Source organism: Muricoccus nepalensis, from assembly GCF_006438825.1.
In the GTDB taxonomy this organism is placed as follows: domain Bacteria; phylum Pseudomonadota; class Alphaproteobacteria; order Acetobacterales; family Acetobacteraceae; genus Roseomonas; species Roseomonas nepalensis.
In genome coordinates this window covers 55,481-99,943 of sequence record NZ_RCZP01000018.1, presented here as the reverse complement: position 1 = coordinate 99,943, position 44,463 = coordinate 55,481, and the positions used below count along the sequence as shown (strand labels likewise).

Sequence of the window (44,463 nt, the reverse complement as noted above, 5' to 3'; positions counted from 1 at the left end):
GGCGGCGCCGGCAACGACGTCCTCACCGGCGGCGCCGGCGCCGACCGCTTCCTCTTCGAGCGCGGCGCCGGGCGCGACGTCGTGACCGACTTCCAGCCGGGCGTCGACAAGATCGTCATCGGCGGCGGCTTCACGGCCTTCACGAGCTTCGCCGCCGTGCAGGCCGCCCTCCGCCAGGACGGCGCGGACGCGGTGCTCGAGCTCGGGAACGGCGACGCCGCCATCCTGCGCGGCGTCAGCGCCGCCGCCCTCACGGCCACGGACTTCCGCCTGCCCGCCGCCTCCCTCACCACCCTTCGCCCGACCTTCGCCGACGAGTTCAACAGCTTCTCCGCAACGCCGACGGGCCTCACGTCAGCGGGCACGGCCGGCTGGCGCTCCACTCATCTGTGGGGCAGCCGCAGCGTCCCGAACGAGGTGCAGTACTACGCCGACGCCACCACCGCCGGGCCCTACCCCTTCGCCCTGCACGACGCTGGTGGGCAGGGCGTGCTCGACATCACCGCCCGGCCCGCGGCCGGCCTGCCCGACGGGCTCACCTACACGAGCGGCCTCCTCACCTCCTCCGCCAGCCTCGTCCAGACCTACGGCTACTTCGAGATGCGCGCCCAGATCGCGACCGGGAAGGGCTTCTGGCCCGCCTTCTGGCTCGCCCGGGCGGATCTGACCGCCCCCCCAGAGATCGACGTCCTGGAGTCCCTCGGCGACATGCCGGGCGTCGCCTACTCGACCGTCCACACGAACTCGACCGGGTCCCACACTCAGCTGCAGTCAGCCTTCTGGACCGAGACGGACCTGTCGCAGGCCTTCCACACCTACGCCGTCTCCTGGCGGCCCGACGTCATCACCTTCTACATCGACGGCACGGAGCTCTATCAGGTCGCAACACCCTCCGACATGCACTCCCCGATGTACATGCTGGCGAACCTCGCCGTCGGTGGCCCCAACAGCTGGCCGGGCGCGACGGACGGCGTCTCGTCGGCGACGATGAGCATCGACTACATCCGTGCCTCGCAGTTCGCCGATCTCGCCGCCCCGGTGCGCCCGGTCGAGGTCAGAGCTCTCGTGCTCGAGGGGAGCGGCGCGGTGGAACGCTTCGTTGGCGGCGCGGGGGAGGACCGCATCACCGGCGGCCGCAACAACGATGCCCTGACCGGCGGTGCCGGCGCGGACACCTTCATCTTCGTCTCCGGCGACGGAAAGGACATCATCACCGACTTCCAACCCGGCGTGGACCACCTCCTGCTGAACGGTGTGGGCGCCAACAGCGTCTCGACGAAAGCCAGTTCCTCGGGCCTGGTGGTATCCTACGGCAAGGACACCATCACCCTCCAGGGCGTCGCCGCGCTGAAGGCCGGGGATATTCTCTACGGTGACGCGACGGTTCTCTCCTCCGATCAGTTCCTCGACCGCTCCGCCTCCACCCGCGCCCAGACCGTCACCGGCAGCGTGGGCAACGACACCATCAAGGGTGGTGCCGGCGATGACTGGATTATCGGTGGTGCGGGCAACGACGCGCTGAGCGGCGGCTCGGGCCGCGACACCTTCGTCTTCAGCAGCTGGGACGGCCACGACACCATCAACGGCTTCGTCTCCGGCGAGGACCACATCCTCCTGCGCGGCGTCCCGGCGGCCAGCGTCTGGATCAACCCCGCGCACAGCCCCGCCGGGGTGACCGGCCTCGAGGTCACCTACGGCACGAACGGCGACTCCATCTTCCTGCCCGGCCTCACCGCCCTCAGGGCGGGCGACATCGTCTTCGCCTGACCGCTCCCGGTACGAAGACCAGAAGAGGTGCCGCGCCATCAAGCGAGGTCTCCTGATTGGCCCTGCAGAACCGGCTGCCCGATCCCCGCAGAGGCGGTGAGCTCTCTTAAATCGGCTGTTGAACACAGGCGGCATCGACAAATGAGGCGCTCAGCACGACTGCGTGTAACGGCTCCGCCTTCTGAACATCGCCGGGTCATCGTGGGCGAGCTCCAATCCGGCGACGCCGGTGCTGGCGAGGGCGGCGCACGGGGTGATCGGCCGGTTGGGTCGGCTGCGTGGATCTGGCGGCAGGCAACGCTCGAGAGAAAGCTAAGCCGGTTCTGGCCGTACAACTCGGCAAGGCGGAGCAGGGCGCCCGGAATACGCCAGAAGGTGGGCGGCACGAGGCAGTACGTGGCGGGTGCCTCCGCCCCCTGCCCTTTGCGGCTCTCGACGAGGGCAAGCGTCGGCTCGGGGAAAGCCAGGTGCAGTTCCGCCCATAGCCAACGGGGTGCCCCGCTTCCACGCGTACACCTCCTACCCGAGCAACGGCCGCGCGGCGGGGCGCCTGGCACCGGCCTGCGCGCGCGCCCAGATGCGCCAGACGGCGCTTGCCCTCCGTTGTTCGTCGTTCCCATGAATGCCGGCAGGCGGTGGAGGGCACGAGGAGTGGGAGCCACAAAGCCCTCCGCCTCTCACGATCATATGCGAATGCGACGCTTCCTAATCCACTCGGCGTCGCTTACCTCTTATTGCAGGCTCGATATGGAAGTGAGGAATGACCCAACTTCGACGGCAACTGCATCAGACGTCGCCAAGCTCTGACAGCAACAGCCAGGACCACTGGTTCCTGGTGTTTGACACCGACAGGTGCCTTCTACACGTCGAGCACGTCTGGGAAAACGTGGAGGCTCGCCGAGGCGGCGCCTTGTACCAAGGCAGCGTCCGGCTGGAGCTTGGGGAATTCCTTAAGCAAAGCGGCAATGATCCCGTGAAGCGAGAGCTCGAGCGCGTGCTGACGGGCGTGTTCGAGGAACAGCTCAGCGCTTAGAGGTTGTTACGCACGGGTGGCGAGTTCTGCGGCGCGCCTGAGCGAGAGGATGGTGAAGGCGACTAGTTGCAGGCCTGCCAGCGTCTCTGGGAGGCGCTCGTAGTCGCGGGCGAGGCGGCGAAAGCGGGCGAGCCAGGCAAAGGAACGCTAAACCGCCTGCCTCCGGGCAGAAGTGCGAAGCCACGTTTGGCTTCGGATCGTTTGACGATCTCCAGGGCAATGCCGTGGGCGGCCGCGGCTTGGGCGGGCCGCTCACCGGTGTAAGCCTGGTCGACACAGGCGAGGTTCACGCTCTCGCCGGTCGCGTCGCGGCCGGCCTCAGCCAGGGTGGAGACGGCTGAGCGATCATCCGCCTTGGCGGGGGTGACGTGCAGCGCCAGCAGGTGGCCGAGCGTATCGACGGCCAGGTGCAGCTTGGCGCCCCTGGTCGGCTTGGCCCGTCCCAGGCAGGGCGTGCGCCGCTCTCGAGCGTGGAACCTCGGGTACGGCTGTCCAGCACGGCGGCCGACGGCTCCTACGTGCGTCCCTGGGCCAGGCCAAGCACGACCCAGAGGTCTTGAAACGAGCATTTCAAAGCAGCCCGCCCGCAGCCAGCGCTGGGCCTGGTCATAGACCGCGTGCTAGGGTAGCAGGTTATTGGGCATCGCTCGCCAAGCCACGCCGTAGCGGACCAGATATCGCCACCCTTTGAATACCTCACGCAAAGGGTGCTCGCGCTGCCCGGCCTCCTCGGGCAGCAGCGTCAAGTAAGGCGCAACCGGCGTCCATCCCTCATCAGACACATCGGACGGATACGGCTTGCGCGGTAGGATTCACCGAAAACGAGGGCGCCCGCCGGTCCGTAACAGCCCTTAGCTATTCAGCCTTGTTCCAACCACTCCAGAAAGAATGGTGTAGGCCCTGATAAAACCGCTCGGTACCACCCAGCACCTACACAGTTGACATCTAACCAGCGCTGTCCACTGGCGACACTCCCGCTCAGCAGCGGAGAGGTAGCGGCGTTAGATTGAGGAACCGATTGGGGAACACATCACCCCCAATTCTCTTAAACTGTTAAGGTTGAACGTAAAATGGCGTCCCGTACGGGACCCTCACTTGCCGGCCATTTCAAGGCCATGGGCGCCTGATTTTGGCTAGCGCGGCGACTTAATATCAAAGACTTGGCGGGTGTTTGGCTAGCATCCAGACTGGCTTCGCCATGCCGTTCAACCGGAGTCCCCATACCGAACGCCCGCTCGTCCTGGCGCGGCCGCTCTCGAATTATGCTGGCCACATCCTGCTGGCCGACTGCGGATCGCGGGTCTGCGGCGGCGAGCGGCTTATCCCAGTGACCAGCCTAGTCCCCCGCTGGGGATCGCTGACCATGCAGCAGGTGCTGGACCGGCTCTGGTGTCCCTCGTGCCAGCAGCGCGCCGCTCATGTGCAGCTGCGGCGCACAGCCGTCGACGGGAGGATCGGGCGGGCCGATGTCTGCCTCATCCTGCGCGGCCATGGCGCAGGCAGGTAAACACGCGCCACCCACTACACACATCTACACACTTTCCTCTTGCATCGGCGGACCGACGTGTGTATAGATACACACACGGACGGCAGAGGAGGTTGGGTGGGCAGGACGGTAAGCAGCAAGGCGGCGATAGCCGCCATCGAAGCGGACGGATGGTCCGAAGTTGCTCAGGTCGGCAGCCACAAGCACTTCAAGCATCCAACCAAAATGGGACGAGCGACCGTCCCCCACCCGAACAAGGAGCTGGCCATCGGCACCATCAAGAGCATCGAGCGACAGACAGGTGTGAAGCTCCGGTGAGAACCGGGGCTTCCGCCCTCCCCTAATCAAGAGGAAGCTAACATGGCTACTCGGTACTACCCCGCGATCCTGGAGCGGGTTCCTGACGGGTACTCCGTCTACTTTCCCGATCTCGATGGATGCGTCTCTCATGGCGCCACCACCGAGGATGCTGCCCGTGAGGCCGAGCAGGCGCTGGCCCTGCACCTGCGCGGCATGATCGAGGACGGCGAAGCCATCCCCGATCCGACCCCCTTGGAGAGCGTCGAGCGCGATCCGGAAGTGGAGGAGTTCGCCCGTATCCTCGTGCGTGCCGAGCTGCCCGGCCGCGCGGTGCGGTTGAACATCTCCCTGGAGGAGGGGCTCCTGGCCGCCATCGACGCGGCCGCCTCGCAGCAGGGCAAGAACCGGTCGGGTTTCCTGGCTGACGCCGCACGTGCTGCGATCAGAGAGAGTCGCGCAGCATAGCTGGTGGGCAGCGGCCAGTGGACTGTGGCGAGAAGCGCCGCCGCTAGCCGTTGCCCGAACTCGTCCCGCACGCCCGGAAGCGGAGTCTACTCATCTGCACCAAGTCGCGATTTCTTACACAAGATATGTTTCGGTTGCTGAAATCCCAGCAACCGATTGTTTCGTAACGCCTGACACAGGTGGCGCACGCCTTGCCATCAGGCGGAACAGCGGCGGCGATCCTGCCGTCGCGGGAGAAACATCCATGCGTATCGCTGCCGCGGCCCTCACGGCCGTTCTCGCCCTCGGCGCTCTGGCTGCGCCCGCCCAGGCCGATGTGATCTACAGCTTCACCACCACTTCGGCGACGACGACCTATACCAACCGGGCGCCGCTGCCGCTCTCGGCCGAGCTGCGCATCCGCGATGAGGCCGTTGCCTCCGGCTCGTTCAATTACACGGCTACCTTTGGCCAGTCGGTGACGCAGCCGCCCTTCCCGGCGGGGGACATCAACGGCTTCGTGTCGCTGAACGTGCAGAGCGCGACCTTCACGCCTACCTTCTCGCCCGGCGGCCTGAGCGTCAGCCTGCTCTTCACCGAGGCCGGGAACATCGCGTCGAGTTTCATTCGCCTCCGCGGCGTCTCGGACGAGGTGAATTTGAACGGTGTGGGCGGGAATGCCGCGGGCACCCTCGGCTCCGACCGCTCCGAGTGCAATGGCGGCGCTGACGACGCGCGGTGCAGCTTCACCGGCTTCTGGACCACCTCCCGGGTGCCCGGCACTCCGGTGGTGACGCCGGTGCCCGAGCCCATGTCGCTGGCCCTGTTCGGCGTCGGCGTTGCGGGCCTTGGCCTGGTGCGCCGGAAGCGCGCGGCCTGAGCGAAGGCGGCCGGGGGTTAAGGCGAGATCCGCCATCCCCGGCCGCTCCGTGACGGGCGACCCCCAGGCCACCCAGTCACCCACTGATCACGATCTGCTTAGCGCAGCCTCAACGCGTACCAGCCGCCGCATCTCAGGTGGTGCGTCCGCTGCCATCGCCTGGGCGCGGCGGGAGAGCGCGCCTTCAGGCCGCCTCCCCATCAACGGTTGCTAACCGTGCCGCGGACCCCATCAGCTTGGCCAGCTTCGTGAGGCCACTCGGCGTTACCCGAACCTGTTCAGTCGTCTTCTCCGTACCATCGGCCCGAAGGACGGTCGTCACCTTATGAATAAGGTCTCCGGTGATGATCCGCGACTGGTAGGCACACCAGTGATCCGCCCCAGTGCGACGGTAAATCCAGCCGTGCCGCTGCATGAAAGTAAACAACGCCTTCGGCGCAACCTGCACCAGCTTCGCTGCGTCCGTGATGCAGTGGCTACCCTCAACTTCGGCGAGCCGATCAAGCGCTTCGGCCTTGGGCAAAGCCTCTGCGAGCTTCGCCTTCTGCCGCTCCACCGTTGCTTGCAGCACGGTCATTGCGCGAAGAGCCAGCGCTTCAGGCGTCTCGTCCAGCGCCGCCATCAGGTAGCCGCCCGTCTTGCGGATCGTGGGCAGGACCTCGGACGTCACCCACTTCTTGAACCGCTTTGCCGCTTCCTTGCGGCTGGTCAGGATCAGGCTGTAGAGGCCGCTCTCGCTGACGACGGTGGTCAGCTGCTCGCGGCCGATGGCGTCGGTAATACCGACACCATCCTTCTCATCATCATCTAGGCGGCTGGCCGCATCCCGGGCATTGCTGATTTCCAGAACTCGGCAGATGTCGGCCAGGACGAAGCGGGGCTCGTCATCCAAAGTCACAACCCGGACGGCCAAGCCCTCAAAGTCGAAGGGCACGATCTGGACCGGTTCCAGTTGACCAAGGGGGGCTACGCCCCCGATACCTGTGTCGCTCATAGCCGAGGTTCCTTCTCGGTTGTGGGTTGATGGCCCTCTGACCCGTTGACGCGGGTCTGGGCCGGAGTAGCGAGGCCGGCGGCGGGGTCTGCCCTACGAAGCTTCCCCGTCCGCCGGCTGACCGCCCGAACCAGGGCGGGTAACTGCTTCTAGGCCGCGCTGGAGCAGTGTCCGGATCGTAGCGGTCCGACTAGGCATTCCTGCCGGCACCCCCCACGCATCTACTGAGTCCAGCTCACCCTTCGGCATTTCGATAATCACACGAGCCTTGTCGTCCGAACCCGCTCGGCGATAGCCTGCCGCTCCCATAGTCATCGCATCACCTCCTTGCTCACCATATGCCATACGATAACGCATACTGCAATGCTGGTGACGCGGGGCGGACAAATATGCGAACTGCAGCGCATGACCGACCGGAACCCCCGACACCCTCCACCCAACCCTGTACCGGTGTTGGTGACCAAGCCTGCGGCGGTGTTGGCGCCCCAGTCGCCGACCCCCAGGGCCGCATCCACAGAACGAAAGATCTATGTTCTTCCTTCCGAACAAGTGGAACGAATTCGGGCTTATCAGGTAGCTAACGGTATCGGTTCAGAAGTGGAGGCTGTGCGTCGTCTGCTAGATACAGCATTGGAAATGCGGGATACCGTTCACGACCTTCTTATCAAACTCAAATCCCGATACGCGCAGGAAAAGGATCTTCGGGTGCTGGCCAAAGATATTCTTGCCGGCCATTCCCGTGTTCGATCGATTGCGTACACCGATGATGGACTTGAGTTCTCTTTTTCATCTGAGGAACGCGGCAAGATAAACAACAAAGGGCGCATTTACGAAGGCGAGGGCAGCTATGACGACTGGACCGAAGTCAAACCAGCGGTGCCAGGACGGGCGAGCAGCTGGGACGCCCCCAAAGCCGATCTGGACGACGATATTCCGTTCTAGGAGTGGCCCCATGTGCCGCGTCGCCCATTCACAGAAGACTGCCACGAAGACCGCAACCCAAACCAAGACTTGCTTGCATCTCACGCTTGCCGAGATAGCCCTAAAACCGCTGTGTCTCGTGGTGGTACTGGCTGATCTGCGCGGTGGTGCTCCCTGCCTTCGACGGGCGTGGGGGTGATCGCCCCCTCTTATGCGAAGCGCCTCGGCGCTTGCCTGTCCGAGTAACCCGCGTGTAGCAGGAAGCGCCAGCATGTGGATGCAATTCGTCTTCAGCCCGCCCAAGCCGGGTGAATGGCGCACTCTGCTCGACCTCGCCCCCATCCTGAGCAGCGCGGTGGCGCTGCTAGCGGTGTTCGTTGGACCTTGGGTCCAGATGAGGATTGCAAAGCACCAGATCGAGGCTAGCGCCGAAACAGCTAAGCGTCAGCAGGTTGCTTCTGTGGTTTCGAGTAATCGCGTCAGGTGGATCGAGGAATTCCGCAAAGAGATCGCGGAGTTCATCGCCGCGTGCCACCTTCATGAGATTGAGAAACACGACCTGGAGGAGGCGGAGACGGCAGGTGACAAGGACTGGGCAGAGCAGTGTCGGACGGCACGCGACGCATCCTTCCTTCGCGTTAATACGCTGCTGCACACACTCCGGCTCAAGCTCGAGCCGACAGATCCTCTGCGACCACAGGATCAAGAGATCTGGGATACGATTGGACGATTGGATCAGCTTTACGTCCACGAGTTCGAGAGTCTGATTGAATTTGAGAAGGCGTTTTTTGCCGAAGTTGAGCCCCTCAGCAGGGCTGTTCGTGCAAAGCTCTCTGCTGAGTGGAAGCGTGTTGAACGGCTGGAGTGATCGGCGCTCAGACCCTCGGGGTAGATGTGGGGCACGCCGCGCGTCCGATATGGAGAGGGGAACCAGTGGCTCGGCTAGTGCGGCGGGGCCATTCGGACGCGGTATTTCAGTTTACCAAAACCTGGCGGGATAAAGATGACTGGAAATCTCCAACAGCGCGCAGCAGAGATCGAGGAGAAGGTCCTTGCGGCAGGCGAGAACCCTCCTCGGGGATTATCATCAGCTGCCGCTATGCGCCGAGAAGCGACACGCCTCTGTGGCACCGAATGGCAATGGGAAGTTGTAGAAGGGATTGGAGGAACGGCCTCCTTCGCGATCCTCGCTTACCGTGGGCGCCAATAGCTACAATGCCTAATGCTGTCCGAGGCATCAGGAACAAGTTCCCCGTCTGAGAGGATGACTGCTGGCACCTGACTACGCCAGCGGGCAGCCGGTGAAAGCCCGGCAGTGCGACTACCCCCCCTCTGGAGACGGTGCGTGCCTGACCCTTGTGACGCAGCGATAGCGAAGAAGCTGGACTTGGAGAGGCTGGTCCACAACGAGCGGGTTAAGCTCAGTGCGACTTGGTTCAACTCGCTCAGCGTTGCGTGCATCATAGCAGGGTTTGTAACGATGGGCATCGTCATGATGTCCTCTGAGGGCAGAGAACCTTTCGTTATTATCACCTTCCTTTTTATGCAGATCGCTCTTTATTCGGCCGGTGTATGTTTCCGAATGGTGGCTAATTACTGGCTCATTCGCCTTAGATAATGTGCGCGTCTCCCCTGGCGCGCTCCCTCACTCGCCGCACCCTGCCGCGCGCACAGCGCGGTTTAGGAAGAGCGGGTGCCGTCGCATGACGGAGATGCTGCGGCCCAGCTCCTGCCGCGAGGTGATGACGGAGGTGTAGAGCTCCTCCCTGTCTGCCTTTGCTGATCTAGCGAAGCGCGCGGCTGGAAGTAGAAACCGCCCGGCAAGGGATTAGGATTGCTCCCTCCTGCCGAGCGGCCCCACGTCGCAGCGTCCAGCGATCAACCAGGCTGCATGCCAACCCTTTGCGAGAGAGCGGCCGACACCGGAACTTAGGCGGAACGGAACTGATTAGCAATGAAAAGCGGTCGGCAGGCCAGCTGGAGATCGGCTACTTCGAGCCTGCCCGTGTGGCGTGCCCGGCGATCTCGTCACCATTCCTGCCAGCATGCATCCTCGTTATCCCGCTCCTCCCTGGTCATTGTCTCCCGCTACTCCAGCTCACGTTGGTAGAGCACCCAGCAGGCAAGGCCTGCGGCAATGACCAGATTTGCGAAGATCAGCGCGACCACGCCTTCGTCGCCTCCGATGGTCGTGAGGGTTCAACTACAATGCTTACATACTTCGGGTTAAGAGGGACACGTTACTCCGAAAACAGAAAGACCGGCAGGGGGGACACCCTGCCGGCCTTCCTACTTCTCAGGGTGCGGAGAGCAGCCCCACCCCTAGAAGTCCGAGGGGGCCTAGCGTGGCACCAGTCACAGCCACCGCAGGCCAGGCCAAAAACCACTTCATGCGCGACTTGATTTTCCGACGGCCCTCTCGTGTCCCGAGCACACCACGAGAAGGCGAACCGAAGGTTAAAGCGGCGAACTTTCCAGAAGGGCTTGATGGAGGCCGCTCAAGCGGACGCGCCATCGGTGCTGTCCATGACCTTCCGAACCGCTCTGTCTTCATCGGGACAACTCGGGATCGGTTGGCCTACCGCGGCATGTCGCACAGGACAAATCTGATGAACCATGACGTGCATGCCATGTCTGACACTAGGTGCCTGCGTCCACTCGAGGCTCGCTCCCGAGAGGCGCATTCTCTGATCCACGTCGAAGATCGCGCCGCATCTGCCGCACACTGCTTCTGCCATCAAGCTTCCATTGGTGAGGACCAAGCTGGTGTGGCGACGGGATCAGGCGTCAGCCAGTTGCCCCTGAAGCTGCTGAGTGGCCGCGTACAGAGCGGCTGTGATGAGGGCGGGATGCTTCCACTGGTCATCGCCCGAGCACGGAAGCGGCGCCACGGACAGGTGCTCAGCGATGCGCCCGCACGCGTCCTGCAGCGCCGTGCAGCGCGCGGCCGGATCATCAACCTCGGCAAGGTACATCTCGAGGCTGGTCAGCAGGGCCTGCTGAAGCTGTGCGGCAAGAGCGGGTTGCGAGTGAGCCAAACCGAGGATCTCCAACTTCAGTGCCGCGTCGTAACTGTCGCTAGGATTCGCACACTCTCCGCCATCTGTCAGCCAAGACGACAAAAGCTAACGTTCCGATAGTCGAAGCTGTTGCTGTTAGGAAACAGCGCCTTATGTGGATAACTTCGCGCGGGGGCTTCGCTAACAAGGGCAAATAGCTAGAGGAATCGTACCTCGGATCCTTGCTTTCGATGCGCTTTATCAAGGAAATTACCTGCATCTTCAGTCACCTGAAGAGTCCCCCTCACACCTCCCGGGTGCCCCTGCCATGTCGCTGCGATCAGGCTCTGACTGCCGCCTCCAGAGTGAGCTGCGCTCGGTGCTAGCCACCCTGCAGTGCCTATCGGACTACGCGGCCGAGCAGGGCGACAGTCGGTCCTCCTCGATCCTCGGCAACGCCGCCGGCCTCCTCGAGCTGTCGCTCGTCACTCCCGGCGCTCAGGTCCCCATGCGTCCAACCGTACCCACCCGTGAGCAGCTAGCTGCCGCGCTGGCTTAGCTCCCTCCAGACCCTACTGCCCGGCATCTGCGGCGGCCCCTCGAAGGGCCGACGTAGCACGCCGGGCGGTGTCGACGGTTCCTGATTGAGGGAGCTACTTCCTCAGCCCTACCTCACGCCACTCGGCCAGAACACCACTCGAAGGGTCTGCAGGATGATGCGGATGTCGAACAGCACGCCATAGTTCTTCACGTAGAAGAGGTCGTAGCTGAGCTTCGAGCGGGCGTCGTTGAGGGAGGCGCCGTAGGGATAGTTGATCTGAGCCCAGCCGGTGAGGCCTGCGCGCACTAGGTGCCTCTCCTCGTAGAGGGGCAGCTGTGACGCGAGCTCGCGGACGAACTCCGGCCGCTCCGGCCGGGGACCGACGAAGGCCATGTCGCCCCGCAGGATGTTTAAGAGCTGCGGCAGCTCGTCGAGGCGGGTGCGCCGGAGGAACAGCCCAGTTCGCGTGATGCGCGGGTCGTCAGTCGCTGCCCAGACGGCTCCATTGCGCTCCGCATCCGTTCGCATCGTGCGGAGCTTAATGATGCGGAACACTCGCCCGCCGCCTGAGACGCGCTCCTGGCGGTACAGGATCGGTCCGCGATCAGTGAGCTTCACGGCCAGGGCGGCAGCAAGCAGTACTGGGCTAAGGCAGACGAGTAGGACCGTGCTCACGCCGATGTCGAGCGCTCGCTTCAGCAGGCGGTCCGTCGTCCGCACAACAAAGCCGTCGGCATAGAGGAGCCAGCTGACGTCAAGGCGCTTGAGGTCGATGCGGCCGATCTCCTTCTCGAGGAAAGCGGCGTACTCGCTCACCGGGTAGCCGGCCATCTTGCAGGCGAGCAACCCCTCCATGCAGAGACCGCGGCGCTCGTCAGGGGCGACGACGATCTGGTCCGGGTTCAGGACCTGCGCGGTAGCAAGCAAATTAGAAGCGCTTAGCACAACGCTGCTCGCTGGATCCTCCGCGATCCGGGCATCGGTCTCCCCCATGCGAGCGTCGTGGACGAAGACAACGTCAAAGGCGAGCGTCCGCGCCTCGTTCCGCAGCATCCAGACGAGGTCCCAGGCACGGCGGCCGGCCCCGATAACGAGGAGGCGGCGCCGGAAGAGGCCGCGCCGTCGGAGTAGGTGCAGCACAAGGCGCGCGCCCAGAGCTGCGGCAGCGAAGGCGGGTAATGACGCAGCGAAAAGGAGGTGCGCTTCGGGTGTGCCGAAAATCGTGGGCAGGGTAGCCGTCGTGGCCCAGGCGGCTAAGCCCCCGGCTCCAGCGGCGACCGGCAAGCGCCCAAGTGCCTTACCGACGTCGACAAGTGCTTCGCGTCGGTACAGGCCAAAAGCGTAAAGGAGGCACAGGTCTGCGATCGGGAAGAGCACGGCGCCCAAGCCGACCGGATGCAGTTGCGGAGCAAGCTGCAGAACAATGGCACACGCCGCAGCCAGGAAGGCGAAGTCCAGGAGGAACAGGACGTGAGCGGCGCTGAGGCCTGAGCTCTTCTTCATGGTAAGCAGAACTCCTGGCAGGACCTCGCGCGGGCATTGGCCTAGCAGCGGGGTGACGGGATCTCCAGCCTGGCTAGTGAGGATGGAGTGGCGCCGCCGGCGTCCTGCCTCGGCCTTGGAAGCGCTAACCCTGTCCAATCCATCTGGAAGCCGGAACCGGGCAAGGAGGAGAGGGTGACGCGCGTCATCGGAGCCTGATGCCTTTCGGACCATGCTGGTCCGACCGATGGCTTCAGGCACCCGCAAGATCGCAGGCAGACGTTGCGAGACGCTTAAGGCTAAGGTCAGTGCGCGCGGGTGGTATGCTCCTCACGGTGCTCCCGGCATCCTCAAGCCGCGACGTACCGAGCGGTGCTACTGAGCGCTTAATCCCACAATGGCTGGAGGTTAAGGCGAGATCCGCCACTCCCGGCCGCTCCGCATCGGGCGCCCCCCCCGGCCGTCCTGTCGCAGCCTTTCCGCCAGCATCGAGCCTTGATGCTTAGCGGACCATCGCGCCTTCCCGGCTCCCCGCGGACTTTCCACGCTGGTCGCGGCCCTCTCCAAACCCAATCATCCAGGCGCGCCGCTCCTTTTTCCTGGAGTGCGGATACGGACATTCGGTCGGCCGGCCAAAAGGACCAGCACCAGCCTCCCGGCCCTCGATTCCTGCTATGATCTGGGCGTCCGTGGGGCGGCTGACTGAGCCGCCCCTCTCCTCGCGAAGATTGCGCATGGCCTTACTTTGGCACGACTGAGTTGAAGCAGCCTAAGTTAATCGGGCCGCTTCTCCCCTTCCCACGCGGATCATGCACACCGGTAGCGGAATGCCTCTCGCCCTTCGTCCTCGCTCGCCACACGCCTGCCGCGCGCACCGCGCCATTCAGGAAGAGCGGGTGGCGCCGCATGACGGAGAGGCTGCGGTTTAAGTCTTCCTGCCTGCCGATGGCAGAGGTTTAGCGCTCCTCCCCGTCGGCCTTCTGGCAGGCGATGAAGTAGGTCATACGGGCGCGCTCTTAGCCAAGCCGGCCATAGGCGGGATCCATCGTTGCGAGTTTATCCCGGGTGATCTCCATGGCGCTGACGCTGCCCACCAAGGAAAAGCCCGGGTGCTGCGCTTCAACGTTCCACAGCCAATGTTGGGCCAAAGCGGTTGGGTCGTCCATTCCTATACGAAAGCCGTGCGCGAGAACGATCGTGCGTGTTCCATCAACTTCACTTCGGCTCAGCGTCGCCGCAAAACTGAATAGTCGCCGCACCCCTGTTCTCGTCGGCATGAACTTCGTTCTGCTCGTATCATCAGCGCTCATGTTTCGGCCCCTCTGGTGTGAGAGGCAGGACCACAGCGTGGACGCGCGGCCATCCACCCGCGGCTGCAAAAAGGTTATCCATTGCCTTGCCCAAGGCGGCGTTGCTGAAAAGGTTTCCGGCAGACACAAGGCTTGCAATGATCTGGTATGCCTCGGCGCATTCCCCTCGAAGTCGCACAATCTCAGCGGCTGCTTCCCACTCCATTGAACCAGCCGTGCCGGAGCTGGTGAGCCGATCTGTAATGTCTATTTCGGGCATAGCCATTGCAACCACTTCCCCCGACAGTCCATTCGGCCAATCCACCTAATCTGACAGTGGGTAGGGTTGCCTAGTGCGCAATGCAGGGGCACTAGCCGCAATGGTTACGTCGCTGTCAGGTTTGAGCCTTGCCCGCTGGCTACCTTGCCCAGACCTCAGCCAGCCCTTCCGCCAGGAGCAGGTCCTCGATCTGGTCCCGTCGTCCAGCAGCGCCTCGCACAGCCAGCGCCTGCAGCAATTTAACGATCAAGCTTCGGGCGTATAACGAAACGGGTGACAGGAGATGCGAGAGCCCTGGCGCGAGCTTCGCTCCCGACGCTATAATCCGTACCTCTGCCGATCAGCCACCCAGTTCGACCTTATTCCCGATGCCGTGCATGGCACATTGAAAGACTGGGAGTCGCGTTGCTGGAAGCGCGCTAACACACCCAGACCTTGCAAGGGCGCGCCTGCGTTCACGTCGCCACTTCCAGCTGATCCCTCAGCGCACATCACGAACTCCGCGGTGCTATGTTGCCTTCCATAATGCTTCCAATCGGCCACAGGGCGTACCAAGCTGGCTATCCTCTGTGGGATGCGGGGAGTGAGGAGATGTCAAAGCTCGCAACATACTCGCTATTGGGCGCTTTGCTAGGGGTTGTTCTAGTCTTTTGGATTCAACCAAATACGATGGGCGGCGTCTCATTCTTAATTCTCAGCTGTGTAACGATAGTGAATACTTTGGCTGGAGCCGGCGTCTTAATTCAACGTCGCTTCGATGGTGTTCGTCCGAAGGAGTAGGGTTATGGCCAGCTCCGCAATACTCCATTTTATTCGAACAGGCAGCAAGCAAAAAAATTGTTCTTGCTATGCCTATTTGCCGCGACAGTTTCTTATGCAAAACCGGCCCAAGCGCAAAATCGTTTTTGGCTCGCCAACAACTCGGGAGACACCATCCAGGCGGTTACATTCTCGGCTTCACGTACGTCGTCGTGGGGCCCAGACATTTTAGGCTCTAGCATCTTAGCGTCCGGGCAAAGAGTATTCGTCACCCCACTATTTCGAGACTGCATGATTGATGTGAAGGTAACCTATGTCAGCGGACGTGAAGAAACTCGCATGGGTATAAATGCTTGTGCGACGACTTTGGTTTCTTTCGGTAGTGCAGGTGCAGGTGCAGGTGCAGGTGCAGGTGCAGGTGCAGGTGCAGGTGAACCTAGAGATACTGGGAGCAGCCGGCTTGAAAGGCTTGCTCCGGACAGATCCATTGGCGCAACGCGTGGTATCAGGCCGCCGGATGTTTCGACGGCACAACCTCCACCGCTGCCATCTTTAGCCGCACCACCGAGTAATTCAGCCTCCCAATCGGTGGACCGGTTTCATCCTGCGCGCATCACTGCGCGCGCTGAGAACATTCCTCCAGCGGGAGTTGGTGCATACGGAGTTTTAGCGTTGAGGCAGCGTTTAACTCCAGCTAACCAATCGCGATTGAAAGCAGCATGCCTGTCTTATATGGCAACCCTACCAAGGCGTTCGAGTTTGCCAAGCTATGTTCCCCTCGAGTGGCAAATGCTTACAATCTGGCCTTCAGTAAGCACGAACTCAATCGATGATGCTGACCAAAACTGCGATCAGATGCTTGAAAACTATGATTTAACTGGTGGTTTAACAGCAATCGAGGACGCACGACGTCAGGGCGCAAATATGAACGGCCGCGGTCCATTTCTGATCGGATGGTCTCCGGCCCAAAGCCGAGGCAGGGCCGACGCTGTTGTACTCGTAATTGACATGTCTTCTTATGAGCACCAGCAAAGTTTTGATGAAGCCTTCATTTTTTGGCAACAGAAAATTGTGGGCGACCCAGAGCTATGGAGATCCGGTTTCTCATTAGAGCGTTTCCGTGTCGCCGTGCGTGAATTTGCCGACCGTTACGGCCAAGGCATCATTGATAGTGTGGCTCTCCTGAAGAAAGGAGGGTGAATAATTTAGTCAGGGCAGATGGTATAAAGGTTGACCTTCTCGAGTGGGTTCCCAATTGCGAGCATAGGCTCTAGTCGATTGACGTTGTCCTGCTCATGTCATTGCAAGTGCCTTCTGGCGCACTCCGTCGACCCGGCGCGTCCACGAGCGCCCGAAATCGTCCCACCCGTCGAGTGTCTGGAGGTACGCCATCCGTGCTGCGCAGATCCGCGCGATGGCCTCTGCGGGCGCCGGCGCCGCCAAGGCGGCGAGTGTAACCGGTCCCACAGCGCCATCCGCCTTCACGCCGAGCGCCTCCTGGATGACCTTCACGGCCCGCCCGCTGTTCACGGCGAAGTCGAAGACGCAAAGGTCCACCCCGGCCGCCATCTGATCGCACCGGTTCACGAGCCAGTACTGCGCTTGGTAGATCGCGGAGGCCTCCTCGACGGTCAGCTCCCGCACGTCCTCCGTCGTCACCGGCGTGCCGCGCCAGGCGGAGAGCGTGCGATGGGTGATCCCCCGGTTCGTTGCGCCGCCCGGGTCCTTAGGGTTGTCTGCAAACCCGCCTTCGTTCGCCAGGATCACCGGCAGGCAGGCGGCGAAGCGCGCAGACGTGGAGGCCGCTGAGCCGGCCGGCCGGCGGATGCGGGGCTTCTCGCCGAGCTGCGCGGCGTTGTAGTCGTCGGCCTCCATGCCCGGCGGCGAGGGCTCGCGCACCTCCGCGGGCGGGGGTAGCGGCAGGCCGCGCTCCGGTGGCGGCGCGTGTGGCGCAGCCATCGGTGGCGGCAGAGGGTTCGCGTTGACGTTCTCCGCAGCCCCGACGGTTACCGAAGGTGTCTGCGCCGCTCCCGCTGCCCGCTCGTCCTTTGCCGCACTGCCGCGGCTTGAGCCGATCCAGTAGGTAGCGGCCGCGATGGTCAGCGTCTTGACCGTCTCGCGCATGTCCATGTCGACCTGCAGGCCGCCGAGGATGATCACAGCGAAAAGGCTGAGCAGCACAGCCGTGACCACGGGAGCGCCCCAAGCCAGCACTGAACCTTGCCCGGAGAGAGCAACCGTCTGCTGGCGCGCGCTGGCTCTATCCGCCAGGACCGCCTTCATCTCATCGAGTTTCGCCTGATCTCGCGCCGCCTCGCGTCGGGCAGCAATCTCAGCGAGTTGCGCCAGGATTGCGTTAGCGGTCTCAGGATCGGCAGCCGCCGCACGAATGGAGGCCTCATCGGCCCCGCCCGCGTGCTTCGTGACGACACCCGCCACTGTTGCCGCCACCTGGTCAGCCGTGCTGCCAGGGAACAGCCGCGCGATGAGGCCTGCAGCAACCGGGATGAGCTGAGGGAGAAGGCCAAGGACAAAGGCACCCATCAGCGCGCCCCCTGCCAGATAAGCAGGCCAATCCCGACGGCGACGACGGCGAAGAGGACGGTCCCGGCCCAGCCCGATTGGTAGGCCCGCCGTCCGCCTTTCCAACTCGGCATCAACAGCACGGCGACGCACACCAGCGCGCCCCAGATGAGCCACATGGCAGCCTCCACGATGTCAGGGGCCGGGAAGCCGCCCGGCGGCGGTGCTACTCGGCCGGGTGTCGGGGGATCGGCTCTTCCAGGTCGGTCGGCAGGTCGAGCGAGCCGGACCAGGGTGGCGGTTCTATGCCCTTCGACCGGGCTAGATCGTCGGCCGCCTGCCGCGCGTTCGCCGCTCGGTGCCGCATCCCCCAGGCCGCGCCCTTCCACCAGCGAGCAAGGTCCCAGCCGCGGTCGCGGTCACGCTTCGTGTCGGCATGGGACCGCTCTTCGGCGTAGCGCATCGTGCGCTCGCGGTCGCGCTCGGTGCGAAGAGCTTCCATGTCGGTGCGCATCTCGGCGCGCCACTTGCGGTCGTCCTCGACCTCGTCCCGGTCCTCTTCGCGCGCCGCCTTCTGGGCGTTCGCCCGGGCGGTGGCGCGCCTGTCCAGCCAGCCCCACAGGATGCCGCCCCCGGCTAGGGAGGTGGCGATGGCGATGGCCTTGCCGGCCAGGTCGAGCACAGCCTCCAGGCTCCAAACATCACCAGTCGCGGGCATGGCGCGCGATGACGAAGAAGTTCGGGAGGCCGACCGCCGTGACGAAGCCCACCAGGAGCGGCGAGTACGGGAAGAGTGGCCAGACCATCACGCCGATCAGCGCCACCAGGTTCAGTGCGCCGAAGGCGGCGCAGGCGCGAATGAAGCGGACGTTGAGGATCAGCCCCAGCATCTGGACCGTCGCGCCACCGCCCACGAAGGCGACCCACCACCATCCCGGCAGGATGTCGGTGAGTAGGTTGAGGCTCTCCCATTCCTCCGGCCCTTTGCCGCCGAGCGGCATGGAGAGGGTGTAGGCGCCGAGGGCGACGGCGCTGAAGAACTCGGCCCAGCTCGGCTCGTCTCGGAAGATGTTCGAGAGCCGCCACCCCAGGAAGCGGAAGGCTAGGCCGAGGTTCCGGACGGTGCGGGCGGGCATGTCTTGCTCCTCCGGCGACGCCATCAAACGCGGGTAGGCCGGCATGCGCTCACGCCAGCACCTGGGAGGGCGTCACCACGACCGGCCCTTCGTCGACGGCTGCCGCAGGTCCTGTGCACTCGCCGCGCACGTGCCAGACACCGTGCTCGTCGGCGACCCAGTCGGCGGCGAAGGTGCCGACGCTGAGCTCGACGGGCACGAGCGGCATGACGTGGGCGGTGATCGGTGAGCGGACCGTGATGGCCACGCCCGTCGCTGGCATCGCCAGTCCGTCGGCGTCGACGAAGCGCACGACGGCCCGGCACTGCTGGCCCTGGCTTACCCTGAGGGGCACCATCTCGGGATCTCCTGTAAGGGGCAGCCTGAGCATGCCCAGGCGAGCGATCAGGCGAGGCTCAGCACGCAGGGCGGCACGGGCCGCCAACCGGGGGCTCAGTGCGGCACGGGCCGGCAAGCTGGCGGTGAGATGCGCGAAGGTGGGGATGATCCCCTCTCGGCTGACCGGACCGGCGCCGAGGACGACGGGCGCAGCGATTGCACCGCCGCCAACCCCCGCGAACGTGGGCGCTACGGCTTGGCCCGCTCCGGCGAGCTGCGGACCCCTGACGGCCGCCGCTCCGAAGGCGACTGTTGGGGGAGCGGTGATCCCCATTCCGGCCGCGTTCGGGCCGGTGGCCACAGAGCCGCCGATGCCGCTGAACATCGGGGGAGTAGAGCTGCCCGCAGCCTGAACGGTCGGCCCTGCAACGCTGGCAGCCGCAGTGCCCTGGACCGGGAGAGCCCGGGCACCCGAGCCGGAAAGAACCGGGCCAGAGACGGTCGCGCTGCCCGTGCCGGCGAAGATCGGGGCACCCGCCGCGCCACCTCCGACTACCCTGGGGCCGGCTACCACGCCGTCGCCTGCGCCCGCGGTAGATGGTCCACCTGCCGAGCCTGAGGCCGCTGCGGTGGGCCCGCTGGCTACCGCGGCCCCGCTGCCGGTGAAGCTTGGGCCAGACCTGCTGCCGGATCCTGCCAGTGCCGGGCCGGACACCGCGCCCGTGCCGCTACCAGCGAAGCCGGAGGCCGTGGCTGTCCCCGAGCCCGCCGCTCCCGGGCCTTCAACCGTTGCACCGCCGCTGCCCGTGATCCCCGGTGCTACGAAGGACCCGACAGCAACCACGATCGAGGCGGCGATGGCGAGCGCGCCTGAGCCCGAAAACACGGGTGCTGTGCGAGTGCCTGCCCCAGTTGCCGCCGGGCCGGCCACGACGACTGCGCCCGTGCCGTTGACGACCGCGGGGGAGAAGGCACCGGAGGCAGCCACAGCTGGCCCGGCGACAGCGCCGCTACCGCTGCCCGAGACACCTGGTGCCGCCGCGGCGCCGCTGCCGGCCAGGACCGGGCCAGCCACGACAGCCGACGCAACGCCGGTCGCGGCTGGCTTCTGGCTGGCGCCTGAGCCCGCCGCCGAGGGGCCTGTTACCGAGGCTGCCGCTGCGCCAAGGACGACTGGCGCTGCTTGTGTCCCGCTACCGGCAACGATCGGGCCCGCGACGGCTGCTACCGCGGTTCCAGAGAAGGACAGCACTGTTCGGCTGCCGGCCCCGACAATGGTTGGCCCGGCGACCGCCGCAGCCCCCGAGCCGGCAAAGGAGGGCGCCGCCGACGTGCCAGTGCCCGAGAGGAGCGGGCCGGCGACTGCTGCGGCTCCCGCGCCGGACGTTGATCCGCTCGGCGAAGCAGGGGCGACATAATCGGGGTTGGCGGTGTCGCCGATGGTCTGCGCGGCCCAGCCCGAGTGCTTCTGCCGGCTGCTCCCGCCGAAGCCGTGGGCGCCAAACCCGCCGTAGATCGTTGCTCGCGCCTTCTCGGGGCTGTTGAAGTCGAGCCCCTGGCCACCGACGAAGAGCATGGCGCGCTTGGCGCTGTAGCTGCCGTAGGAGTCAGGGCCGCCCGCGCTCGAGGCGCCGTTCGTCCATGAGGTGATCTGGGTGTTGTTGTCGTCGAACGGGTTATCGTTGGTCTCGAGCTGGACGACTGATGCCGTTCCAAAGGCCGGCATCGGGGTTGAGAAGTCGTAGCGGTAGCCGTTGTCGGAGTAGCTGTAGAGGTGCTCCGCGTAGCTGCCATAGGCGGCCCAGAGCGCCATGGAGGCGACGTTGTTCCAGTCGAAGTCCCGGCCGTCACCGACCAGGGACAGCGTGCGGCCATTGCTCACCCAGGCGTCGTGCCGGACGATCATCGTGTAGAGCATGCGCCAGCGGCTCGAGCCGTTGGGCGTCGGGACGGCGTAGGCCGGGATGACGGGATCGACGGTGTAGAGGTACCGGACCCCATCATCGTTCTGAATGCCGACCACGTCGGCGATGCCACCCAGCGTGTCGAAGGTCACGCGGGGCGCCGTCGAGAAGCCCGCCGTGACGAACTTGTTCACGCCGTCGTGGAAGTTGACCTCGAGCCAGCGCGCATGGCCGCCCCCGGCCGTCGCCCAGGCTTTGTCGGCCGAGGTCGCGGTGCCCGTCGAGTTGACGTTGACGGTGCGCGTCGCGTTGTCGAGGCTTCGCTGCCAGAGACCGGCCGCCCCTGTGTAGGCGGACGAGGTCGAGCGCAGCCCGAAAGCCGGAAGCGCCTCGGTGAGCCCGTCCATCGGCGGCGGGAGCGGAGCGGCCGGAGATCCTGCCCCGGCTTGGAAGGCGCTGCTCTGGAATGCGCCAACCTGGAAGGCCATGCTGACCTCCCTAGAGGCTGTCGCAGACGCGGAAGAATTCGTCCGTGGCTGCCTCGTCGAGCCCCTTCGACGCAGCGAACATGACGATCAGCGGGTTATCGCGGTCCACGTCCACCATCCCCGCGAAGTCGAGCCGCGCTTTGAAGGCGAGCTCAGCCGGCAGTTGGTTGACCAGCTCCTCAATCTGGAACGGCAGGTCGCCGAACTTGGCCGCTGCCAGCAGCTCCTCAGGTGTCGCGAAGCCGTAGGCACCGAGCCCGGCCAGGAACCGTAGCAGCCGCACGCTGGATGGCACCGGGAGCGGTGGCGCCGGTGGCGCCGGCGGCTCCGTGAAGGTGAGAGCGTACCCCTGCGGCAACCCCATGGTGCTGCCCTCGGGGAGCATCACCGTGTTCTCGACCAAACCGTCCGGCGCGATCACCCAGGCGCGCACGAGCACCGCCGGTGGCGCTGACGGTGGCGGAGGAGACGGAGGCGGGGGACCGAAGGGCGGTTCGACCTCGGGCATCAGCCGATCCACCAGATGCGCAGCGCACCACCACCCCCGACGCCGCCCGCGCCAGAGGTCCCCGAAGACGTGGAGGCGATGGAACCGCCGCCGCCGCCGCCACCGCCAGGGAAGCCACCCGCGCCGCCAGCACCGCCCGAGCCGGTGGAGAAGCTGGATGCGCCACCCCCACCGCCACCGCCGCCAGGCCCGAACCCGGCCGTGGTGGTGGAGGAGCCCCCCGTGCCAGCAGCGCCCGTGGCGGTAGTGGATCCGGCCCCGAGCGCCGCGCCGGTCGCGCCGCCAACGCCACCAGCCGCACCGCCGCTCTGCGGCACGTTGGAAGCGTTGATGCCGCCGCCAGAGCCACCACCCGAGCCGCCCGCGGTATGAATGGTGCTCCCGCCCGTGAAGGAGGCGCCTGCGGTGCTGGTTCCTGCCCCGCCACCACCGCCATAGGGCGACGAAGCGGAGACGCCGACAGCGCCAGACCCACCCGCAGCGCCGCCGCCCGCACCCGTGGTTGTGGCACCGACAATGCCGGCGCCAATTGCGCCGCCCGAGCCACCGCCATTGCTCGCCGTCGCGTTTGCATTGGCGAAAGAGCCCGAGCCGCCGCCGTAGGCGGAGAGGATGGAGGTTGAGGCAATGGTGCCGCCGAAGTAGCTGTTGCCGCCGAGCCCCCCGTTTTGCCCTGCGCCGGTCGTCACGCCGCCGCCAGCCGTGCCGCCCGCGCCGACCAAGTAGGGGATCGTAGCGCCGAGCTTGGCGATGAGCTGAGGCACCGAGAACAGGCCCGAGTTGTGCCCACCGCCGCCGCCGCCACCGCCACCAGAACAGGCCGTGCCGGCCGTGGTCTGCTTGGAGCCCGAGCCCCCGCCCCCGCCGCCTCCGTAGACCTCGACCAAGGCCCATTCCGCCCAGGCTGGCGGCGTGATGCTGCCGGAGCCGGATGTGTAGGCGTCGGCCTGCATCTGGGCGCCGATGGTGAGCACGCCGCCAGACAGCGCGGTGGCCGGGGAGACGCTGACCTCCTCCGCCGCGCCCGTGCCCGTCCCGGTGCGCCCTACCAACCGCCCGCTGGCCAGCGACAGGCTGTGATCGGCGTTCCAGTCGGAGGGCCGCACGAGCGACGTGTCGGCGTCATCGGTGCCCGTCGAGGTCTTCGAGTGCTTGACAGTGAGCGCCACCGCCGTCGCCCCTTAGGAGGCAGACTGCGTGTAGGTCAGCGAGCTGACGGTGACGGTGCCGAGCTGGACGATGCTCGGGCCACCGGAAAAGGTGATCTCCGCCACACCCTCATAGGCCCAGGTCACACCGCCATCGGTGATCGTGGCGCCAATTCCAGTCGGTCCGCCAGAGGCCGCGGCGGTCCCCGCGGCCGTGGCGCGGTACTGGTTGCCGCCGTTCACGACGCGATCCCCGATCGCGTAGGCCGTCGAGGCGATCCAGGAGAAGGCCGCCCGGTAGTCCACCACCGCGGTCGTGCCCCCCGCCTCGAAGGCGCGCGCAAAGGTCGGCCGGCCGGTATTGTCGGCGCTGCTGTCCGCCGTGATGGCGTTCGCCGCGGCGGTGCCGTTGGTGGCCGCCGCAAAAGCGGTGGCGCCGAAGGTAAGCTCCGCCAGGAGGGTGTTTCCCGAAAGAGCTGTGTTGGCATCGACGGGCGGTGTCCCGGTGTAGACGCGCAACAAGCCGCCGTTGAGGCGCACGGTGACGGCATCCGCCGCCCGGTTGCGGTTGGCAGTCGTGATTGAGGGCATAGCCCAATCCTTTCAGGGGAGGGTCAGGGAGTGGGCGGCAGGAGGCCGCGCTCGACGTGCCAAAGCCGGGAGGCCTCGCAGTGGCCGACGCCGTTGAAGGGCAGCTGGTCCAAAGTCCGGGCCAGCGCCTGTCCGAGAGGGCTGCCCCGCGCCGCGAGGTGGCCGCAGCGGGCGGAAAAGGTGACCGCACCATCTCCGCCCGTGACGCCGTTGAGAAAGCGCGAGGCGCCGGAGAGCGTTTCGTGCAGCCAGCCCTCCTGGGGCTCGACGGCGGGCATGCCCGTTACGCCCAGGCCAGCTCGCGGAACCAGTCGAGTGGATCACCGCGCACGTCGCTCAGGGCGAGGTAGGGACCAGAGTCGTTGGCGTGGGCCCGGTGCTTGCCGCACACTGTGCGGGCATCGGCGTCGTTGGTGATGGATGCGATGAGCACGTTGGACCGCATCTGCAACCTGCCGTAATTGCCGGCATCCCACTGGTTCGGGCCCCACTTGGACTCCGCCGCGTTGGCCAGCTTCGCCCAGGTGTTCTCGGTAAAGGGCGGGTTGAAGATGTCGTGCGAGCTGCTGACCATGAAGCGGTAGGTCGCGCCCCGGCCGAGTGGCATGACGTCCTCGTGCATGCACCGGCCCACGTAGAAGTTCTTGGCGAAGCTCTGCGTGTAGGTCATGGCGTTCTCGCTGCCCGCCACCACCGCGGCCCAGGTGCCCGCCATGGCGTGGTCCATCATCCAGGCCTTCAGGTCCCAGAGGTTGCCCACCCCCGACTGTCCGTAGGGGCTCGAGAACGGCAGCCAGCCATAAGTCTCACCCTGCTGCGCCCGCCATGCTGGCACTTGGCTGAGCAAGTAGCCGAAGTTCCAGTTGAGGACCCGGCGCATCGGCAGGCGGATGGCAGAGCTGTCTGGGGCGAGGCGAACGGTGAAGGCGATGTCGCGCGCCGCCCAGCCCGCCTGCCGGGGCTGGTTCTCCTGCATGAAGCACCAGTCGTGCCACTCGCCGCCGATCTGGCGCCAGCGAGCGTCGACGAAGGTGCTGCCGAGGGTGTAGCAGCCCTGCCGCTCGAGGGCGTCGCCGAACTGGCGGCGGCCCGTGATGAGGTAGGCGGCATAGGCAAACATCGGCTGGTGGGCGCCGTCCCAGTCGCGCTGAATGGCGAACTCGGTCCGGATCATGTTCGGCGGGTTCTTGCCCTGATCCGTGCCGCGGTTGCCGTAGTCCCACCAGGCGCCCGGGGTGCCAATCCCCGGGAAGTTGTTCAGGGGGACCTTGTTGATCGGATCCCACTGGTTGGCAGGGATGCCGCGGAAGGCCTCCGCCTGAGCGATGACCCACTGCCGTGCCCGAGGGTCCATCGTGACGAAGTAGGTCTGGGCCCACTGGGTCAGCACCCCGATGTCAGGGCGACCACCCGTGCCGCCCATGTTCGGGTTCTGCGTGCCTGCCGTGTGGTACGGCAGGCGGAAGTTGCCGTCCGCGGCCGAGGCGTAGCCAGCGAGCAGGCTCTCGTAGACCCCGGAGAGCAGGTCGTAGGGCGGGACCACGGCGAGGCGCTGCAGCTCGCCGGCGTCGAAGATAATGCAGGTGTCCGGAGGATTGTTGCTCGCGTTCTGGGCCGCCGAGAGGGAGGTCTGGATGAACTTGCCCCAGCCCCCGAGATTGTAGATCCGCTGGTTGGTGCGCTGGATGACCGGGGTGCCACCCTGGGTGATGTTGATGTCGACGAAGTAGCTGCCGACGTCCGAGACCCCCGGCACCCGGCACTGGTCCGCCATGATCTCCCAGGCATAGTCCTGGTTCCCGTCCTTGAACGTCGTGACGTCGACGTTCATGCGCAGGGCATGGCCGCAGTTGATGTAGAAGCGGCGCTCGGAAGCCAGCTTGCCGGAGTACCGGACGTCGCTCGAGGTTGCCCCGGTCAGCAGCTGCGAGGGGGCCATGTTGAAGGTGGTGTTGACCACCGTCTCCGCGCCGCTGTCGTCGATGTAGGTGTCGTAGTAGACACCACCGATGGTCACGTACCGCTGGACGTTCGCCAGCCCCTTGCGCTTCTTGTAGACCACCGTGCCCGCGATGGGGCTGGTGGCATAAGCGTCGGTGCCGACATCCGCGCCGCTGAGAGGTGTCGCGGTCTTCCGCAGCATGGCCAGCACCGCCGCGCCGTTCACGATCTGCGGCTGGGTGGTGATGATCTGCGCGTGGTCTACGCTTCCGTCGTCGGCGTGCTTCGACAGCACCACCATCTGCGCTTCCTTGGCGGAGCCCGCGTAGACGACCTCGATGTTGTCCGTGGGCTGGACCTTGCCCGGCGCGAAGTTGATGGCGAAGAACATCATTCGCTGCGGCAGCGTGACCCCGCTCGGGCCGGTGAAGCCGAAGCCGATGATGTCGTTGGCCGAGCTCGGCTGGGTCACGGTGGGGGCGAAGACCACGCCCGCCACGGTGCCCGTCGAGGGCATCGGCTTGATCTTAGTGGCGGGGTCGTAGACCCGGGCGAAGCTGTCGTAGGCGGTGCTCGGGGTGGTGTCGACGGGCGTGGTGCCGCCACCGGTGGAGCCGCCACCGGTCGAGCCACCGGTGCTGGCGGTCTCGTCGGTGCCGGTGAGGTTGGCGGCCTGCCGGGCCACCCAGGCCGCGTCGACGGCGCTCTGCGGCTTCAGGCCGAGGAGCCGGCTGAAGTGCGCGACGAGGAGGTCCTCGTCGCCGAGCGCGTCGGTGACGTAGACGTCCGACACATCGAAGGCGGCGGTGAACTGGTAGCCGTCCGGGGGCGTGTCCGGAAAGACCGAATTCCCCATCATCAGCTTGCCGGGGAACGGGTTCGCGATGCCCTGCAAGGTGCCGCTCACCGCGTCGTTGATGCGCAGCCGCCCTGTGCCGTCGAGGTTACGGCGGAAGGCCATAACGATCGGGGTGTCGAGAGAGGCCGGCACGTCGCCGGTCTCGTAATCGTAGTTGCCCAGGTAGATGCCTGCATCCGGCCGGAAGTAGGGGCGCAGGAAGGGATAGTGGTTGTTGGCGTTCGGGGCGTCGCCCATCACCGTGAGCGGGGCGCCATAGCCCTGCGGCTGATTCGTGCGGCGCCGGATCACCGCCACCACCAGGATGCCGCCGGTAGACGAGTTGATGGTGGAGCTGACCAGCCGCTGGTTATTGCCGTCGAAGGTCAGGTAGGGGCGGCCGTTGAAGTAGGAACTCTGGAAGCCCGCATCTCCCGGCTTGCGGAAGGTCGGCGCGTTCGGCCCGCCGCCGAGCACCAGGTCCTGAGCGATGGCCGTCTGATCGGCCAGGACGGAGACGACGCCACCCGAGGCGGTCACCGGCGTCCCCGCGAAGGAGCTGAGCAGCTTCGACCCGCTCAGCACCAGGCGGGCGCCCTTCAGGCTGTCGAGGGGGTTGGCCGGCACTGTCCCAGCCGTCACGGGGATGAGGATGCTGGTGACCCGCGGGCTGTTCGTCGCGCCCGCCAGGGTCTGGGACAGGTTGAGGGTGATGTCGCCCGCCACCGTGAGGGGGTTCGCACCCACCAGGATGGCGGTCTTCGTCGCGTTGAGGGCGAAGCGCGTCTCATCCGTCGGCAGGGCGACGGTCGCCCCGGCGGCAGCGCCCGCGATGGTGGCGATGGTGGCGCCCGCGGCGGTTGCGGCCGTGCCAGTCTGGAAGGAGGTCGCCGCGAGGGCGATGGTCAGCGCCGGCAGCGTCACCGACGGCACCACATCGGCCAGGAACTGGACGGGCGTGCTGTACCACCACTCCTCGGCCGTGCCGTTGGCGTTGATCCCCTTCACGCCGGCCCGGAACCACTTCTTGTCGTCCTCGGTGGGCGGGACGTAGGTCGTCGCCGTCGCGCCGGCGACGTCGGTCCAAGGGCCACCGCTCGAGGCGCCGCGCTGCCACTTCTGAGCGTACCCGGTCGGATTGTCGCTCCAACCGCCAAAAGACTGAATCTGCATGCGACGGGCCTCTAGAGCTTGATGACGGGGGCGGCGCCGGTCGGCGCAGGCGGGGAGGGGCGCAGGGGCTTGGCCTTGCCGGCCAGGATGTCGTCGAGCTTCTTCATGATCAGGGCCTGCTGGCTGACGTGCGTCAGCAGCAGCTCCTTCACCGAAGGATCCTTCGTGGTCGCCATGGTCGGTCTCCGAAGAGGCGGGTGTGCGGCCCTGGCCGGTCGGGCCTCAGGCGGTGATGACGGGGGGGCTGATGCCGATTGGGACGCCCAGGCTGCCCGCATTGATGATCGGCGGTGTGAGTCCGACCGGCACGCGCAGCGGTGTCGTGGTCGGGGGCGGGGTGGGCGTCGTGCCGGTGGGAAGGTTAGCGAGCTGCGTGCGCAGCGTGTCGATCTGGATCTGCAGCGCGGTGTTCGCCGCCTCGACCGTTTGGGCGGAGGCGAGAGGGGCCACGGCAGCCCCGATCAGTGTGGCGACGGCCGTGTCGGAGAGCACACCCGCAGCCGCGGCGGCCGCGGCTTCCGCCGCCTCTTCCGCCGCGGTGCGCGCCGCCAGCACGTCGGCAATGACGCTGTCGCCCAGGCCGGAAAGGAGCTGCCAGCCCGCGGAGGTCCCCAGGTAGACCTCGAGGCCGACCAGGTCGGTGTTGAACCGCACCATGCCCGGGGAAGCCGGATCCGGCCGCTCTGCCGTCGTGCCGGGCGCGATCTGCTGGAAGATGGGGCGGATGGGTGTGTAACCCGGAGGCGCGCGGGTCACGTCGCCGTCGAGGATGCGCTTGTACCAGTAGTCTGTATCCGGCACGGCCCTCCCCTCGGGGGGGAGGAAGTCGTGCTGGTCCGGATCCGTGATCTGGAAGCCGGTCTTCGGGATGACAATCATGGCCGACCCTCCTGGTCCAAAGGGTCAGGCCGCTTCGTCGGGCGTGCCGTCGGCGCGGAGCGCGGTGGCCTCGGCCTGAGTGATCAGCCCCGCGCCGCGCAGCGCGTTGATCCCCAGCTGCACCCGCGGATCGTCGAGGTTCGTCTCCGCCGCGGCCGCTTGGTTCAGCATGAAGGTCAGCAGGGCGCCGTCGCCGGCGGTCGCCGCCTGCATGGCCGCCACCGAGATCGCCTCTTGCTTCGCCTGCGCCAGGCGGTCGCGAAAGGCGAGGCTGCGGATGACCCGGATGGGCGCGGCGGTACCGGCCGGCGGTGCGGGCGGCAACTCGGCGAGCTTGCCGTCGATGACGGTCCAGCCCGGCTTGATGAGCTCGAGCCGCTGGTAGGCGCCGGCCTCGTACTCGCTCTTCCCGTCCCAGAGCACCGTCGTGACGACGTCGTCCTTCAGGTACTCGATCCCGTCGATCGTCTGCTTGCGCGTCGCGATGATGGCGTAGGTCGTGCTGGCCATGGCGCCCCTCAGTTCCGGCAGAATTCGACGATGAGCGCGACGCCCGCGGTGCCGACGCCGCCATTCTTCGGCGACGACCCGGCGCCCCCGCCCGCCCCGCCGGCACCGAAGCCCGTCCCGCTTGTGCCGGCCGGGTCATAGGAGAAGGAGGCGACGCCGCCCTGGCCGAACATGCTGGACCCGCCCGCGCCGCCGACGCCTGAGCCGCCGACCAGCATGCCGGGCGTGCCGCTGCCGCCGCTGACGTTCACGAGGCCGCCCGTGCTGTCGCCGCCGATGCCGCGCCCGCCGACCGCGCCGGTCTGGCCCGCGCCGCCGAAGGCCCCGCCACTGGCGATGATGAGTCCGGACACAGTCGTGAAGCCGCCAGCGACGCCGTTGAGGCCGGCCGGGCCGTTGCCGCCCCCGCCCGGTGCTCCGACCGTCACGTTGTGCGTGGCGGAGATCTCCGTCCGGTTGAACCACCGCTCGCCGTAGGCTCCCGCGCCGCCCCCGCCGCCTGCCGACCCACCAGCCCCGCCGACCGCCCCACCGCCGCCGGCGCCACCTCCGACGCAGCGAATGAGGCAGACGCGCATGCCCGGGTCCGGCGTCCAGGTGCCCGAGGTCAGGAAGGTCGAGCTCTTGATTCGGTTCAGGGTGACGTTGCGCACCGCGGCCAGGACCTGCTTCAGGTCGACGCCGCTGTTGTCCGGGGTGATGCCCCCCTCGGTCAGGAGGGCCATCAGCTCCTCCTGGATGGTGTTGAAGGCGTGCGCGTCGAAAATGCTGGCCTGCAGGCCGGCGGCGGGGTCTCCGTTGGTCCCGAAGCCGGGCACCCCGAGCGCGGCCGGCGCAAGCGGCAGCGTCGACACCTGCGTGCCGTTTGCAAGGCGCCTCATGCGCGTCTCCTAGCTGTACTGGAAGATCAGGACGGTGTGGGCCGGGGCGAGCGCGCGCAGCTCGCACTCGAGGACCTCGTTACCCCAGGCGCGGAACGGCTCGCCGAGGGTGCTGAGCCCGAGGCGGAACTGACGCTGCGTGGTCTCGGCGCTCAGCACGGCCCAGGCGTGCGCCCAGCGTTCGTCGTTCATCCGGCCACCCAGGCGCAGGGCGCCCAGCCGGGCCGGGCCGAAGGACTCCACCGTGATGGCGTAGCCCAGTCGCGCCGCGTGGCGGACGAAGTAGCCGGCGCTCTGCCCACCGGTAGCGGTCAGCCGCGCGGTAACCTGGCCGCGGCGCTGCTGCAGCGACGGGTTCTCGCCCGCGCAGGGGTCGGGCAGGCCCAGCGTCCGCTCCCACTCCGGCAGGAGCTCGTAGGCCTGGGGCGGGAAGGCGTCCGCCAGGAGAGCGACCGCTCGCGCATCAAGGCGCTGAGCCGTGGGCGCAACGCCCCTGGCCGTCATGGCCATGCTGCTGGTCAGCTGATGCGGCCAGATGCGCCCGCGCGGCAAGAGCGAGAGGATGGCGGTGGCGTAGGCCGCGACGCTGCGGCTGGTCAGCCTCATGAGACGAAGGTCACCGTACCCAGCACCGGCAGGGAACCGGTGCCGATCTCCACCGGACCGGTCGGCGCGAGGATGGTGAAGCGGGAGACCCCGAATACGGCGTCGACCGCGCCGCTGGTGTCGGAGGGGAAGATCGTGCCGTCCGGCTCCCCTTTGGCCCGCAGCATGGCCGCCAGAGCGGTCCGGATCTCCGCCCGCGTCGCGGCGCTGTCTTGCGAGAGGTTGCCGATGCTGAAGTCGATGGGCTGGGGCGTCGGCACCACCGCATAGACGAGGGCGGTGACCGGCTGGTCCGGGAAGATGGCGTTGGCGACGGCGAGCTGGTCGCCGGTGGCCGGCGCCGCGCGCGGTTCGTCGCTCGCCACACCGTTGCTGCCGACCGGGAAGCCGCCCGGGTTCGTCTCGTCCATCATGAACCGCACGATCACGGTGCCAGCGCCCATACCGTTGGGCTGGATCCATGCCCGGGTGACGCCCGGTACGGCGAGGGCCCAGTCGAGATAGTCGCGCGCGGCGCCGCCCTGCGCCGGCTCTGCGTAGGCGAGCAGCATGCGGGTTAGGAAGCCGTCGCTGTCGATGTCCTCAGCGTCGGTGCCGCCCGTCAGCGGCCCCTCGGCGAGGCCGGCCGAGGTCACGCCGGGCACGGCAGGGCTGAGCAGCAGCGCGGTGCCAGCCGGGCCGTTGCCGGCAGGACCGGCGGCGCTGGCCTGCAGAGGAACGGTGACCGAGCCGTTCAGGCCGACAGCGGCGTCCGCGGTCGTGACGTAGGCCGCGCTGCCATCCGCGCGCCTCACGGCGGAGCCGACCGGCAGCAGGGCGCCCGGCGCGCCGGGGAAGGTCCCGCGGCCTTTGGTGAGGGTGGCATCCTTCGGGAAGACGCCCTTCAGGGCTGCCCAGGCTGCCCGGAACTCGCCCGTCGAGGTGGCCGGCACCGCCTGCCGGGCGATCCAGTCGAGATAGCCGTAGAGGCCCTGCGTCAGCCCGGCGATGGCGATGCCCATGGCGTAGTCCGGCCGCCACCGGAGAACCGCCGGGACGCCGGACGCCTGGGCAAGGTCGGCCAGCACCTGCTGGATGAGCGCAGTAAGGGACGGGCGCGCGAATGGCATGCGGTCAGGCTCCCTGCCAGGCCCAGTCGAAGCGGAGATCGGCGCGCCGACCGTCGCGGTGGACGATCACCGGCCGCAGCACCAGGAAAGTCGGCCCGGCCCACTCGGCCGTGACGTCGACCCGCGCCGCGACGTCGTCCTCGATCAGCCAAGCGAGAGCCTCGCGGGCGTAGGTCTCGGCCAGGCGCAGGGTCTCCGGCAGGTGCTTCGCCCGGTCCAGCAGCCACAGGCGGCTGCCCAGCGGTTTCTCCGAGTAGGCGTCCGCCCACCAGCCCCGGCAGTCGTCCGTGCCGTCGGTGACGACGTCGTCCGGGCCGGCGCGGCGGTCCGTGAAGAGGCTCATCCAGACCGCCGTCTCGAGGTCGTCGCCCGGGGCGAGCTGCCCGGCGGCGTCCCGTGCCCAGTCGCCGCGTCCGGTCTGGTTGTCCCAGGCGATCGCGACGGTGGTCACGAGAGGGCCCACCAGATGAGCGTGAGGGCAGCAGCCGGAATGCCGATGAAGGTGGCGTAGCCGTGCCAGAGCGGCGCAAATCCCCCACGCCGCTCGATACGCCCACAGTAGCTGTCGGCGGAAAACCTGTACTCCGTCACGCGTTCGGCTCCCCCGTCTGGCCGCTGCCGTTCTGCACGCCGCCGTGGCGGTGGTGGACAAGGCTGATGCCACTGGCGACTACGTCGCCCGTGACCCGGAGGACGGGCGTGTCCATCGTCACCTCCACCGCCGCCTTAACCGCAATCTTGCCGCCCAGCTTGACGTGCACGTGGCTCCCGTCGTGCGTGTGGATCGCGGCTTCCCCCTCGGCGAGCTCGATGGTGAATCGCCCGTCGTCGGTAGCGATGATCACCCCGGCCGCCCGGTTGCCGCCCAGGAAGAGCACGGCCGCGTCGGCGCCGGGGCGCGGCCGGGAGGAGACGCCGTAGAGGGAGAGGACGGGCGTGTCGTCCCGGACTTCGCCCGTCTCTGGCAGCTTGACCTGCGCGGTCAGGGTGCTGCGCCCGGTGGCGCGGTCGGTGCGCGTCGCCATGATGCGGCCCAGGCCGATCATCATGCCGACCCGGCCGGCGAGCTGCCGCGCGTTCATCACTGCGTTTCCGACCGGCGCTGGGCCAGCTCTTCGTCGATCCGCCCGCCCTCCTCGGCCGCCTGTCGAATCTGCCACCCGAAGGAGAAGAGCGGATCGTACTGGGGGTCGAAGCCCCGGGGGTTCATGAGGTGCAACCGCGCCGTGGTGCCGCCCTCGCCGCGACTGAAGGTCACGTCGCCAATGGTCCAGGTCTCCTCCTCAACCTGGCAGGTGGGGATGTGCACCGCGGCCAGCCGGTTCGGCTCCCAGAGCCGCCCCTCGCTGTCGCGCCAGCTGTCGACCAGGACGGTGACGTCCTCGGAGCGCCCGAGGCGCCGCGCCTGCTCCCACTCCGCCCGCTCCCGCGCCGCGTCCTCGATGGAGCCGGTGCCCGAGTGCTCGAGGATGATGATGCGGCGGCGCAGCCGCTTCACGCCCTCGTCCTTCGCCTCGCCGATCGGCGGAGGGAGGCTCCCGCCGCCGGCGGCGTTCTCCGCCTGCATGAGGGGCAGCACGCTGAGGGGGTAGACCTGATACTCGCTGAACCGCTGGTCGATGCCGTAATCCGGGAAGGCTGAGAGCAGGTTCTCGCCCTCCCGAATGCCGCTGGAATGGCGCTCCGTGGAGACCTTGCGGAGCACGATGTTGCCCTCGGCGTCGTCATAGCAGAGGAACTTCGCGAAGCGGCAGAGGCGCTCGATAACGTCCCAGCTCGTCTCGCCGAGTTGCAGGTTCAGCTGCGGTACCACCGGCCCCTCGCCATCCGGCAGGGAGACGCTGATCCCGTACTTGCCGGCCAGGGTCGCGGCGATCTGCCCGACTGTCTGCCCGCTGATCTGGAAGGTGTCGAAGATGGCCGCGCAGTCGACCAAGTCCTGCGACCGGGAGCGCCCCATGATGGTGACGGTGTGCCGCCGCGCATCGATGGCGGGGATGTAGCGGTCCACGTAGCCGGTGATGACGGTATCGCGGCCCATCTTCACCTTGCAGGACTGGCCCGGCTCGATGACCACCTCCGCCGCCTCGCCCGGGTACCGCTCGGTCAGGGTGATGGTGAAGGCGGAGGGCATCTGCTCGCAGCTGCGGGCGACCTGAACCGTATCCCAACCCCCGAATACCTTGCCGTCGACCTCGAGCGTCAGCTCGTCGTCCGGGTAGTCCCCGGGCGGCGGCGGCGGCGGCAGAGGAAGATCGCCGGGCCTAGAGGGGGTGACGACCACCTCCGGGACCTCCACGATGGGCGCCGTGTCGGACATCCTGGCTCCTGAGGAGGACTGCTATGTGGCTCGGTCTACTGAGCGTCGCGTTCGCGCTGTTGGCCGCACTGCTCTTCATCGACCTTGTGGCGGCCCTGGCTCTGGCCCGTAACAGTCTGGCTATCGGCCTGGTGCTCACCGCCAAGCTTCCAGCCTTCCTGCTTGCTGCAATTGCTCACATTGCTGCCGATGGCTTCGCAAACACCATCCGCGCGCTCCGGAACGTGCAAGTCTCGCCGAGGCAGTCTTCCCATTCTGAGACAGAGCCACAGCCTGCCGTTCAATCGTCTCCGGTGCGCTCGTCTCTCGGCGATGAGCAATCGGCTGCAGAGCGGGATCGCATCATGGACAGGCGCATGTCGCGCTGGATGTCGGACAGCTTGAAGGACGCTTCGACGCCTACCTCGCCAAAGCCGTAAACCGCTCAGGCATGAAAATCGGGTTCGGCGGGTCGCCGGCCATGCGGGTGATTTCAGGCTCTCGCCCCGCGTCTCCGTAGAGGCGCTGCGCAAGCACCAGGGAGGGCATCAAGGCCTTCACCTCCACAGGCCGAAGCGGCGAGAGGTTCGCCCCACGCCGGCGCAGGTCCCGGTCCACCGCGCCTCGCACGGCGCGCAGGGCGGTCGCGACGGCATCCTCGCCCGCATCTGCCGCCACGATCTCCTCGGTCGCCAGCAGCTCGCAGACGTCGGTGCGTAGGCTCTCGGCCTCGTCGTAGGAGCGCGGCTGGCAGGCCGTGGCCGCCCGCGCCAGCGCCGACAGGGCGGCCCGCCGCCCGACTGCCGCCAGCGCCGCGTTGCCGCCGGCGGGCATCGGCGCCTCAGCAAGGGCCATGAGCAGCCGCACCCGGTCGGAGGGGTCCGCCGCGGTCTCCGCTACCCCCGCGACCAGCGCGAGCATGGCGGCGACGAGCTCGGCCGGGGTGCTCATAGGCGGCCCGCCAGGTTCACGACCGTATCCCCTAACCTGGTCACCTGCGACCGCGCCGTGCTGAAGCGCGAGAGGGCCCCGTTGACCCCGCTGGTGAGAGACGTCACACGGCCGAAGCCGGTGTTGATGGTGCGGCTGGTCGCGTTGAGGAAGCGGCCGACGTCGCCCAGGCCCAGCATGCCCGCCACCGCCGAGACGCTCCGCAGCGCCCCGGTCGCGCTGCTGACCAGCCCGCGAGCCGTCGCGACGTAGCTCCGCGCGGTCTGGACCACGCTCTGCGCCCCGGCATAGCCCTCGCTCACCGTGGCGGTGAGCGCCTTCGCGCCGCCTTCACCGACCACCTTGTCCAGGGCCTCGCAGACGCCGTCGACTTCGGCCGCGCCGTTCGTCACGCTGCCCGGGAAGCGCCGGGCGCCGGTCTCGATGAACTCCATGCTGAGGCGGACGATCCGCCCCTCATCCCAGGCATCCGCCGCGGCAAGGTTCAGCAGAGTGACCGTGAACTCGCCGCGCAGCGGGTGCACGAGGGTGCCCGGCCCCTTGGCTTCGGCGGCCGCCTGCAGCTCCTCGAGCTGGGCCGCGACGTCGTCTCCGATCAGGAAGCCCTTCACCAGCATGGCGCGAGAACGGCGCCCGAGGTCCTCAGCCCAGGGCTGGTCCCGGAATGGGTACTCGTGCACGTGCACCCGTCGCCCGAAGAGCGCCTCGCTGCCGAGCACCTGGAAGGCGACGCCCCGCCAGGACGCCGGGCGCAGGTTGGCTCGCCAGCCGCTTAGGGAACCGCTCACGGCCCGTCCCAGTCCAGCATAGCGCGCTCGACGCGCGGCGGCGCCACAGAGGCAATGCCCTCGCTCCGCGCGAGCACCTTGGTGTCCCGCCCAGCGCCGGCCAGGTGGATGTTCACGTCGACGCTCCCGTTCATGCGCTGCGACTGGGCTCCGTCCAAGGGACTTGCGACCGGCGGGGCCGCCGCTGGCGCTGGGCTGGCGAGAGGAGATGCCGCCGCCGGGGGAGCTTGTCGCACAGCGCCGGGCCCCATCGCTTCAAGGAGCGATCGGGGAGAGAGCGGCGCACTGGGTGAAGCGGCCGGGGCCGGAGCTGAAGCGGGTGCCTGGGTAAGGCGCCGGAAGAAGTTCTCGGCCGTCGCCCGGGTGGCGCGAGCCTCAGCCATCTGAGCCTGCAGCGTGACGCCTGGACGCTCCCACTCCTTCGAAGCGATGTGCCCCGCATCACCACCGGTGCGAGCGCCCCGCAGACGGTCTCCCGCTGCCCTCTCGGGTCCCTGTGTCAGCTCCCAGTGTGCGTGCTCGTACTGTGTCCGCGCGTCCGTCTGCTCGGGCAGCATCCCACCGTGCCGCTCCCTGAAGGCGGTGAGCCGCGACCCGTTCATCTGCTGCATGCCGTGCGAACGCCCACCGTCGCCGGCGCGGACCTGTGGATCCAATCCGGACTCGTGGTGCAGACGCGCAACGATCCCGGCCGAGGCCTCCGCGCTCCACCCCTTCGAGCGGAAGAAATCGAAGGCTTCCTGCTGGCGGCGGCCGACCGCGTCTGCCCCGAAAGACCGGGTAGGGAACGCCGCCGAGGACTCGTCCTGAGCCCCACGCCGCTGAGACCCAGAGCCGAATCCCCCCGGCCCCGGACGGTTCATCGTTCCGAGGCCCATCTGAAGCCGCTGGGTCAACGAGTAGAGCTCATTCGAGCCGCCATCGCCGTAGTAACCGCCGAGCCTCGCCCGTTCGGCGAAGTTCCGCTCCTGCTCCCTCTGGCGCTCGCCGGTCTGGTCTCGCTGCGCCGCAAGTTGGCTGATTGCCATCTGCGCACCGACCGCTGCTCCTCCGAGGCCGAGCAACCGCAGCGCCCAGGCAGGAAGGCTGGACGCGCCTAGAATGGCCGTGGCGGCGTTGATGCCAGTCAGCGTCTTGAGGAGCCTCAGCCCCAGCGCCGCCTCCAGCGCCGTGGTAGCAGTCTCCCATCCGATCGTCGAGCTCACCGCCTTGTCGATCGAGGAAACGAACGTCCAGGTGCCGCGGCCGGCCTGCTCAAGGCGCCCGACCAGCGCCGTCGAGATCGTGCCCTCATTCGCCTGTGCCCAGGTCAACGCCCGCGTGGCGCCGCGCTCCATCGCCGGAGCCAGGGCGCCCCCGATGGTCAGCGCCAGCCGGTCGCCCACAAACCGCATGCTGTCCCACTGGCGCTCGAGGCGCTTGGCCTGTTCCGCCTGCTCCTGCGTCAGGGTGCCCATCCGGCGCCCTTCGGTGAGCAGGTCCGCCACGCCGGCGCGGCCGCGCCGCAGCAGCGGCAGCAGCGCCTCGACCCCGTAGACGCGGGCGAGCTGCGCCTGTTCGCGCGGCGCGTTGTTCAGGCGGGCGATGCTGTCCGCCACGTCGCCGAGGGCGTCGCCGGCGGTCCGCGCGCGGCCCGAGGCGTCGCGCAGCGCGAAGCCCAGGCGAGGCAGCTGAGAGGCCGCCATGGCCTCGGCGTTTCGTCCGCCGGCGGCGTCGTAGAGGATGTCGTTGAAGGACTTCAGGCCTTCGGTGGCGTCCTCCGCCCCGATCCCGGCCAGGCGCGCGCCGTTCTGGAAGGCGTGGAGCTGCGGCACGCTCATCTCGAGGGCTCGCGCGCCTGACAGCAGCTGCCGGCCCGTGTTGATGAAGGACGTGGCCGAGCTCGTCGCCCCCGCGATGATGCCGCCACCGGCGAGCGGCACCGCGGCGAAGGCGAGCGACTTGGCGAAGGACGTGGCGTGCCCGGAGGCCGTGGCGAGGCCCGAGTTGACGCGGGCAAGGCCGGAAGCCTCGCTCAGCCGCCCGAAGGCGGCGGTGAGCTGGCGGGCGGGCTCGGCGACGGTGCCAACCCGGTCCCGCACGGCGTTGATGGTGGCGGTAGCCTTGTCCACCGCGGTGACGGTGACGGAGAGCACGCCGACGTTCTCAGCCACCGCGTGCCTCCCTGATCCGGACCGCCTGCGCTGCCCACCACCGGAGCCGGGTGGCGGTCATGTTCCACCCCGCCTCCGGCCCCCAGCCGGGGAAGAACGCCGTTAGGTCGGCGATCAGCGCCTCGAGGTTGCTGGGGCGGGCCGCGTGAAATGGGCGAAGAAGGCGTCCGCCTGCATCGTCTTGGAGATCGGGATCAGCGCCGCCACCGCCTTCGGCACGCCGCCGACGACGTGCACCAGATGCTGGACGCTGCGGATGCCGCCCAGATCCTGGGCATCGGCGAACTGCTGCGTCGAGGGCTCGCGGAGGGTGACCTCCGTGTAGTCCTTGCCGCTGAAGTGCACCGGCGGATCCAGGGTGATGGTGAGGGTCGCCGGAAAGGCGGCCTCCTCGGTGTCGTCGCTCACGGGCTACTCCTCCACCACCACGTTGTCGCCCTCGAAGGCGAGGTCGAAGGTGGCGTCCGCAGAATTTACCTCGACGGCGGTGGTCAGCCACATGCCGGTGCCGGTGACCGTCTTGCCGTTGTTCAGCCGGAGCTCGACGGTGACGTTCGTCCAGTCCTGCATGGCCGTGATGCCCACCCCCAGCATGTCGCGGCACTGGAAGCCGATCATGCCGGGCTGCGGCTTCTCGCTGTAGCCATGGACGCTGTCCATGCCCGTGAGGCTCTCGCGGGTGACGGTGGCCGCCCGGTACTTCGGGTTGCCGACGAGCGGCATGGCGAGCCCATCGACCGTGGCGTAGCCACCGCCGGCAATGCGGCGCGTGGTGTCGGACATCTCTGGTCTCCCTTACCGCGCGCCGGCGACGCCGACGGCGTCTCGAAGCTGCGCCTGGATTGCCACCTGGCGGAGCTGGTCAACGGGCACTATCGGCGCGATGCCATCCACGCGGCAGCGGTTGCCGCTGGCCCGCTCCACCACCAGCGCCGCGGCGAAGGCCGCGCTGTTCTGCACCTTCCCGTCCCGCTCCATGCCCTTGTAGTGGGCGATCAGGGCCCGCTTGATCATGCTGGGGGTGACGATGCGGTTCCCCGGCCGGGCGTTGGTCCCATCGTCGGCGAGCTTCATGCGGGGGTACGTCGTCTCGATGAAGCTCCGCTGCTGCCGGAGGATGTCCGCCACTTGGTAGAGGCGCTCGACGTCCAGCAGGCTGTCGTCCGGCTGTCCGTAGGCGTTGCGCTGATAGGTCGTGATCAGGCGCTCGATCCGGCAGGTGCCGTCCGCGTCGGTGGTGAAGGTGGCGATGCCCGAGAAGAGCAGTGCGTTGCGGTCGCCGAGGCCCCACCGCTTCTCGAGCGGCGGCGGCTGGACGTTGAGCGCCACCGTCTGCAGGGGCAGGCCCGGGTCGGCGCGGAGGCTGACCGCCGCGGCCGCGGTGACGTCCGCCGCCCAGAGCCAGGCCGGCTCGGGGGCGCTGTCGAAGCCCACGAGGCAGACGTGCGGGTCGTTCCGCACCGCGCCGACGGTGGTGACGGCGCCGAGGGTGCCCCGGACGCCTGCGAAAGCACCGCCGTAGAGCATCTTCGACCAGGACCAGCGCGTCGACAGGTGCGCGCGGAGCGCGTCCAGGCTCGCCGTGTCCGTGTAGGGCATGGCGATGAAGTCGAAGTCGGTGTCGCCGAGGGTCGCCAGCGCGTTGGTGAGCGCGGTGACCGGGTTGCCGGTGCCACCGCTGGGCTGCGTCACCGTGACCGCGAGCCCCGCCGGCGCCGCGTCATCGGTGACGGCGACGATGATGTCGTTGCCGCCGAGCCCCTTGTTCCGGGCGGTGAGGGTTACCGTGGTCGTGCTGACAGTCGCCGTCACCGGGAGATCCGGGAGGGCGTTGACGGCCGCGCCGATGGCGGTGGCGACCTGGGCCGCCGTCTGGGAGGCGGAGACCGCCACCGCCACGCGCTGGCCGGCGATCTTGCGTACGAAAGTGCCGGCCGCGGTCGGCGCGGCGGTCACCGCGATGGTGCCAGTCGCGGCGACGCCAGCGCCGTCGTCGCCGAGCGGGAGCAGGTAGAGCGGACCGAAGTCGTCGCGGGCGCGGTACTGGGACGCCATGAGGGCGAGCATGGAGCCCTGCCCCGCCATGGACTTGACCCAGCCCGTCCCCTGGCAGAGCGCCGGCACGCCGGCGGCAAGCGAGCCGCTCGGGAGCTGCTGGCCGATGATCAGCGCCTTCGGCAGGCGGCCACCGCGGTTGGCGCCGGTGGCGTCCAGCTCCGCGAAGAAGAGCGGGGTGCGGAGGGCGCCACCGCCGGGGATCTCGTTGAAGGCGACCACGGGCGCTTACTCCTTGGACCGGGCGGTACCGCGCGGCGCGGTGGTGGGGACGGAGCCGGCATCGGCCTGCGGGCCGGCGGCCTCGGGCGCGGGCTCTTCCGGCGGGCTGATCTCCTTGACGTCTCCTTCGGAGATCCGGCGCGTCCAGTATTCGGACGGGGTCACCTTGCGACCTTCCTTCGGGAGGTAGTCGCGCAGCTCCGGGTCCGGGATCTGCATCCCCCGGGCAGGCTTCACGTGCATGTCGGGCTCCTAGGCGGACGGAAGGGTAGGGTCGGTCATGCCAACCGAGACGGTGGCGCACTCGGAGGTGTCGGGTTCGGCCATGGTGAAGACCTCCTCCCACACGAGCTGAAATTCGATCGTGGCCTCCACCTCAGTCGCCCGCTCCTTCTGCTCGGCTGAGAGCTGAGTGGTGACGCCGGCACACCGCTGGAGGACGCCGTCCTGCGGCGAGAAGAGCTCCGGCGCGCGGAGAATGGCCCGCTCCACCTGGCCGCAGAGGTCCTCACAAAGGATCTCGGCATCGCCGCTCAGCGGTCCCTCTGTCAGCACCCGTATGACGAGTGAAGAGGTGACCCGGAATTGGTGCTGGTAGCCGCCCTGCGTGGTCGCCTCTTTGCGCTCGGCATAGCCGTAGATGAGGAGGGCCGGCTTACTCGTTACCGGCCACACCCGGGCGCGATGCACTCGACCTTCGACGAGGGGCACTCGGCTCTTGAGGATAGCCGCAACCTGATTGCGGACGTCTGCGCGCCACCCGGGTCCGACGGCGCCACTCATTCCGGAGCCAGCGCAAGCGGGCAGTCCGACCAGCCGCGGGGGTCGGTTAGCACATCGGTGATCATGCTGCGCTCACCCTCCACCACCACGTAGGCACCCTGCTCGGGCTCGGTGCCATCGGGAAAATCGGCCGTCCGAAGGCGTAGGACGCTACGAAACTGGCCTATACCGCCAGTGTCTTCGGCGTCGGGGCCGAGGGCGATTGGCGAGCGCAGCATTGCTCCGGACTGATCGGCGAGCACGACCATCCCGTCCGGAGAGAAGTAGGTGTAGCTCGCCGGAAAGGCTGCGAAGACCGCGTCCAACATGATGCTGAACTGGTCAGACGCGGTGGCTCAGACCGCCTTGCCGTCGAGCCGAACTTCGACCGTCGTCGCTCCAGCAATTTCGGCGCGGGTGGCGGCACCGATCAGGCGATTGGCGGTCGCCGTGGTCGTCACGTTCTTCGCCGTGTCATCCCAGTAGACCTTGGCGAACTGGGTAACGGCGCCGGCGGCCTTCGGCAGCCGCACCACGCCCTCGATCCGAGCAACACCATCCTGGCCGGCTGCCACCGCATAGGTGTTGACGCCGAAGAGGGAGCCCAGCACCACGCCGGCACCGGAGGCGAGGTCGGCGGCCGCGGTAAACCGCAGCTGCTCGCCCACCTGAACGAAGTTCTGCATGACATGTCTCCACGGCGCGGGCCCGCCAGGGCGCCGCTACCGTCATTAGGGTTTCAGGGGGTGCGGAGGCCGACTAAGCCGGGCCAGGATTGTAGTAGACGCCGTTCCAGTCGATCGGCGCTGCCTCGTAGTCGAGGCTCACCCGCACCTTCAAACCGAAGGTGTCGAAGCTGGCCTCAGTGACCACTTCGGGGTCCTCGCGACCGTTCAGCACCGAGACAGCAATGATCGGGTGGACGTCGGGATCTGCCATCAGCGCCCAGGCGTTCTCCGGGAAGCTGGGCTCGTAGACGATCTCGTAGGCGCCGTTGAAGACGTTGTCAGTGTTGTCGGCGAGCTTGAGGCTCGCCATCAGCTTCTGCGCTTCGAAGCGGCGCCCCGTGCCCACCACCAGGTAGCGCGCAGCGAGGCCGAGAGGCTTGCCGGCAACGGCCGCCTGGCTGGCCAGGGCATTCGCTGCGGCAATCAGGCTCGCCTCGGTGATGGCGCTGCCGGAGGCGGCAAGGTTGTTGTGGGCAGCGCTGAGGAAGGGCTGCCCGTCCGTCATGTTGTAGGCCGAGGTGGTGCCCAGCTGGAAGACGCGCCACACGCGGGCGGACAGGCTGCGCGCCGCCATGGCGCCGTAGGTCGCACCGTCCGCGGTGAACTGCGTCAGGTCGTTGTTGATGATCGCCTGCCGCGAGAAGGCGAAGCCCTTCGCAAAGGTCTTCAGGCCGAGGCGGCCGAGCGCACGCTGGATCGCGCCGTAGCGGATCTCCTCGTGCTCCAGCACCTCCTCCAGGTCCGGAGCATCGAAGGCGCCGGCAACATCACGCTGGCGGAAGTTGTCGAAGGAGTAGACGCGGCCTATCTTGCGCCACTCCTGGGACACGCGCTGGGCGTTGTCGATGACAATGGCCTCGATCGACTGCCCGAGCAGCACGCCGAAGTCGCCGCTGGTCTGCATGCCCACGGTACCGGAGGCGAAGACCTCGCGGTAGAGCTGGGCGGTCGGCAAGCGGGCGCGCTTGCCGGTGCGGGCCTCGTAGAAGTCGGCCGCCATGTCCTGCAGGCTCAACCCAGCCATCGGACCGGCTGCGGCGATGATCTCGGGCTTCTTCACGCCGCCGCGCTTCGCGATGGCAGCCACACTGGCGCGGTCGGTGTCGGCACTGGAAGCCGTCGGCACGCCGACGATCCCGGGGCGCTGCGCCTGCTGCCCTGCCAGAGCGTCCAGGGCGGCGTCACGGGCAGTGGCCTCGGTCGCCTTGGCGACCAACTGAGCAACGACCCAATCGGAGCCGAGCTTTGCGCGAGCTGCAATGCCCTGCAGCTGCTCGAGGGTGGCCGGCTGGGGGCCGGTGACAACGGCGGGCGCGGGGGTCGTACCGCCCGGCGCGGTGGTCGTGGCGGTGCCCGACATGGTGGTCTCCTGCTGGGGAGCCGGCGCGGCCGGCTGGGTGGAAGGGGTGGTGGGGGTGGACTGGGGAGCCGCACTGGCCATTGCGCGAACGGCGGCCGGGGCGTGGGCGAAGGAGTTGAGGAGCACTCGGGCGCGGGGGGTGATCCGTGCGGAAGCATCCGGGAGCGGATCGCCTCCCTCGTCCGGGTTTTCCGGCGCGGGATCCGCGGATGGCGCGGGTGAGGCCGCTGCTTCGACGCGATCGGCAAACCCCTCGGTCACCGCCTCCTCCGCGGTCATCCAGGTCTCCGCCGACATGAGCGTCAGCACCTCGTCCGACGTCTTGCCGGTGCGGGCCGCGTAGAGGCCGGCCATCGTGGCGTCGATCTTTTCCAGGATGGCAATCGTCGCCGCGTGGGCCTGCTTGTCGCCCATGGTCATGCCAGCGCTGTTGTGGATCATCATGAAGGAAGCCGGGGCCATAAAGACCTCGTCCCCTGCCATGGCGATGAAGGAGGCGGACGAGGCCGCCACACTCTCCACCACCACCTGCTTGAGGCCCGGATAGCGAGCCAGCAGGTTGAAGATGGCGAAGCCCTCGAAGGCGCTGCCGCCGGGAGAAGAGATGCGGATGACCAAGTCGCGCTCGCCGGCGGCGTTCAGCACGTCCAGCACCCCCTGAGCGGTCACCTCCCAGCCGATCTCGCCCATGATGAGGACCTCGACGGGGCCATCATCGGCGGCTCGGAACTTCGGCGCCATTGCCCGCTCGGAGAGCGGCGAGACCGCAACGATGGCCGTGGCCGCGTCCTCAGAACCGTGCTTGCGGAGGTAGGCGGCGACCGAGGCGGCCGGACTAATCTTGGGCATCGGACGGTATCTCTCCGGGACGAGGGATCGCAGCGCCAGTTGCGGCGATCTCCACGGCTGCGTTCTGCTGCGGGCTCTGCGCACCGCCGCTGTTGGTGATCCGGCGCGGATCGCTGTCGAGGATGATCCCGAGATCGTCATGCAGCTTGTTTGCCGCGGCGATCTCCTCGGCCTGGCGCCGCGGGTCGTACCCCATGGACGTCACCGCCTGCTGCCAGGTCTCGAGGCCGGACCGGACGGAGGCTACGAGCGCGGGGATCTCGCGCGTCGGGTCCACCATCTCGGCACGCGGTGGCGCCCACTCGACCGGATATCCCCCTGCCCGCTCAGGCAACGCACCGAACAGGATAGCCGCCTGGATGAAGGCTTCCCAAATCGGCTGGCACATCATCGGGATGTGCATGAGCCACTGGTCCTGCTCGACGTCCTTGCGGAACTCGATCTTCCCAGCCCGAAGGCTGCTGTAGTTCGCCTGCCGGAGGTCACCGGTGAGCTGGTCGTAGGTGACGCGGAAGCCGCTTGCGATCGCCATCAGCTCGTGCAGGGCGAAGGGCTCGAAAGGACCCGG

At 67.5% G+C, this 44,463-nt stretch carries 44 protein-coding genes and 1 pseudogene (1 of these 45 running past the window's edge); 9 read left to right on the top strand and 36 right to left on the bottom strand.

Features of this window, described 5'->3' with window-relative positions; all coding sequences use genetic code 11:
- Positions 1–1,767, top strand: a 1,767-nt coding sequence (locus EAH89_RS17535) for a family 16 glycosylhydrolase (protein WP_140885005.1), incomplete at its 5' end; no start/stop codon positions are given.
- Between the two features lie 760 nt (positions 1,768–2,527).
- A complete protein-coding gene (locus EAH89_RS17530; protein WP_140885004.1) occupies positions 2,528–2,800 on the top strand; it encodes a hypothetical protein in 273 nt (90 codons plus the stop codon).
- A gap of 6 nt (positions 2,801–2,806) precedes the next feature.
- On the opposite strand, the pseudogene EAH89_RS17525 reads toward EAH89_RS17530, so the two are convergent.
- Positions 2,807–3,612: pseudogene (locus EAH89_RS17525) on the bottom strand (IS5 family transposase).
- 791 nt (positions 3,613–4,403) lie between these two features.
- Here EAH89_RS17525 and EAH89_RS17520 point away from each other — a divergent pair.
- The 3 genes from EAH89_RS17520 (at position 4,404) to EAH89_RS17510 (ending at position 5,910) form a co-directional block, all read left to right on the top strand.
- The gene (locus EAH89_RS17520; RefSeq protein ID WP_140885003.1) at positions 4,404–4,604 is read left to right on the top strand and encodes a type II toxin-antitoxin system HicA family toxin; all 201 of its coding nucleotides are present in this window, start codon (positions 4,404–4,406) and stop codon (positions 4,602–4,604) included.
- A 42-nt stretch (positions 4,605–4,646) separates the two neighbouring features.
- A complete protein-coding gene (locus EAH89_RS17515) occupies positions 4,647–5,051 on the top strand; it encodes a type II toxin-antitoxin system HicB family antitoxin (RefSeq protein WP_140885002.1) in 405 nt (134 codons plus the stop codon).
- A gap of 244 nt (positions 5,052–5,295) precedes the next feature.
- Entirely contained in the window at positions 5,296–5,910 is a 615-nt protein-coding gene (locus EAH89_RS17510) for a PEP-CTERM sorting domain-containing protein (RefSeq protein WP_140885001.1), read from the top strand.
- Positions 5,911–6,094: 184 nt separating this feature from the next.
- On the opposite strand, the gene EAH89_RS17505 is transcribed toward EAH89_RS17510, so the two are convergent.
- Complete coding sequence (locus EAH89_RS17505) at positions 6,095–6,904, bottom strand: phage antirepressor KilAC domain-containing protein (protein ID WP_140885000.1); 810 nt, start codon at positions 6,902–6,904, stop codon at positions 6,095–6,097.
- A 405-nt stretch (positions 6,905–7,309) separates the two neighbouring features.
- On the opposite strand from EAH89_RS17505, the gene EAH89_RS17500 reads away from it, so the two are divergent.
- The gene (locus EAH89_RS17500; protein ID WP_140884999.1) at positions 7,310–7,846 is read left to right on the top strand and encodes a hypothetical protein; all 537 of its coding nucleotides are present in this window, start codon (positions 7,310–7,312) and stop codon (positions 7,844–7,846) included.
- A 250-nt stretch (positions 7,847–8,096) separates the two neighbouring features.
- A complete protein-coding gene (locus EAH89_RS17495) occupies positions 8,097–8,693 on the top strand; it encodes a hypothetical protein (RefSeq protein ID WP_140884998.1) in 597 nt (198 codons plus the stop codon).
- A gap of 1,912 nt (positions 8,694–10,605) precedes the next feature.
- On the opposite strand, the gene EAH89_RS17490 is transcribed toward EAH89_RS17495, so the two are convergent.
- The 3 genes from EAH89_RS17490 to EAH89_RS17480 form a co-directional block, all read right to left on the bottom strand.
- Positions 10,606–10,878 (bottom strand): hypothetical protein, encoded by a 273-nt coding sequence (locus EAH89_RS17490; protein WP_140884997.1) that lies wholly within the window; start codon positions 10,876–10,878, stop codon positions 10,606–10,608.
- Positions 10,879–11,491: 613 nt separating this feature from the next.
- On the bottom strand, positions 11,492–12,868 hold the full coding sequence (locus tag EAH89_RS17485) for a TIGR03013 family XrtA/PEP-CTERM system glycosyltransferase (RefSeq protein ID WP_161993659.1): 1,377 nt from the start codon (positions 12,866–12,868) through the stop codon (positions 11,492–11,494).
- Between the two features lie 995 nt (positions 12,869–13,863).
- Positions 13,864–14,157: a hypothetical protein gene (locus EAH89_RS17480; RefSeq protein ID WP_140884995.1), complete on the bottom strand. Its 294-nt coding sequence runs from the start codon at positions 14,155–14,157 to the stop codon at positions 13,864–13,866.
- Positions 14,158–15,466: 1,309 nt separating this feature from the next.
- Between EAH89_RS17480 and EAH89_RS31380 the strand changes: the two genes are divergently transcribed.
- A complete protein-coding gene (locus EAH89_RS31380; protein WP_161993658.1) occupies positions 15,467–16,375 on the top strand; it encodes a hypothetical protein in 909 nt (302 codons plus the stop codon).
- A 93-nt stretch (positions 16,376–16,468) separates the two neighbouring features.
- On the opposite strand, the gene EAH89_RS17465 is transcribed toward EAH89_RS31380, so the two are convergent.
- From EAH89_RS17465 to EAH89_RS17385, 19 genes are all read right to left on the bottom strand, one after another.
- On the bottom strand, positions 16,469–17,719 hold the full coding sequence (locus EAH89_RS17465) for a glycoside hydrolase family 108 protein (protein ID WP_140884992.1): 1,251 nt from the start codon (positions 17,717–17,719) through the stop codon (positions 16,469–16,471).
- Positions 17,719–17,877, bottom strand: a complete 159-nt coding sequence (locus EAH89_RS31375; protein WP_161993657.1) for a hypothetical protein — start codon at positions 17,875–17,877, stop codon at positions 17,719–17,721. The genes EAH89_RS17465 and EAH89_RS31375 overlap by 1 nt, the downstream gene beginning before the upstream one ends.
- A 47-nt stretch (positions 17,878–17,924) precedes the next feature.
- The gene (locus EAH89_RS17460) at positions 17,925–18,380 is read right to left on the bottom strand and encodes a hypothetical protein (protein ID WP_140884991.1); all 456 of its coding nucleotides are present in this window, start codon (positions 18,378–18,380) and stop codon (positions 17,925–17,927) included.
- Between the two features lie 19 nt (positions 18,381–18,399).
- On the bottom strand, positions 18,400–18,834 hold the full coding sequence (locus EAH89_RS17455; protein ID WP_140884990.1) for a hypothetical protein: 435 nt from the start codon (positions 18,832–18,834) through the stop codon (positions 18,400–18,402).
- Positions 18,835–18,883: 49 nt separating this feature from the next.
- A complete protein-coding gene (locus tag EAH89_RS17450) occupies positions 18,884–21,544 on the bottom strand; it encodes a hypothetical protein (protein WP_140884989.1) in 2,661 nt (886 codons plus the stop codon).
- A gap of 10 nt (positions 21,545–21,554) precedes the next feature.
- The gene (locus tag EAH89_RS17445; RefSeq protein WP_140884988.1) at positions 21,555–22,052 is read right to left on the bottom strand and encodes a hypothetical protein; all 498 of its coding nucleotides are present in this window, start codon (positions 22,050–22,052) and stop codon (positions 21,555–21,557) included.
- The gene (locus EAH89_RS31370) at positions 22,052–23,221 is read right to left on the bottom strand and encodes a hypothetical protein (protein ID WP_161993656.1); all 1,170 of its coding nucleotides are present in this window, start codon (positions 23,219–23,221) and stop codon (positions 22,052–22,054) included. The genes EAH89_RS17445 and EAH89_RS31370 overlap by 1 nt, the downstream gene beginning before the upstream one ends.
- Positions 23,222–23,233: 12 nt before the next feature.
- Positions 23,234–23,791 (bottom strand): hypothetical protein, encoded by a 558-nt coding sequence (locus EAH89_RS17435; RefSeq protein ID WP_140884987.1) that lies wholly within the window; start codon positions 23,789–23,791, stop codon positions 23,234–23,236.
- Positions 23,792–23,814: 23 nt separating this feature from the next.
- Positions 23,815–24,069 carry a hypothetical protein gene (locus tag EAH89_RS17430; protein WP_140884986.1) on the bottom strand — a complete coding sequence of 85 codons (255 nt, stop codon included), beginning with the start codon at positions 24,067–24,069 and terminating at the stop codon, positions 23,815–23,817.
- Between the two features lie 5 nt (positions 24,070–24,074).
- On the bottom strand, positions 24,075–27,743 hold the full coding sequence (locus EAH89_RS17425) for a hypothetical protein (RefSeq protein ID WP_140884985.1): 3,669 nt from the start codon (positions 27,741–27,743) through the stop codon (positions 24,075–24,077).
- An 11-nt stretch (positions 27,744–27,754) separates the two neighbouring features.
- Positions 27,755–27,919 carry a hypothetical protein gene (locus tag EAH89_RS31365; RefSeq protein ID WP_161993655.1) on the bottom strand — a complete coding sequence of 55 codons (165 nt, stop codon included), beginning with the start codon at positions 27,917–27,919 and terminating at the stop codon, positions 27,755–27,757.
- A gap of 46 nt (positions 27,920–27,965) precedes the next feature.
- A complete protein-coding gene (locus EAH89_RS17420; RefSeq protein ID WP_140884984.1) occupies positions 27,966–28,622 on the bottom strand; it encodes a DUF2635 domain-containing protein in 657 nt (218 codons plus the stop codon).
- Between the two features lie 24 nt (positions 28,623–28,646).
- Positions 28,647–29,132, bottom strand: coding sequence for a hypothetical protein (locus EAH89_RS17415; RefSeq protein ID WP_140884983.1), 486 nt, complete (start codon positions 29,130–29,132; stop codon positions 28,647–28,649).
- Between the two features lie 8 nt (positions 29,133–29,140).
- Positions 29,141–30,013, bottom strand: a complete 873-nt coding sequence (locus EAH89_RS17410; protein ID WP_140884982.1) for a hypothetical protein — start codon at positions 30,011–30,013, stop codon at positions 29,141–29,143.
- A gap of 9 nt (positions 30,014–30,022) precedes the next feature.
- On the bottom strand, positions 30,023–30,619 hold the full coding sequence (locus EAH89_RS17405) for a YmfQ family protein (protein WP_140884981.1): 597 nt from the start codon (positions 30,617–30,619) through the stop codon (positions 30,023–30,025).
- Positions 30,616–31,728, bottom strand: a complete 1,113-nt coding sequence (locus EAH89_RS17400) for a baseplate J/gp47 family protein (RefSeq protein ID WP_140884980.1) — start codon at positions 31,726–31,728, stop codon at positions 30,616–30,618. The genes EAH89_RS17405 and EAH89_RS17400 overlap by 4 nt, the downstream gene beginning before the upstream one ends.
- 4 nt (positions 31,729–31,732) lie before the next feature.
- Positions 31,733–32,179, bottom strand: coding sequence for a phage GP46 family protein (locus EAH89_RS17395; protein WP_140884979.1), 447 nt, complete (start codon positions 32,177–32,179; stop codon positions 31,733–31,735).
- Positions 32,180–32,315: 136 nt separating this feature from the next.
- Positions 32,316–32,810 (bottom strand): phage baseplate assembly protein, encoded by a 495-nt coding sequence (locus tag EAH89_RS17390; protein ID WP_140884978.1) that lies wholly within the window; start codon positions 32,808–32,810, stop codon positions 32,316–32,318.
- Positions 32,810–34,048, bottom strand: a complete 1,239-nt coding sequence (locus EAH89_RS17385) for a phage baseplate assembly protein (protein ID WP_140884977.1) — start codon at positions 34,046–34,048, stop codon at positions 32,810–32,812. Before EAH89_RS17385 ends, EAH89_RS17390 begins: the two co-directional genes overlap by 1 nt.
- 23 nt (positions 34,049–34,071) lie before the next feature.
- Between EAH89_RS17385 and EAH89_RS17380 the strand changes: the two genes are divergently transcribed.
- Positions 34,072–34,467, top strand: a complete 396-nt coding sequence (locus EAH89_RS17380; protein ID WP_140884976.1) for a hypothetical protein — start codon at positions 34,072–34,074, stop codon at positions 34,465–34,467.
- Here the strand turns inward: EAH89_RS17380 and EAH89_RS17375 are convergent.
- The 12 genes from EAH89_RS17375 to EAH89_RS17325 form a co-directional block, all read right to left on the bottom strand.
- On the bottom strand, positions 34,448–34,978 hold the full coding sequence (locus tag EAH89_RS17375; RefSeq protein ID WP_140884975.1) for a hypothetical protein: 531 nt from the start codon (positions 34,976–34,978) through the stop codon (positions 34,448–34,450). The genes EAH89_RS17380 and EAH89_RS17375 overlap by 20 nt on opposite strands.
- Positions 34,975–35,766 carry a DNA circularization N-terminal domain-containing protein gene (locus EAH89_RS17370; protein ID WP_161993654.1) on the bottom strand — a complete coding sequence of 264 codons (792 nt, stop codon included), beginning with the start codon at positions 35,764–35,766 and terminating at the stop codon, positions 34,975–34,977. Before EAH89_RS17370 ends, EAH89_RS17375 begins: the two co-directional genes overlap by 4 nt.
- Positions 35,763–37,919 (bottom strand): phage tail tip lysozyme, encoded by a 2,157-nt coding sequence (locus EAH89_RS31360; RefSeq protein ID WP_161993653.1) that lies wholly within the window; start codon positions 37,917–37,919, stop codon positions 35,763–35,765. Before EAH89_RS31360 ends, EAH89_RS17370 begins: the two co-directional genes overlap by 4 nt.
- A 114-nt stretch (positions 37,920–38,033) precedes the next feature.
- Positions 38,034–38,327 (bottom strand): phage tail assembly protein, encoded by a 294-nt coding sequence (locus tag EAH89_RS17365; RefSeq protein ID WP_140884973.1) that lies wholly within the window; start codon positions 38,325–38,327, stop codon positions 38,034–38,036.
- A gap of 3 nt (positions 38,328–38,330) precedes the next feature.
- Positions 38,331–38,702 (bottom strand): phage tail tube protein, encoded by a 372-nt coding sequence (locus EAH89_RS17360; protein WP_140884972.1) that lies wholly within the window; start codon positions 38,700–38,702, stop codon positions 38,331–38,333.
- Between the two features lie 12 nt (positions 38,703–38,714).
- Positions 38,715–40,196: a phage tail sheath subtilisin-like domain-containing protein gene (locus EAH89_RS17355; protein WP_140884971.1), complete on the bottom strand. Its 1,482-nt coding sequence runs from the start codon at positions 40,194–40,196 to the stop codon at positions 38,715–38,717.
- A gap of 6 nt (positions 40,197–40,202) precedes the next feature.
- Positions 40,203–40,439, bottom strand: a complete 237-nt coding sequence (locus EAH89_RS17350) for a DUF2635 domain-containing protein (protein WP_140884970.1) — start codon at positions 40,437–40,439, stop codon at positions 40,203–40,205.
- Between the two features lie 9 nt (positions 40,440–40,448).
- A complete protein-coding gene (locus EAH89_RS17345) occupies positions 40,449–40,871 on the bottom strand; it encodes a hypothetical protein (protein ID WP_140884969.1) in 423 nt (140 codons plus the stop codon).
- Between the two features lie 104 nt (positions 40,872–40,975).
- Positions 40,976–41,287, bottom strand: a complete 312-nt coding sequence (locus EAH89_RS17340; RefSeq protein ID WP_140884968.1) for a hypothetical protein — start codon at positions 41,285–41,287, stop codon at positions 40,976–40,978.
- A 27-nt stretch (positions 41,288–41,314) separates the two neighbouring features.
- Positions 41,315–41,644: a DUF2190 family protein gene (locus EAH89_RS17335; RefSeq protein ID WP_140884967.1), complete on the bottom strand. Its 330-nt coding sequence runs from the start codon at positions 41,642–41,644 to the stop codon at positions 41,315–41,317.
- Positions 41,645–41,717: 73 nt separating this feature from the next.
- Positions 41,718–43,895, bottom strand: coding sequence for a head maturation protease, ClpP-related (locus EAH89_RS17330; RefSeq protein ID WP_161993652.1), 2,178 nt, complete (start codon positions 43,893–43,895; stop codon positions 41,718–41,720).
- Positions 43,882–44,463 carry the 3' portion of a phage portal protein gene (locus EAH89_RS17325; RefSeq protein ID WP_140884965.1) on the bottom strand. The gene runs 1,011 nt beyond the window's last position, so the window shows 582 of its 1,593 coding nt (coding positions 1,012–1,593); the start codon falls outside the window, past its right edge; the stop codon is at positions 43,882–43,884. Before EAH89_RS17325 ends, EAH89_RS17330 begins: the two co-directional genes overlap by 14 nt.

Coding starts and splice junctions, on each gene's coding strand:
- EAH89_RS17530 (WP_140885004.1), top strand. CDS start 2,528: ATGACCCAACTTCGACGGCAACTGCATCAGACGTCGCCAAGCTCTGAC.
- EAH89_RS17515 (WP_140885002.1), top strand. CDS start 4,647: ATGGCTACTCGGTACTACCCCGCGATCCTGGAGCGGGTTCCTGACGGG.
- EAH89_RS17510 (WP_140885001.1), top strand. CDS start 5,296: ATGCGTATCGCTGCCGCGGCCCTCACGGCCGTTCTCGCCCTCGGCGCT.
- EAH89_RS17505 (WP_140885000.1), bottom strand. CDS start 6,904: ATGAGCGACACAGGTATCGGGGGCGTAGCCCCCCTTGGTCAACTGGAA.
- EAH89_RS17500 (WP_140884999.1), top strand. CDS start 7,310: ATGACCGACCGGAACCCCCGACACCCTCCACCCAACCCTGTACCGGTG.
- EAH89_RS17495 (WP_140884998.1), top strand. CDS start 8,097: ATGTGGATGCAATTCGTCTTCAGCCCGCCCAAGCCGGGTGAATGGCGC.
- EAH89_RS17485 (WP_161993659.1), bottom strand. CDS start 12,868: ATGAAGAAGAGCTCAGGCCTCAGCGCCGCTCACGTCCTGTTCCTCCTG.
- EAH89_RS17480 (WP_140884995.1), bottom strand. CDS start 14,157: ATGAGCGCTGATGATACGAGCAGAACGAAGTTCATGCCGACGAGAACA.
- EAH89_RS31380 (WP_161993658.1), top strand. CDS start 15,467: ATGATTGATGTGAAGGTAACCTATGTCAGCGGACGTGAAGAAACTCGC.
- EAH89_RS17465 (WP_140884992.1), bottom strand. CDS start 17,719: ATGGGTGCCTTTGTCCTTGGCCTTCTCCCTCAGCTCATCCCGGTTGCT.
- EAH89_RS31375 (WP_161993657.1), bottom strand. CDS start 17,877: ATGTGGCTCATCTGGGGCGCGCTGGTGTGCGTCGCCGTGCTGTTGATG.
- EAH89_RS17455 (WP_140884990.1), bottom strand. CDS start 18,834: ATGCCCGCCCGCACCGTCCGGAACCTCGGCCTAGCCTTCCGCTTCCTG.
- EAH89_RS17450 (WP_140884989.1), bottom strand. CDS start 21,544: ATGGCCTTCCAGGTTGGCGCATTCCAGAGCAGCGCCTTCCAAGCCGGG.
- EAH89_RS17445 (WP_140884988.1), bottom strand. CDS start 22,052: ATGCCCGAGGTCGAACCGCCCTTCGGTCCCCCGCCTCCGTCTCCTCCG.
- EAH89_RS17435 (WP_140884987.1), bottom strand. CDS start 23,791: ATGCCCTCAATCACGACTGCCAACCGCAACCGGGCGGCGGATGCCGTC.
- EAH89_RS17430 (WP_140884986.1), bottom strand. CDS start 24,069: ATGCCCGCCGTCGAGCCCCAGGAGGGCTGGCTGCACGAAACGCTCTCC.
- EAH89_RS17425 (WP_140884985.1), bottom strand. CDS start 27,743: ATGCAGATTCAGTCTTTTGGCGGTTGGAGCGACAATCCGACCGGGTAC.
- EAH89_RS31365 (WP_161993655.1), bottom strand. CDS start 27,919: ATGGCGACCACGAAGGATCCTTCGGTGAAGGAGCTGCTGCTGACGCAC.
- EAH89_RS17420 (WP_140884984.1), bottom strand. CDS start 28,622: ATGATTGTCATCCCGAAGACCGGCTTCCAGATCACGGATCCGGACCAG.
- EAH89_RS17415 (WP_140884983.1), bottom strand. CDS start 29,132: ATGGCCAGCACGACCTACGCCATCATCGCGACGCGCAAGCAGACGATC.
- EAH89_RS17410 (WP_140884982.1), bottom strand. CDS start 30,013: ATGAGGCGCCTTGCAAACGGCACGCAGGTGTCGACGCTGCCGCTTGCG.
- EAH89_RS17405 (WP_140884981.1), bottom strand. CDS start 30,619: ATGAGGCTGACCAGCCGCAGCGTCGCGGCCTACGCCACCGCCATCCTC.
- EAH89_RS17400 (WP_140884980.1), bottom strand. CDS start 31,728: ATGCCATTCGCGCGCCCGTCCCTTACTGCGCTCATCCAGCAGGTGCTG.
- EAH89_RS17390 (WP_140884978.1), bottom strand. CDS start 32,810: ATGAACGCGCGGCAGCTCGCCGGCCGGGTCGGCATGATGATCGGCCTG.
- EAH89_RS17385 (WP_140884977.1), bottom strand. CDS start 34,048: ATGTCCGACACGGCGCCCATCGTGGAGGTCCCGGAGGTGGTCGTCACC.
- EAH89_RS17380 (WP_140884976.1), top strand. CDS start 34,072: ATGTGGCTCGGTCTACTGAGCGTCGCGTTCGCGCTGTTGGCCGCACTG.
- EAH89_RS17375 (WP_140884975.1), bottom strand. CDS start 34,978: ATGAGCACCCCGGCCGAGCTCGTCGCCGCCATGCTCGCGCTGGTCGCG.
- EAH89_RS17360 (WP_140884972.1), bottom strand. CDS start 38,702: ATGTCCGACACCACGCGCCGCATTGCCGGCGGTGGCTACGCCACGGTC.
- EAH89_RS17350 (WP_140884970.1), bottom strand. CDS start 40,439: ATGCACGTGAAGCCTGCCCGGGGGATGCAGATCCCGGACCCGGAGCTG.
- EAH89_RS17340 (WP_140884968.1), bottom strand. CDS start 41,287: ATGTTGGACGCGGTCTTCGCAGCCTTTCCGGCGAGCTACACCTACTTC.
- EAH89_RS17335 (WP_140884967.1), bottom strand. CDS start 41,644: ATGCAGAACTTCGTTCAGGTGGGCGAGCAGCTGCGGTTTACCGCGGCC.
- EAH89_RS17330 (WP_161993652.1), bottom strand. CDS start 43,895: ATGCCCAAGATTAGTCCGGCCGCCTCGGTCGCCGCCTACCTCCGCAAG.